The sequence below is a fragment of the Rhodothermaceae bacterium genome (assembly GCA_009838195.1).
Taxonomy (GTDB): domain Bacteria; phylum Bacteroidota; class Rhodothermia; order Rhodothermales; family Bin80; genus Bin80.
The window spans coordinates 1-57,671 of sequence record VXSC01000020.1; the positions used below are offsets into that span (position 1 = coordinate 1).

General features: G+C 49.0%; 50 protein-coding genes, 2 tRNA genes and 1 riboswitch (1 of these 53 running past the window's edge). Of the genes, 41 read left to right on the forward strand and 11 right to left on the reverse strand.

Translation table 11 applies throughout. The features are described 5' to 3' along the window. Positions 1-195 precede the first annotated feature (195 nt). The 4 genes from F4Y64_04660 to F4Y64_04675 form a co-directional block, all read right to left on the reverse strand. Complete coding sequence (locus tag F4Y64_04660) at positions 196-1,176, reverse strand: mechanosensitive ion channel (GenBank protein ID MXX96891.1); 981 nt, start codon at positions 1,174-1,176, stop codon at positions 196-198. Beyond that, complete coding sequence (gene folD / locus F4Y64_04665) at positions 1,176-2,048, reverse strand: bifunctional methylenetetrahydrofolate dehydrogenase/methenyltetrahydrofolate cyclohydrolase FolD (GenBank protein ID MXX96892.1); 873 nt, start codon at positions 2,046-2,048, stop codon at positions 1,176-1,178. Before folD ends, F4Y64_04660 begins: the two co-directional genes overlap by 1 nt. Before the next feature lie 401 nt (positions 2,049-2,449). After that, the gene (locus tag F4Y64_04670; GenBank protein ID MXX96893.1) at positions 2,450-3,529 is read right to left on the reverse strand and encodes a SpoIIE family protein phosphatase; all 1,080 of its coding nucleotides are present in this window, start codon (positions 3,527-3,529) and stop codon (positions 2,450-2,452) included. A gap of 385 nt (positions 3,530-3,914) precedes the next feature. Continuing rightward, positions 3,915-4,637: a hypothetical protein gene (locus F4Y64_04675; GenBank protein ID MXX96894.1), complete on the reverse strand. Its 723-nt coding sequence runs from the start codon at positions 4,635-4,637 to the stop codon at positions 3,915-3,917. A 449-nt stretch (positions 4,638-5,086) separates the two neighbouring features. Between F4Y64_04675 and gltB the strand changes: the two genes are divergently transcribed. From gltB to sbcB, 16 genes are all read left to right on the forward strand, one after another. Next, on the forward strand, positions 5,087-9,544 hold the full coding sequence (gltB, locus tag F4Y64_04680; protein ID MXX96895.1) for a glutamate synthase large subunit: 4,458 nt from the start codon (positions 5,087-5,089) through the stop codon (positions 9,542-9,544). 5 nt (positions 9,545-9,549) lie between these two features. Further along, complete coding sequence (locus tag F4Y64_04685; protein MXX96896.1) at positions 9,550-11,004, forward strand: glutamate synthase subunit beta; 1,455 nt, start codon at positions 9,550-9,552, stop codon at positions 11,002-11,004. Between the two features lie 284 nt (positions 11,005-11,288). Beyond that, a riboswitch (SAM riboswitch) is annotated at positions 11,289-11,409 on the forward strand. Between the two features lie 140 nt (positions 11,410-11,549). Continuing rightward, positions 11,550-12,878, forward strand: coding sequence for an O-acetylhomoserine aminocarboxypropyltransferase/cysteine synthase (locus F4Y64_04690; GenBank protein MXX96897.1), 1,329 nt, complete (start codon positions 11,550-11,552; stop codon positions 12,876-12,878). A 60-nt stretch (positions 12,879-12,938) separates the two neighbouring features. Further along, complete coding sequence (gene metX / locus F4Y64_04695; protein MXX96898.1) at positions 12,939-14,015, forward strand: homoserine O-acetyltransferase; 1,077 nt, start codon at positions 12,939-12,941, stop codon at positions 14,013-14,015. A gap of 136 nt (positions 14,016-14,151) precedes the next feature. Further along, positions 14,152-15,207 (forward strand): aspartate-semialdehyde dehydrogenase, encoded by a 1,056-nt coding sequence (asd, locus tag F4Y64_04700; protein MXX96899.1) that lies wholly within the window; start codon positions 14,152-14,154, stop codon positions 15,205-15,207. A 53-nt stretch (positions 15,208-15,260) separates the two neighbouring features. Next, positions 15,261-15,333 (forward strand) — tRNA-Gly (locus tag F4Y64_04705). Between the two features lie 217 nt (positions 15,334-15,550). Continuing rightward, positions 15,551-15,985, forward strand: a complete 435-nt coding sequence (locus tag F4Y64_04710; protein ID MXX96900.1) for a hypothetical protein — start codon at positions 15,551-15,553, stop codon at positions 15,983-15,985. Then, positions 15,982-17,382, forward strand: coding sequence for a hypothetical protein (locus F4Y64_04715; protein MXX96901.1), 1,401 nt, complete (start codon positions 15,982-15,984; stop codon positions 17,380-17,382). Before F4Y64_04710 ends, F4Y64_04715 begins: the two co-directional genes overlap by 4 nt. Then, the gene (gene lptB / locus F4Y64_04720) at positions 17,370-18,110 is read left to right on the forward strand and encodes an LPS export ABC transporter ATP-binding protein (GenBank protein MXX96902.1); all 741 of its coding nucleotides are present in this window, start codon (positions 17,370-17,372) and stop codon (positions 18,108-18,110) included. The genes F4Y64_04715 and lptB overlap by 13 nt, the downstream gene beginning before the upstream one ends. A gap of 50 nt (positions 18,111-18,160) precedes the next feature. Then, the gene (gene aroF, locus F4Y64_04725; protein MXX96903.1) at positions 18,161-19,180 is read left to right on the forward strand and encodes a 3-deoxy-7-phosphoheptulonate synthase; all 1,020 of its coding nucleotides are present in this window, start codon (positions 18,161-18,163) and stop codon (positions 19,178-19,180) included. A gap of 66 nt (positions 19,181-19,246) precedes the next feature. After that, positions 19,247-20,323 carry a peptide chain release factor 1 gene (gene prfA / locus F4Y64_04730; GenBank protein ID MXX96904.1) on the forward strand — a complete coding sequence of 359 codons (1,077 nt, stop codon included), beginning with the start codon at positions 19,247-19,249 and terminating at the stop codon, positions 20,321-20,323. A 109-nt stretch (positions 20,324-20,432) separates the two neighbouring features. Then, positions 20,433-20,804, forward strand: a complete 372-nt coding sequence (gene rpsF, locus F4Y64_04735; protein MXX96905.1) for a 30S ribosomal protein S6 — start codon at positions 20,433-20,435, stop codon at positions 20,802-20,804. A gap of 2 nt (positions 20,805-20,806) precedes the next feature. Further along, entirely contained in the window at positions 20,807-20,992 is a 186-nt protein-coding gene (gene rpsR, locus F4Y64_04740) for a 30S ribosomal protein S18 (GenBank protein MXX96906.1), read from the forward strand. Positions 20,993-21,019: 27 nt separating this feature from the next. Continuing rightward, positions 21,020-21,475, forward strand: coding sequence for a 50S ribosomal protein L9 (locus F4Y64_04745; protein MXX96907.1), 456 nt, complete (start codon positions 21,020-21,022; stop codon positions 21,473-21,475). Then, a complete protein-coding gene (locus tag F4Y64_04750; protein ID MXX96908.1) occupies positions 21,369-23,375 on the forward strand; it encodes a cytochrome C biogenesis protein in 2,007 nt (668 codons plus the stop codon). The genes F4Y64_04745 and F4Y64_04750 overlap by 107 nt, the downstream gene beginning before the upstream one ends. Positions 23,376-23,441: 66 nt before the next feature. Continuing rightward, positions 23,442-24,899, forward strand: coding sequence for an exodeoxyribonuclease I (gene sbcB, locus F4Y64_04755; GenBank protein MXX96909.1), 1,458 nt, complete (start codon positions 23,442-23,444; stop codon positions 24,897-24,899). Here sbcB and F4Y64_04760 read toward each other — a convergent pair. The 3 genes from F4Y64_04760 to F4Y64_04770 are packed head-to-tail and all read right to left on the reverse strand — an operon-like array spanning position 24,885 to position 27,702. Continuing rightward, positions 24,885-25,859 (reverse strand): ROK family protein, encoded by a 975-nt coding sequence (locus tag F4Y64_04760; GenBank protein ID MXX96910.1) that lies wholly within the window; start codon positions 25,857-25,859, stop codon positions 24,885-24,887. The two genes, sbcB and F4Y64_04760, sit on opposite strands and share 15 nt — an antisense overlap. Continuing rightward, positions 25,852-26,628, reverse strand: a complete 777-nt coding sequence (locus F4Y64_04765; GenBank protein MXX96911.1) for an SIS domain-containing protein — start codon at positions 26,626-26,628, stop codon at positions 25,852-25,854. Before F4Y64_04765 ends, F4Y64_04760 begins: the two co-directional genes overlap by 8 nt. 12 nt (positions 26,629-26,640) lie before the next feature. Beyond that, positions 26,641-27,702: an SPOR domain-containing protein gene (locus tag F4Y64_04770; GenBank protein MXX96912.1), complete on the reverse strand. Its 1,062-nt coding sequence runs from the start codon at positions 27,700-27,702 to the stop codon at positions 26,641-26,643. 143 nt (positions 27,703-27,845) lie between these two features. On the opposite strand from F4Y64_04770, the gene F4Y64_04775 reads away from it, so the two are divergent. Both F4Y64_04775 and folB read left to right on the forward strand, forming a co-directional pair. Continuing rightward, positions 27,846-28,772: a sugar kinase gene (locus F4Y64_04775; GenBank protein ID MXX96913.1), complete on the forward strand. Its 927-nt coding sequence runs from the start codon at positions 27,846-27,848 to the stop codon at positions 28,770-28,772. Positions 28,773-29,037: 265 nt separating this feature from the next. Continuing rightward, positions 29,038-29,406, forward strand: a complete 369-nt coding sequence (folB, locus tag F4Y64_04780) for a dihydroneopterin aldolase (protein ID MXX96914.1) — start codon at positions 29,038-29,040, stop codon at positions 29,404-29,406. On the opposite strand, the gene F4Y64_04785 is transcribed toward folB, so the two are convergent. Continuing rightward, a complete protein-coding gene (locus tag F4Y64_04785) occupies positions 29,396-29,989 on the reverse strand; it encodes a septum formation inhibitor Maf (protein ID MXX96915.1) in 594 nt (197 codons plus the stop codon). The two genes, folB and F4Y64_04785, sit on opposite strands and share 11 nt — an antisense overlap. Before the next feature lie 61 nt (positions 29,990-30,050). Between F4Y64_04785 and F4Y64_04790 the strand changes: the two genes are divergently transcribed. Together F4Y64_04790 and F4Y64_04795 are read left to right on the forward strand one after the other, a co-directional pair. Next, complete coding sequence (locus F4Y64_04790; GenBank protein ID MXX96916.1) at positions 30,051-30,833, forward strand: ParA family protein; 783 nt, start codon at positions 30,051-30,053, stop codon at positions 30,831-30,833. After that, on the forward strand, positions 30,833-33,244 hold the full coding sequence (locus F4Y64_04795) for a penicillin acylase family protein (GenBank protein ID MXX96917.1): 2,412 nt from the start codon (positions 30,833-30,835) through the stop codon (positions 33,242-33,244). The genes F4Y64_04790 and F4Y64_04795 overlap by 1 nt, the downstream gene beginning before the upstream one ends. A 41-nt stretch (positions 33,245-33,285) precedes the next feature. On the opposite strand, the gene F4Y64_04800 is transcribed toward F4Y64_04795, so the two are convergent. Further along, positions 33,286-34,536, reverse strand: coding sequence for an ATP-binding protein (locus F4Y64_04800; protein ID MXX96918.1), 1,251 nt, complete (start codon positions 34,534-34,536; stop codon positions 33,286-33,288). 423 nt (positions 34,537-34,959) lie between these two features. On the opposite strand from F4Y64_04800, the gene F4Y64_04805 reads away from it, so the two are divergent. From F4Y64_04805 to F4Y64_04895, 19 genes are all read left to right on the forward strand, one after another. After that, positions 34,960-36,459, forward strand: coding sequence for a sodium-dependent transporter (locus tag F4Y64_04805; protein MXX96919.1), 1,500 nt, complete (start codon positions 34,960-34,962; stop codon positions 36,457-36,459). Positions 36,460-36,499: 40 nt separating this feature from the next. Further along, positions 36,500-37,048, forward strand: coding sequence for a redoxin domain-containing protein (locus F4Y64_04810; GenBank protein MXX96920.1), 549 nt, complete (start codon positions 36,500-36,502; stop codon positions 37,046-37,048). Continuing rightward, positions 37,027-37,980: a hypothetical protein gene (locus tag F4Y64_04815; GenBank protein ID MXX96921.1), complete on the forward strand. Its 954-nt coding sequence runs from the start codon at positions 37,027-37,029 to the stop codon at positions 37,978-37,980. Before F4Y64_04810 ends, F4Y64_04815 begins: the two co-directional genes overlap by 22 nt. 566 nt (positions 37,981-38,546) lie before the next feature. Then, positions 38,547-39,626: a hypothetical protein gene (locus tag F4Y64_04820; GenBank protein ID MXX96922.1), complete on the forward strand. Its 1,080-nt coding sequence runs from the start codon at positions 38,547-38,549 to the stop codon at positions 39,624-39,626. Between the two features lie 30 nt (positions 39,627-39,656). Further along, positions 39,657-40,310 (forward strand): hypothetical protein, encoded by a 654-nt coding sequence (locus F4Y64_04825; GenBank protein MXX96923.1) that lies wholly within the window; start codon positions 39,657-39,659, stop codon positions 40,308-40,310. 138 nt (positions 40,311-40,448) lie between these two features. Then, positions 40,449-41,492, forward strand: coding sequence for a hypothetical protein (locus tag F4Y64_04830; GenBank protein MXX96924.1), 1,044 nt, complete (start codon positions 40,449-40,451; stop codon positions 41,490-41,492). A gap of 68 nt (positions 41,493-41,560) precedes the next feature. After that, positions 41,561-41,956 (forward strand): phage holin family protein, encoded by a 396-nt coding sequence (locus tag F4Y64_04835; protein ID MXX96925.1) that lies wholly within the window; start codon positions 41,561-41,563, stop codon positions 41,954-41,956. After that, positions 41,928-42,383: a hypothetical protein gene (locus tag F4Y64_04840; GenBank protein ID MXX96926.1), complete on the forward strand. Its 456-nt coding sequence runs from the start codon at positions 41,928-41,930 to the stop codon at positions 42,381-42,383. The genes F4Y64_04835 and F4Y64_04840 overlap by 29 nt, the downstream gene beginning before the upstream one ends. Further along, positions 42,361-43,029: an adenylate kinase gene (locus F4Y64_04845; GenBank protein MXX96927.1), complete on the forward strand. Its 669-nt coding sequence runs from the start codon at positions 42,361-42,363 to the stop codon at positions 43,027-43,029. The genes F4Y64_04840 and F4Y64_04845 overlap by 23 nt, the downstream gene beginning before the upstream one ends. 23 nt (positions 43,030-43,052) lie before the next feature. Beyond that, positions 43,053-44,042: a polyprenyl synthetase family protein gene (locus tag F4Y64_04850; GenBank protein ID MXX96928.1), complete on the forward strand. Its 990-nt coding sequence runs from the start codon at positions 43,053-43,055 to the stop codon at positions 44,040-44,042. 96 nt (positions 44,043-44,138) lie between these two features. Continuing rightward, complete coding sequence (locus F4Y64_04855; GenBank protein MXX96929.1) at positions 44,139-45,188, forward strand: bifunctional phosphoglucose/phosphomannose isomerase; 1,050 nt, start codon at positions 44,139-44,141, stop codon at positions 45,186-45,188. A gap of 53 nt (positions 45,189-45,241) precedes the next feature. Continuing rightward, positions 45,242-48,193 (forward strand): BamA/TamA family outer membrane protein, encoded by a 2,952-nt coding sequence (locus tag F4Y64_04860; protein MXX96930.1) that lies wholly within the window; start codon positions 45,242-45,244, stop codon positions 48,191-48,193. Further along, positions 48,129-49,289 carry a PQQ-binding-like beta-propeller repeat protein gene (locus F4Y64_04865; GenBank protein MXX96931.1) on the forward strand — a complete coding sequence of 387 codons (1,161 nt, stop codon included), beginning with the start codon at positions 48,129-48,131 and terminating at the stop codon, positions 49,287-49,289. Before F4Y64_04860 ends, F4Y64_04865 begins: the two co-directional genes overlap by 65 nt. Positions 49,290-49,347: 58 nt before the next feature. Beyond that, positions 49,348-50,061 (forward strand): hypothetical protein, encoded by a 714-nt coding sequence (locus tag F4Y64_04870; GenBank protein ID MXX96932.1) that lies wholly within the window; start codon positions 49,348-49,350, stop codon positions 50,059-50,061. A 63-nt stretch (positions 50,062-50,124) separates the two neighbouring features. Next, a complete protein-coding gene (locus tag F4Y64_04875; GenBank protein ID MXX96933.1) occupies positions 50,125-50,643 on the forward strand; it encodes a CvpA family protein in 519 nt (172 codons plus the stop codon). A 212-nt stretch (positions 50,644-50,855) separates the two neighbouring features. Then, positions 50,856-51,737 carry a hypothetical protein gene (locus F4Y64_04880; GenBank protein ID MXX96934.1) on the forward strand — a complete coding sequence of 294 codons (882 nt, stop codon included), beginning with the start codon at positions 50,856-50,858 and terminating at the stop codon, positions 51,735-51,737. 318 nt (positions 51,738-52,055) lie between these two features. Further along, positions 52,056-52,382, forward strand: a complete 327-nt coding sequence (locus tag F4Y64_04885; protein MXX96935.1) for a MerR family transcriptional regulator — start codon at positions 52,056-52,058, stop codon at positions 52,380-52,382. A gap of 10 nt (positions 52,383-52,392) precedes the next feature. Continuing rightward, a tRNA-Pro gene (locus F4Y64_04890) sits at positions 52,393-52,466 on the forward strand. A 323-nt stretch (positions 52,467-52,789) separates the two neighbouring features. Next, positions 52,790-53,206, forward strand: coding sequence for a helix-turn-helix domain-containing protein (locus F4Y64_04895; protein ID MXX96936.1), 417 nt, complete (start codon positions 52,790-52,792; stop codon positions 53,204-53,206). On the opposite strand, the gene F4Y64_04900 is transcribed toward F4Y64_04895, so the two are convergent. Together F4Y64_04900 and F4Y64_04905 are read right to left on the reverse strand one after the other, a co-directional pair. Further along, positions 53,083-54,024, reverse strand: a complete 942-nt coding sequence (locus F4Y64_04900; GenBank protein ID MXX96937.1) for an ROK family protein — start codon at positions 54,022-54,024, stop codon at positions 53,083-53,085. The two genes, F4Y64_04895 and F4Y64_04900, sit on opposite strands and share 124 nt — an antisense overlap. A 9-nt stretch (positions 54,025-54,033) precedes the next feature. Beyond that, positions 54,034-54,891, reverse strand: a complete 858-nt coding sequence (locus tag F4Y64_04905) for a DUF1080 domain-containing protein (GenBank protein ID MXX96938.1) — start codon at positions 54,889-54,891, stop codon at positions 54,034-54,036. Positions 54,892-55,667: 776 nt separating this feature from the next. Between F4Y64_04905 and F4Y64_04910 the strand changes: the two genes are divergently transcribed. Continuing rightward, positions 55,668-57,392 (forward strand): GMC family oxidoreductase, encoded by a 1,725-nt coding sequence (locus F4Y64_04910; protein MXX96939.1) that lies wholly within the window; start codon positions 55,668-55,670, stop codon positions 57,390-57,392. A gap of 117 nt (positions 57,393-57,509) precedes the next feature. After that, on the forward strand, positions 57,510-57,671 hold the beginning of the coding sequence (locus F4Y64_04915) for a LamG domain-containing protein (protein ID MXX96940.1). It continues 666 nt past the right edge of the window; only the first 162 of its 828 coding nucleotides appear in the window; its start codon is at positions 57,510-57,512; its stop codon lies off the right edge, out of view.

Sequence of the window (57,671 nt, forward strand, 5' to 3'; positions counted from 1 at the left end):
GACCCTTCATGACACCACCTATCCGGCTATCAACTATTTTTCGGGCAAGCACTAATTGGCGGTCATCTACGTGGTGATCAAGTGTGTATCCCCAGTGTAAAGAGGCAAATCTCCCCCGGGCTCAATCGCGACGCTGTTTGACAGACGGTCCCGAAGGTGCGGCAGTCATCGTTCGACAAGTTACCCCGTATTAGTCTAGTCCTGGACCAGTTGGATATGAGGGAATGGGATTTCGATTCCTGCCTTGTTCAATGCTCCTTTAATGGCTTCGGTATAGTGGTAGATAATCTGGCGTTCCTCTTTTGGATTCTCCACGTACACCCATAAACTTAAATCTACACTGCTGTCATTTAAGTTGGTCACCACGACTTGTGGCTCGGGGTCTTCCATCAAGCGCGTATCATGCTTTGTGATTTCTAGAATGACACGACGAGCTTCTTGCGGCGACTCTTTGTAAGCAATGCTGAAAGGGATTTCAATTCGAAGAACACCGCCAATGGTGTGATTCAGGATTTGCTCATTGGCCATTTGCTGGTTGGGTATGACCAAGACCTCATTCTTGGGTGTTCGCAGGCGCGTTGTGCGAAGCGTAATATTTTCCACCACACAGTAGGTGCCATTGACGATCAGGGTGTCACCAATTCGGAAGGCTTTATCGGTCAGGATACTAACCCCCGACAGAATATTTTCAACGGTATCTCGAGCTGCAAAACCGAACGCGATACCTGCAACCCCAATACCAGCGATCAGTGCAGCAGGATCAATCCCTATGGTCTGCAAGACGGTGATGGCAATAAGAACGATGGAAAGGAGTCGGAATGCTTGCAGTACCAGCGTTTGCAGGCCTGGCTGCACTACGTTACTTCTTCTCAGAATTCGGCGAAGTAAATTGTACAGGACTCGATAGGCCGTATAGAAAATGACCAGTACAAGCAAGGCGCCTGCTATTTTTGGCGCTAGATCTGTCACCCAAATTAGGATTTGTGTAGCGATGTCATTTCCGGCTTCAGAGAATCGGCCTTCAGAAACGAGAGTGCCTGCGTCCTTGAAAACTTGTGGGAGTGTCCCGCTTACATCCCCGGTGGTATCTACCTGCAGAGAGTCAATGGTACTCAAGGTGGTGTCAGCAACCTGTACTGTTTCCTCAACTTGGGTATTTCCCGGTACGGCCTGCATCAGTTGAGTAGCCTTGCTGCAGTCATTGTGTTTTTAAGGAGCATCGCTATGGTCATTGGGCCCACACCACCTGGGACGGGGGTAATATAACCAGCAATTTTCGATACGGCCTCAAAGTCTACATCACCGGTAAGTCGATACCCTCGGGCACGTGTAGGGTCATCTATGCGGTTGATTCCTACGTCTATGACGGCTGCTCCAGGCTTAACCATCTCTGCAGTTACAAAGTGGGCGCGACCAATTGCGGCTATGAGAATGTCCGATTGGCGACAGACTTCAGGCAGGTTTTGGGTCCGACTATGGCAGATCGTAACGGTTGCATTGTTTTCTTTTCGCAGCAGTAGGCTTCCAAGTGGGCGTCCAACCAAGCTGGATCGCCCAAGAATGACAGCATGCTTTCCTTCGATATCAATATTTGCCCGACGCAATAGTTCTACAATTCCTGCTGGTGTACAGGGTACAAAACCTGGAAGGCCGGTAGCCAATCGACCAGCATTTATCGTATGCAAACCATCGACATCTTTATTCGGATTTAATGCAGAAATCACACGTGATGCGTCAAGGTGGTCGGGGAGCGGTAATTGCACAAGGATGCCGCTCACATGAGGGCTGGTATTTAAATCATCGATGACCTCAAGAAGAGCTTTTTCAGAGATATTCTCATCAAACTTCAACGTATCACCTGCAATGCCAACGTTCTGGCTCGCTTTTATTTTTCCTCGCACATATGAAGCCGATGCAGGATTATTACCAACTAGCACCACTGCAAGGTAGGGGGGAGCATGTCCTTCTGAGGTCCACGTAGCAACTTCATGACGTACTTCTTTGCGTACATCAGCTGCAATTTCTTTTCCATCAATGAGTATGGCCACGGTAAGTATAAGTTTGGTTCTGCTGTATTCTGTATGGGACCGAAATCTTGTTCAGTCTTGGGCTCTGACTACCGGTTCATAGCGGCATCAAGCCTTGACCCACTTCTACGAGGAGCAATGATATGTGTTTTTGGCCTCGTTCCGGTGCGCCTTGGGTCTTGGCAAACACTGAATCCAAGTGTTTATCGGTCGTAGACGCAATCTACTGGGCTGACAGAGATGGGATAGGAATGTGGCTTTGTTTCATGGTGCCCGGAACATCATCATTGACGAGGGGCGTGCATCCATCAGGCCTACGCAGGCCCCCTAATTTCTCATAATGATGTGTTTGCAGAAGCGTGGCCCATGAGTACCCACAAGAGTGTCCTTGCGGGGATCCCGGCCCTGTGGGCACGGACTTGTTATCCATCGATCGCTGATCGCTGGAGGACAAGAAGCGTTACATCGTCTTTCAGAGGTCTCCCCGCACGCCAGGCAATGCCTCCTTTTCGGATATGGGCGATGATTTCGCTTGGGGAGCGGGCGCCTGCCTCGGCGAAGATCTTTCTGACTCGATCTAGTTGCAGCATTTCACCAGACGGACTCTGTAGATCCAGGAGACCATCACTCATAAAGAAAACTGAATCTCCAGGGTCGAGGGGGATCTCTAATTGTTCATAGGGAAAATCAGTATAACTGCCCAAGGGCATTCCTTTAAGAACAACGTCCTCTACGGTCTGGGTTTTGGATTGGTACATAAGGAGTGGAGGCATACCAGCACCCACAAGCTGAAGTACGCCTTGATGATAGCGTGCCAGTGTGATGTGCATATAGGTACTTCGAAGGTTCACACGCTTGATGGTTTTTGACATGCGCCGGATAAGGTCCAGAAGATCGGAGTCATCTGCCGAGTCCTTAAAAAGGGCCTTGGTTGCAATCACCATCATCCCTGCAGTTGTACCGTGGCCAGTTGCATCACCGATTGCCATGGTCAGAACCCCGTCGTCAGAGAGGGAGAAATCATAATAATCCCCACTGAGCTCGGTTGCAGTTTTCAGGAACGCATCAATTTCCAGTTCCGGGTGGGCAGGAATTCTCGTGGCAAGCATTTCCTGCTGTGCCTGACGTGCTGTATCCAACTCACTGGATTTGCGGATATAATCAGATTTAGCTTGGTCAGGGAAGCCTTTATCGACAATAAAATCATCGGCCCCCGCCTCATTGTAGCGTAGGATGATGTGCCGAACAAAATCTTCGCTATATCCGGTGACATCGACAATGTCACGGACGATTTTACCTTGGCTTTTCAGGTAAATCACCTGCCAGTGAGTCCGTGCCACGGCACCTGTGGTCTGGCGGTAACGATCAAATATTTTCTGACGAGAGAGGTGATTCGCTAGAGGAATTACCTCTTCTGACTTAGGAGTATATAGTGTATCAATCATTGTATAGGCCCAGCGAAGGCACTTATACACGAAAGTAATGATGTATACGGTACGCATCCGCCATAGATCTCGGATTCACTAAAAATTAACCAATTGCAGTACGGAAACTTGGTTTGTTGCACGGTGAGTTTGTGAGACCTACTATTCTGTGAAGCGTGATATAGGCTTCATTGCTGCAAACCGTTGCAGAATAGATTGGGTTTCAGTTGAAGTCAATTGGGGAGTATGAGAAGTCACATGACCCCAAAGCCAGAGCCATGGATTTCGGATGCGGGAGGTTACAGAATCAGGTGATACTAAAAACCCAACGAATCAAAGCATAGTAGGGGTAATCAGCTTCAAAATCAAAAATGCGGATGCAGGAACTTAATGCATTTGACAGGTAGATAATGACGGGAGGTCTAGAGGTTATCAAGTCTAGACCTCCCGCCACAGACTGAGTTTAGGGGCTGAGAGAGAATCCGAAGACTAGGTAGGTCTTCTCAGTTGTCGGATTCATGACGTAAGCAGCACTAAGTGGCAATGCAAAGTTGTCGGTTATCTGCAAGTCTTTACTCGCAGACAGGCTCAAATTGACCACAGAGGCCCCTTCTACCCCATAGAAGCTACTCTCTCCAGCCACCAAGCCAAGTGTAAATCCTAATTCGACATCAGCGACCGTGAACGGTATTGCACCTTCAAGGTAGAGCGAATTGTCTGGATCATTATGAGCCATAAATGCAACTGTAATGGTTAGAGGGAAGGATTCTGGAAGTGTCACAGCCCCCATCAGTTCAATCCAGTGTGCCCCCTCACCGTCTCCGTCGAAATTGAGCCATTCTCCGGCTTCTGCGTCACTATTGGGGAAATAGTAGTCTGTAACCGTCAGATCCAAGCTTGCAGAGGCACCAAGGCCAATGCTATATGTGGCGTACAGGTCATGTTCATTGGCATCGGCACCGTCAGAACTAATCGAATAGGATCCCCAAGTTCCCAGTTCAAAATTTCCCGCGCTCAGCGCAAGACCAGGCTGAATACTAAAAGAATCACCGAAGTCATAACCACGCCATATATAGCGGTTAAAGAAATCTGCGCCAAAGCTAACCGATTGAGCATGGGTGAGCATGGGCGTGAGCATCAAGAGGATAAGTAATGCAAGTGAAAGAAAAGAGAAGCGCTTTGTCATCAGTTACTTGAATGGTTGAGGTTGAAAAGAAAGAGCCCGGCCCGCATTTAGGTCTCCTCGGAGGGCTGAATTTTAGCAGCAAAATCTCCCATGAATACCCCGAGTCAGGTTTCAGCATAAGCATTGCGCGAGGCGAAAATCCCCGATAAAACAATGAGATTGAGAAAAACTTTCGTGAATTTTTCGTGAATTTATTTACCGGAAATAGAGTCAATGACTATATAATAACGATTTTTTCGTAAAAATTCTGTAATAATTAAGGATAATAACTCGTAATGCAGAAATAATTCAGGAGGATATACAAATTCTCCGACATTGAGTTTCACATGCAATAGAAAATGTTGGTAAATTAACCCAGAAATCGTTTAATTATATAAGGCGGCAGGAAGAGGTTTACGGGAAAAATCAGATCTGAGCGAGGCATGGTCAGTTCTGAGAAAGTGATACAGATGATGAAACAGCAAGGGTTATATGATCCTGCATTTGAGCACGATGCGTGTGGGGTTGGACTCTATTGTCGTGTGGATGGAACGCCTTCACACAACGTTGTAGAGAAGGGGCTCCAGATACTTGTGGATTTGGATCATCGGGGAGCATGCAGTTGTGATGAAACGACCGGAGACGGTGCCGGAATTCTTGTGCAGTTACCACATGAATTCTTTGCGCATGAAATCCCATCGTTGCCCGAGCCAGACGATTATGGGATAGGGATGATATTCATCCCCCCTCAATATCAAGCGACGTGCAAGTCGTTGATGGAGGATATTGTCAAAGCAGAAGGCGGCAGATTCATAGGCTGGAGACGAGTTCCTGTGAGATCAGGAGTGATTGGTCCAGATGCCAAGATGACGGAGCCTGAAATTTGGCAGTGTTTCATTGAGCGAAGCAAGAAAGTCACGCTCGACGCATTTGAACGTAAACTTTATGTGCTCCGGAAAATATTTCAGCGACGTGTTCTGCAGGGGCAGCTCGGTGGCTGTTACATCGCAAGTATGTCGGCCAGAACTATGGTTTACAAGGGAATGCTTACACCTAGACAGATTACGGAATATTACCCGGATTTGAATAGCGCTCGATTCAAGAGTGCGCTGGCCATGGTGCACTCGCGTTTTAGCACAAATACCTTTCCCGAATGGTCTCTCGCACAACCATTCCGCTTCATGTGCCACAACGGGGAAATTAATACACTTCGAGGCAACATCAATCAGATGCGTGCAGGAGAAGTCATGTTCAGGAGTGATCAATTTGGGGGCGATACCCGCAATCTTGTGCCGGTCATTCGTGAAGGGGGTAGTGATTCAATGGCCCTTGACAATGCACTGGAATTACTCTATCACACGGGCCGGTCCCTCCCGCATGCAATGATGATGCTCATCCCAGAGGCGTGGGAGCGGGCCGAGGAAATGGCAGATGAAAAACGGGCGTTTTATCAGTACCACGGCAATCTGATGGATCCCTGGGATGGTCCGGCGACGATTCCGTTTACCGATGGTCGATATGCAGGAGCATTGCTGGACCGGAATGGACTGCGCCCGTCCCGCTATACCATCAGCAAGGATGGTTATGTCGTTTTAGCATCCGAGACCGGGGTCGGCGAAATTGCTGAATCCAATGTGCTCAAGAAAGGTCGGCTCAAGCCTGGACGGATGTTTCTGATTGACCTGGAGGAGAGGCGTATTATTGATGATGAGGAGATTAAATCTCGCATTTGCTCGAGAGCCCCGTACCGTATTTGGTTGAATAACCATCAACGGACACTGGATTCTCTTCCGCCGACCGAGCCCAAAGCCATGGAAGGCTCACTGTTTTCCAGACAGCAGATGTTCGGATATACGCTGGAAGATTTACGCCTGTTAGTAGGTCCGATGGGGCAAAGCTCAAAAGAGCCCTTGGGGGCGATGGGCAATGACACGCCATTGGCGGTGCTTTCTGATCGGCCCCGATTACTCTACGACTACTTTAAGCAACTCTTCGCACAGGTTACGAACCCTCCGCTGGATGCGATTCGGGAGTTCATGGTCACATCGTTGGCACTGAATCTGGGGAGTAGTGGAAACCTCTTTAGTGAGAGTGCTCGGCATTGCGCGAAATTAAGGCTTGAACAGCCGATACTCACCGAATCAGATTTGGCATCCGTTGAAGCAGGGGTTTTTGGTGTTCAGACCATCAACATGTGTTTTCAGTCTGGTGAGCTTTCCATGGCATTGGAGCGACTTCAGGAAGAGGCTGCCGAGGCAATCAGTCATGGCGCCAGTCTGATCGTGCTGTCTGATCGGGAGGCAGGAGAAAATCAGCTTCCTATACCGGCTCTATTGGCTACAGGGGCAGTTCATCACCACTTGATCAAAAAAGGACTACGCCTTCGGTGCGGATTGATTGTAGACAGCGGCGAACCTCGTGAGGTGCATCATTTTGCCATGCTGATTGGGTATGGCGCGGAGGCAATTTGCCCGTATGTAGCATTATCCAGTGTACGGCACATGGCCTGTAAGCAGGAACTCACAGATGTTTCTGAATCCGAAGCCGAGGACAGATACATCAAAGCCATCGGATATGGAATTCTGAAGGTAATGTCCAAGATGGGAATTTCGACGCTGCAGAGTTACCGGGGGGCTCAGATCTTTGAGGCAGTTGGAATCAGCTCTGAAGTAGTGGAGCAATATTTTTGCGGCACGCCGTCGCGAATTGGGGGCATCGGCCTTGATATTCTTGTCAAGGAAGTAGAGATGCGCCATGAACGTGCGTTTCCACGCAAGCAATTAACCGGAGTTTATCATCTGGATGTCGGGGGGCAGTATCAATGGCGTCGAGGAGGAGAGCGGCATGCATTCAGTCCAACCGCAATTGCAAATGTCCAGGAGGCCGCACGGACCAACTCCCATACCTCCTATAAAGCCTTCTCGGACGAGATCAACAAAGGTGCTGCAAATACCCTCAGGGGGCTTTTGACCTTTGATTATTCAAAAGCCAAGCCTGTGGACTTAGACGAAGTGATGCCATGGACTGAGATCGTTAAATCATTCAAGACCGGTGCCATGTCCAACGGCTCTATCAGTGGCGAGACGCATGAGGCATTGGCGATTGCAATGAATGCCATTGGGGGTAAGAGTAATACCGGTGAAGGAGGTGAGGGACCGGATCGTTACGGATATGACAATCCTCGGAGAAGCCGGATTAAGCAGGTCGCTTCCGGTAGATTCGGGGTGACGATTGAGTATCTGGAAAGTGCTGACGAGATTCAAATCAAGATCGCCCAAGGGGCTAAGCCGGGAGAAGGGGGACAGCTTCCCGGCAAAAAGGTATATCCTTGGATTGCGAAGCTGAGACACTCCACGCCTTATGTCGGCCTGATCTCTCCCCCTCCGCATCACGATATTTACTCAATCGAGGATTTGGCACAATTGATTCATGACCTGAAGAATGCAAATTCAAATGCACGAATCAGTGTTAAGCTTGTCTCCGAAGTTGGCGTAGGAACCGTTGCAGCAGGGGTAGCCAAGGGGAAGGCAGATGTCGTACTCATTAGTGGAACAGATGGGGGAACGGGTGCTTCTCCAAAGACTTCGATCATGCACGCAGGTCTGCCTTGGGAGCTTGGGCTTTCGGAGACGCATCAAACGCTCGTGAACCATGGATTACGTACACGCATCATCGTGGAATGTGACGGGCAAATGAAGACGGGCAGAGATGTGGCATTCGCGGCACTGTTGGGCGCAGATGAGTTCGGTTTTGCAACGGCGCCGCTCGTAACACTTGGGTGCATCATGATGCGCAAATGCCATCTCAACACCTGCCCTGTAGGAATCGCCACACAGGATCCAGAGCTACGCAAAAAATTTTCCGGGCAACCCGAGCATGTCGTGAATTATTTGCACTTCGTGGCTGAAGAACTCCGTGAAATCATGGCAAAACTGGGGTTTCGGACACTCTCAGAAATGTGTGGGCGTGTGGATTTACTCAAGCCACGACGGGGGATCAAGCACTGGAAAGCCCGTCATTTAGATCTATCTCGAATCCTCGTACATCCTGAAGTGCCTGAGAGATTGCAAGAGTTCGCTGCTACGGAACAGGACCATGGCCTGGAACATGCACTCGATCATGAACTGATCGCGTTGGCCAAGCCTGCACTGGAGAAACGCAAACCCGTAGTTGCTGACATTCAAATTAGAAACACCAATCGTACCGTTGGTACTATGCTAAGCCATGCACTGGCACAGCGTTTTCGGGAAAATCCATTAGAAGACGACACGATCACGTTCAATTGCAGTGGTTCCGCAGGGCAGAGCTTCGCAGCTTTTGCCTGCAAAGGGATGACGTTTAATATCCAGGGAGATGCGAATGATTATTTCGGGAAAGGGCTCTCTGGTGCGAAACTAATGATTTCTCCACCACCAGAGGCGACCTATGAGCCTCACAAGAACATCCTTATCGGTAACGTTGCCTTTTACGGGGCTACCAGCGGGGAGGCATATATACGGGGAGGAGCAGGCGAGCGCTTTTGTGTAAGGAATAGCGGCGTTCATGCCGTGGTTGAGTCCGTTGGAGATCATGGCTGTGAATACATGACTGGAGGTCGTGTCGTTGTCCTTGGGGAAACGGGGCGAAATTTTGCCGCTGGAATGAGTGGGGGCATTGCTTACGTGATTGATGCTACACGGGAGTTCAGAAACGAGCGATGTAACGTGGAATCGGTTGAATTACTGGAAATGGATCAGCAGGAGAGCATCCTTGAATTGCGGACGATGATTGAGAATCATTTTCGGTATACGGGGAGCCGTGCAGCACAGTGGGTTTTGGAAAACTGGGAGACCGCCCTGGCCGATTTTGTACAGGTCATGCCTGTTGAGTACCGGAATGCACTGAAGCGCTTGGCTGAAGAGAAAGAATCCTTGGCGATTGCCGCATAATCGGGATGGGGAAGACGACAGGATTTATCGAATATCAGCGTGAGCTGCCTGCGCATCGTCCGGTCAAAGAGCGGGTGAAGGATTGGCGTGAAGTGTATACTCCATTCAGCGAGCGTCGGCTGCGGCGACAGGCTGCCCGCTGTATGGACTGCGGGATTCCATTCTGCCAATCAGGGTGTCCCTTGGGCAATGTCATTCCTGACTGGAATGATCTCGTCTATCGTGGTGATTGGAAGGCAGCCTATGAGCGGTTGAGTGCAACGAATAATTTTCCAGAGTTTACAGGGCGGATTTGTCCTGCACCTTGCGAGACCGCTTGTGTTTTGGGAATCATTGATGACCCGGTCACGATTGAGCGAATTGAGCAGGAGATTATTGAGTATGCATTCCGCTCGGGATGGGTAAAGCCTGAACAGCCGGTGCGAAGGACCGGAAAAAAAGTAGCGGTAATCGGGTCTGGCCCTGCCGGGCTGGCTGCTGCAGATCAGTTAAATCGTGCAGGGCACCGCGTAACGGTACTGGAGCGGGATGATCGGATCGGCGGTTTGTTACGGTATGGCATTCCAGATTTTAAGCTGGAAAAGTGGGTTCTTGACCGTCGTCTTGATGTGATGAAGAAAAGTGGAATTCAGTTCATCACTCGCGCAGAAGTAGGAGGATCGTATGCCTGCTCAAGGCTGCGTGAATTCGATGCGATTGTTGTATGTACAGGGGCTACAAAGCCGAGGAATCTTCCTGTTCGCGGTCGAAAATTTAAGGGAATCCACTACGCGTTTGACTACCTGCGTCAGCAGAACAAGCTCAACGAGGGAGATGATCTGGTACGGGAGAACATCGAATATATCAGCGCCGCAGGTAAAGATGTAATCGTGATTGGTGGAGGGGATACTGGAAGTGATTGTGTGGGTACTGCGAATCGGCAGGGCGCAAAGTCAATTACGCAATTTGAACTGCTACCGACACCTCCAGATACGCGACCGACACACCAACCCTGGCCCTATTATCCAATGGTCCTGCGGACCAGCTCCTCCCATCAAGAGGGGGCAGATCGCCATTGGAGTATTATGACGAAGGCATTTGGGGGAAAAAATGGCCAAGTAAAGAGTCTCCAAACAGTCCGTGTGGAACTTGATGGTCGAAAAATTATCGAACATCCAGAAACACAAAAGCATTGGCCCGCCGATCTTGTACTTCTCGCAATTGGGTACACCGGCCCGGAGACGGAGGGGATTGCAGGCCCGCTTGGGCTGAAATTGGACCACAGGAGCAATTTCAAGACGGGCAGCGATTATCAGACCAACGTGCCGGGTATTTTTGCGGCGGGTGATGCGCGACGCGGTCAATCTTTAGTGGTTTGGGCCATCAGTGAAGGTCGCGAGGCGGCCCGTCATGCAGATGCCTACATGTCTGGATTTATCGCTCTCCCAACAAAGGGAGCGGGAGACCTGCCACGCAGGTGATCTGAAGGCTCACGAAATATTTATGTTTCGTGGGTATCCCCCGCACACATTCATACCTTTGATCATCCTTATCGTCACCAGATATGGCACCGTTTTCGTTTCGCCACAGGTCGAATGGAAAATGATTGATATTGCCCGTCATTTTTGTAAGATCAGGTCTGTTTTTTCAAGGGAGCAAGCATGAAAGTGTGATTTTTTTGTGAATTATCAAGTTTTTTTTTTCAAAAGCTGGAACTTTTCCAAATAAAGCCGTATTATTGTCCCAGTTGACACGATGTCCGTGCAGCTCATCGAGAAGGGTGGAGGGTTCAGGCCCTATGAAGCCCTGGCAACCCCCCACGAGGTTTGGACCCCTCGTGCGGAAGGTGCCACTTCCTGCCCTGCGTTTGCAGGGATAGATGAGCGGAAGGGCCTGAGTTGATTTCTAACTCGCAGTCCAGCCTTTTCCGTCATCCTACCTGGAAGGGGCTCCGTGGGAAAAGCCAGTTTCTTCTTGATAAGGGTTCGGCATTGTGCATTACCCTTAACTAACGAGACTTAATCTCATGTCACAGAACGGTCAATCTCTTCATTTCGAAACGCTTCAGGTTCACGCAGGGCAAGAACCGGATCCAGCAACAAATGCGCGTGCGGTTCCGATTTACGCCACAACCTCTTATGTCTTCAATGACACGGACCATGGAGCGAATCTTTTCGCACTCAAGGAGTTCGGGAACATCTACACACGGATTATGAATCCGACAAATGATGTTTTCGAAAAACGAATTGCTGCACTTGAGGGCGGTTTAGCAGCCCTGGCTACTTCCAGTGGGCAGGCAGCGCAGTTTCTTGCTCTGTCCACATTGGCAGAAGCCGGTGACAATATTGTTTCCTCCAGCTATCTCTATGGTGGGACGTATAACCAGTTCAAGGTTTCATTGCCCCGACTGGGAATCAGTGTAAGATTTGCAAACGGAGATAATCCCCGCTCCATTGAGGCACTGATTGATGATCGCACGAAGGCAATCTATCTTGAGACGATCGGTAACCCGAAGTTCAATGTGCCGGATTTCGAGGCAATCGCCGAAGTAGCCAAGCGAAAAGGTGTCCCACTGGTCGTAGATAATACATTTGGAGCGGCGGGTTATTTATGCCGTCCGATAGAGCATGGTGCTGATATTATCGTTGCCAGTGCAACCAAATGGATTGGTGGTCATGGCAATACGATTGGTGGACTCATTGTTGATGCGGGTACATTCCCCTGGGATAATGGACGATTCCCAAGCTTTACGGAGCCATCTCCATCCTATCATGGGCTCAGTTTCTGGGATGTTTTTGGTCCGCAAGGAGTGTTAGGTGCTAATCTAGCGTTCATCCTACGGGCACGTGTTGAAGGATTACGTGATATCGGTCCATGCCAGAATCCTTTCGGGTCATTTCTGCTACTTCAGGGTCTGGAAACACTGTCACTTCGTGTACAGCGCAGTTGCGACAATGCCTTGGAGTTAGCAAAATGGCTCCAGGGACGCCCAGAAGTTTCTTGGGTCAGCTACCCAGGATTGGAATCGCATCCGTATCACAGTCATGCACAACGGTATCTGAAAAATGGATTCGGCCCTGTGCTCTCATTTGGTGTTGAAGGTGGCCTGGAAGCCGGTCAGGCATTTGTAAATAATGCAAAGCTTGCGAGCCATCTGGCCAATGTGGGTGATGCCAAGACTCTGGTGATCCATCCTGCTTCAACTACCCATCAGCAGTTGGCACGTGAAGAACAGGTATCTGCAGGGGTTACCGAAGACTTAATTCGGGTTTCCGTGGGTATTGAGCACATTGATGACATCAAGGCTGATTTTGCTCAGGCGCTGAGCTCGATAGGCGCCGAAGTTGCAGCGTAGTACAGTCTGATTTCTGTCTAGGCGGCGTATCCGATTTCCGGGTATGCCGCCTGGAGACTGATGCCAAGAATCATCAACATACCGACCTTTGAGTTTGAGAACGGGGAGGTTCTGAGTGAAGTCCCCGTGGGCTACGAGCGCTGGGGAGAATTGAATGAAGCCGGGGATAACGTGATTGTTGTCGGGCACTCCCTCACCAGCCCCCCAGATGCCCAGTCCTGGTGGCACGGGTGCATTGGTCCGGGCAAGGCATTGGATACAGACAAATACTATGTTGTATGTGCTAATGTGATTGGTTCTCCCTACGGCACGGTTTCGCCAATCTCAATCAATCCAGAGACCGGCGTGGCTTACCGGGATACGCTTCCCCAAGCAAGTGTAAGAGATACGGTTAGACTCCATAAAAAGCTACTGGATACCCTCGGTGTTCGCAAGATCGCATTTGTGATTGGTGGAAGCATGGGAGGGATGCAGGCACTTGAGTGGGCCTACTATGGTAGTGATTATGTTCGGGGAATCGTACCCATTGCAGTGGGAGGACGACACTCTTCCTGGTGTATTGCATGGAGCGAAGCACAGCGACAGGCGATTTATTCAGACCCAAATTGGAAGGATGGTTCCTACGAACTGGGCTCTCCTCCTCAAAACGGGCTGGCTGTAGCGCGCATGATGGCAATGATCTCGTACCGATCATTAGGATCATTCGAATCTCGATTCGGACGGGGTCGGAATCGGGCCGGCTCATTCAGGGCTGAGACTTGGCTTCATCATCACGGAGATCAGATTATTAACCGGTTTGATCCTGCCTGCTATGTATATCTGACACGTTTGATGGATACGCATGATGTCGCTCGGGGCAGGGATGAATATGGAGTTACGCTTAAGGCAATCACACAGCCAACGCTAGCGGTTGGAATTCGCTCGGATGTGCTCTACTTACTGGAAGAGTTGGAAGAACTTTGCCGGTATATTCCCCATTCGGAGTTAGCCGTCATGGAGGGCCCCCATGGTCACGACACGTTCCTGATTGATCAGGATGAGTTAAATGAGATGGTGTTAACGTGGCGTCAACGTCACATTGACCCACTTATTGATTCAGTTGTAGGTTATCAGGCGGGTTGCGGCCCATACGGTTAAGCGTCAGCAGTCCGAACCGAACATCACCCCCGCTGCTCTCAGTGAATAAATTTTTACCGTTGTGCTACAAGTTGGCACAATTGGAGGCAGTGTTCGTAGCACGCCCGTTCGGTATTCGTGATACATTCAAAATTACATGAGCATGCTCCGGGCAGGAATCGTAGGCGCAACGGGTGCAGTGGGGCAGAAATTCATTGAACTTCTTCGAGGGCATCCCTGGTTCAAAATCACAGCTCTTGTTGCATCGGACAGGTCAGCAGGGAGAAAGTACCGTGATGCCGTCAATTGGATTGGAGCGGCAGAGATTCCGGCATCCGTCGCTTCCATGGAGGTATCATCATTTAGTAACGATCTGCCGTGCGATGTTGTCTTCTCAGGACTGCATGCCTCAGTCGCGGATCATGCCGAACCAAAGCTGGCCAAGGCAGGATATCCGGTCATTTCTAATGCGAAGAGCTTTCGGATGCACCCGGATGTTCCTTTGTTGATCCCCGAAATCAATCCAGATCACACTTTTTTGATCAAAAATCAGGACTGGCAGAGCGCGGGGTATATTGTCACCAACCCCAACTGCTCTACCGTTGGCCTAACCTGTGCACTCAAGCCGCTTCACGACAGGTTTGGTCTTGAGGCTGTTCAGGTCACTACAATGCAGGCTCTTTCTGGTGCCGGCTATCCCGGGGTGTCGTCATTGGACGCCCTGGCAAACGTTGTGCCATTCATTGGAGGTGAGGAGGATAAGTTGGTTCATGAGCCGAATAAACTGTTGGGGACTATCGCCGGCGGTACTCTGCATCCTCAGTCTATCCGCATCAGTGCCCAGTGCAACCGTGTTCCTGTCCTGGAAGGGCATCTTGAGTGTATCTCGGTCAAACTAAGCACGAGTGTGAGCCGGGGTGAAGTGCACGATGCATTCGAATCATTTGTTAGCCCAATCAAAGATTTGTGTTTGCCAACCGAGCCAGAGAAATTATTACATGTATTTGAAGATGAGCGTTTCCCGCAGCCGAGGCGACATTCTGACTTGGGTGGCGGTATGACCGTAAGCATTGGAAGGATTCGCCCCTGTGAGGTCTTAGATTATAAGTTCGTTGCTCTGTCTCACAACACGATTCGGGGTGCGGCGGGTGGCGCCGTTCTGAATGCAGAATTGCTTATGAAGCAAGGCTTACTGAAAGCTCGTGATGCATAAGCAGTTCACCGGAACCCCCAGCACAATATTCACGTACCAAATCCCTTGAGTTTGCGGGAATAGCTCAGTTGGTAGAGCATCTGCTTGCCATGCAGAAGGTCGCGAGTTCGAGTCTCGTTTCCCGCTCAAAAAGCGCACATATTGTCGGCGTCCTTCCCGTCCTGTGTTATTGATTTCGCCGCTTCAGGTTATTTACATATTCCGCTTCGCTGAACATCCACAGGTGCTTCCTGGGCTTGCCCTGTTGCTGGCACTGTTCTTGACATCCTGTTCTCGTCAGGATTTATCTGGGGGAGGCACATCATCTTCTGAGCCTGCCAGAGAAAGTTGGAACGTCCAAATCATGATCTCTCAGGCGGATTCGGATCTCGACGAAAGTTTGCCAAGACTCAGAATCTCAGCAGACCATGTGCAATGGGTTGGTGAAAGCGATACGACTATTCAGCATCTTCAAGGTTTGGAGAAAAAGGTGGAGGTCGTTATTCATGATTCTACTGGGGCGTTTTCGGCATTGCTCAAAGCCGATCATGTAATTTATCATAAAGACGAGGAATATTTTATTGCTGAAGGAGGGGTACTGATCGAGACGGACGATGATCGTACGTTAGCTACGGAGCGAATTGGATGGTGGGAGAGGGATCAGCTTCTGCGAACGGATGAGTTTGTACATATTACTACGCCTGAAGAAATAGTTTCGGGAATGGGGCTTGAGGCAACGGAAGATCTGAGCACGTATCAGATTGGCCGGTTCAGGGCCGAGATCATGATTGATCAATGAGACCGATCGCGCTGTGGCTTATTGTTGTACTCGGTATGCCGCGGGTCCACGGGGATGGGCACCCAAGAGCATTTTTTGTCCATGCAGATACGGATTCTGTATCTGTAGCGGGGGATTCGCTTAGGGGTCTGCAAGAGCAGGAAGATTTTTTCCAGTATATCAGTGGAGATGTACGCGTCGTCCATGGCCCAACTCAGATTACAGCAGATCAGGCAATTCGGAATGTTACGCGTCGCAGAACATCTTTCATGAGAGATGCTGTATTAATTGATGAAGGAGACACCCTGCGGGCAGATTCATTGCATTATGATGAAGAATTAGAAGTGGGATGGGCGGTAGGGAATGTCCGACTCTCCGATGGAGAAGTCGTTACGTTATCTCCAAGCGGGGTTCATTATGTCGATGAAAAACGCATTGAGTTTCCAGAAGGACTATTGTTGCAGGATTCAACCACAACTCTGACCGGGCAGACTGGCATCTATTGGGTTGACAACAAAGTTGCCGATCTCGGGGGGATGGTCGAGATGGAGTCCAGAGATGTAAAGCTGATTGCAGATTCACTGACGCACTATAGAGATTTTTTGATATCGCTTGCTCGTGGATCTGTACGTTATCAAATCGGCTCAGACAATGATTCGACCTGGGTTGCAGGTGAACGGGTGGAATACAACGCCGAAGATTCGTTAAGTGTCATCCGTGGAAACCCACTTTTGATGCACCTAGAGTATGATTCACTTTCTATTGACACGCTCCTTATCCGGGCAGAGCTTCTTCGCATGCAGGATCGCGCAGGAAGCAGTTATCTCAATGCAAGCAAAAGGGTTCGCGTATGGAACAGCTCCCTGGCCGCTCTTGCAGATTCAATGATCTATGCTCGGTCAAAAGATGATACCAGTCAGTTGATCTGGTTGTATGGCCAACCCTTTATATGGATGGACGATACTCAGTTGACGGGTGATACAATGAAGGTAGTGATGAAAGATGGTGCAATGGATTCTCTGTTTATTTGGGGAAATGCATTTATCGCACAGGAAGACAGCTTAATAAAACGGATCAATCAGGTTAAGGGAAAAAACGTTGTCAGTACACTCCAAAGCGACTCTGTGCGCATCTTCAGGGTTGGTCCGAATGCCGAAGCTGTATATTTTAGCAAGGATGAGGAGGATCAACCCGATGGTGCTTTAGAGGCATCGGGAGACGAGATTCGTATGCAATTTGCAGGAGATTCACTTCAAACGCTGACTTTCAGCACCGATGTAGTGGGGACACGTTACCCGGAGAGTGCGCTTCCAACTGGGATAGGTCTTGAGGGACTAAAATGGGAACCAGCACAAAGGCCAACCAAAGAGGAGCTTCTTCGCGATTTTACAACCGATCTATTCAGATGGGAGCCTTAAAGCTTCGGACCAGAGGATTGACCAAGCGCTTCAAGAAGCGCACGGTAGTGGACGACGTTTCCCTTGAAGTGCAATGCGGGGAGGTTGTAGGGCTGCTTGGTCCCAATGGGGCGGGCAAATCAACATCGTTTCACATGATTGTAGGGCTCGAAAAGCCAAACCGAGGTCGGATTTATTTGGGGAAGGATGACATCACTGCACTCCCGATGTATCAGCGAGCGCGTCGAGGACTGGGCTATCTTGCCCAGGAGACAAGCGTTTTTCAGCAGTTGACGGTTGAACAAAATCTTCATGCTGTATTGGAGTTTCAGAAATTTTCCAGGAAAGAACGGGGTCTACGGGTAGATAAGTTGATCAGCCAGTTTGGTCTGGAAACAGTCAGGACTGCTAAAGCCTACACGCTCTCCGGGGGAGAGCGTCGAAGAACCGAAATCGCCCGTTCAATGGCGCTTGAACCCGACTTTTTTTTGTTGGATGAACCGTTTGCGGGGGTGGATCCAATCACCGTTGAGTATATTCAGGAAATCATCTGTCAACTGGCAGACTTGAACATCGGGGTTTTGATTACCGATCACAATGTCCACGAAACCTTAGCCATCACAGACCGGGCGTACCTCCTGTTTGATGGTAAGATTATGAAGTCGGGAACGGCAGAACAGCTTGCATCTGACCCGAAAGTGCGCCAGTATTATCTCGGCGAAAAGTTTGCTCTTGACCGTTACCGCTGAACGCCTTTTCAGGGGCAAAGTAGAACCCGCCACACAACCACTCGGTTGCCATGGTCGTCATAATGAAGAAAAAAGCTTCGGAAGAAGATATCGAAGCTGTAATTACGAATCTCAATGCGTTTGGCTTTGATGTCCATCGCTCCAGTGGGATTAACCAAACGGTGTTGGGCGCGATTGGAGTCCGGCCGGGGTTTGATCATCGGATCATCCGAGGGCTTAGTGGTGTCGCAGATGTACAGAGGGTTACGGAGCCCTACAAACTGGCAAGTCGTGTAGGCCGGGAGGCGCCATCCATTATTGATGTTGATGGTCTGCACATCGGTGGGCATGCAATTACGGTGATGGCAGGTCTTCGCAGCACGGAAAGTGAGGAGAGAGTTAAGGAAGCGGCAACGCAGATTTCCACTTCTGGGGCATCGCTCTTTCGGGGAAGTATACTGAAACCACGCACATCCTTCTATGAATATCAGGGACTGGAAAGCGGTGGATTCAAAGTGATGCGTCAGGCGGCAGATGAGTGTGGGTTGAAGTTGGTGATGGAGGTGAGTAGTATGGGGCAAGTGGAGACCATATCAGAGTATGCGAGCATGCTGTTGGTGCAGGCACACAACATGCAGAATCTTGAATTATTGCGGGTGTTGGGGGAGTCAAATAAGCCAATCTTGCTTGAGAGAGGTCTTGCAGCTACAGTACAGGAATGGCTTATGGCGGCGGAGTACATTATGAGATCTGGGAACACAGGCGTGATTTTGTGCGAGCGCGGGATCCGTACGTTTGAATCCGCGACGCGTTATACCGTGGATTTATCTGCAGTGGTCGTTGCTAAGGTAAAAAGCCATTTACCTGTCTTCGTTGATCCGTGCCAGGGAACGGGCATGCGAGATTACGTGACCTCTTTGGCCTGCGCGGCTGTTGCGGCAGGTGCAGATGGAATTGCAGTGGATGTCCACCATGACCCTCCCCGCGCGTCTTCAAATGGGCTGCAAGCATTTAACTTTGACCAGTTCGCCGATCTGATTGTACAGGTTCGTAAAGTGGCAAATGCGGTCGGGCGCGGTTTGCATCAGTAACTGTCCGTGATACTCTGTTAGTTGCGCGGGCACCCGGTACGTATACGGGATATCGCTGCAGATGGAATGATTGATTTGGAAAAATTACAGGAAGTGAAAGAGCGGTTTCGTGTGCTGAACGAGATCATTGCAGATCCTGCAACAGCCGCAGATTCCAATCGTATGGCGGCCTTGGGACCGGAGCATCGGGAGCTGTCCGAAGTCGTAAGTGCAATAGAACGATATGAAGCTGCGCTCACGGAGTCGGAAGAAATGCAGGCATTGATTCGTGCAGAGAAAGACGCGGAATTGGTAGCATTGGCACGGGAAGAGTTGGAAGTATTAACGGCGAAATTGCCGCAGATGGAAGATGCGCTTAAGCAGGCACTTGCACCTAAGGATCCGGCGGATGCCCGCGATGCGATTGTAGAAATCCGTGCAGGTACGGGTGGCAGTGAAGCTGCATTGTTTGTCGCCGATCTGTTTCGTCTTTATGAACGCTACGTTACACGAAAAGGATGGAAACTTACCGTGATGAACAGTTCTGCAGGAAGTGTTGGGGGATTCAAAGAGGTCGTATTCGGTGTTGCCGGGCGTAGTGTGTTTGGTTATCTGAGATATGAAAATGGGGTTCATCGTGTTCAAAGGGTCCCACAAACGGAGTCCAGCGGGAGGCTGCATACCTCTGCCGCAAGCGTCGCGGTTTTGCCGGAAGCTACAGATGTTGAGATTGAGATTGCTCCGAACGAGCTCAAGATTGATGTGTATCGATCCAGTGGACCAGGAGGGCAGAGCGTGAACACGACGGATTCAGCGGTCCGGATCACCCACATCCCCACAGGCCTCGTCGTTACGTGCCAGGATGAAAAGAGCCAACACAAAAACAAGGACAAGGCACTGCGAGTGCTTCGCTCGCGTCTGTATGAAAAGAAACGGAGCGAGATTAATGCGGAGCGTGATGCAGTACGAAGAGAGGCAGTCGGATCAGGAGATCGTTCTGTGAAAATCCGAACCTACAATTACCCTCAGGATCGTGTAACAGATCATCGGTTGGAAGGGGAGCACAAAAATTATCCCTTGCGCAAGATCATCGAAGGTGAACTAGATGAGCTCGTGAATGCGCTACAAACCGCGGACCATGCGGGTCGGATGGCGAATGTGTAGGAATGGAACACAAGTATTCATAAGGTGTACGACCGCTCTTTCTTGCCCTGCCCCCGCGAAACACGGGGGCATGACAATCTATAACCAAGTCATTCCGTAGGGATAAGTTATGGCCATGAATCGCAAGATGTACGAGCTCACGTACATCCTCACCTCTGTGCTCTCGAACGAGCAAATTGCAGAGGTTGTAGCACGAGTAAACGAAATGATTGAGGGTGCCGGTGGCACCATCATTGAAGTGGATGAATGGGGAACACGAAAACTCGCGTACCCAGTGGACAAAAAAAGGAACGGTTACTATGTTAATCTGTACTTTGAAGGGCCAGGTACGTTGATCCCGCGCATTGAGCGGGCGCTAACCATTGACGATAATGTATTGCGCTCATTAATTCTGGCAATGGATAAGAGTATGGTTGCCCACTATCAGGCAAATAAGTCAAGCAAAAAAACTGCAGCTAAGGCAGAAAGTGAGGAGCAGTAAAGATGTCGCAAAAATACATTGACTACAAGGATACTGACTATTTGAAGCGCTTTATTAACGAGCAAGGCAAAATGCTCCCTAGGCGGGTACTGGATATACCTGCTAAAAAACAGCGGGCAATTGCTCGTGCGATAAAGCGCGCACGGCATCTTGCCTTGTTGCCTTATGTGGCTGATTCGGTACGTTAAAATTGAGGTTCAGAAAGGAATTCTGCGATGAAAGTCATTCTCTTAACTGACGTTCCTAACCTCGGTAATGAAGGAGAGGTTATAAGTGTTAAGAACGGTTATGGACGTAACTGGCTCATCCCACAGAGGCTTGCACAGATGGCAACTCCGGGTGCAGTTCGAGCATTTGAAGATCAAATGCGTCAGCAAGCAAGGCGGCGTGCTCAGGAGCGCAATAATGCCGAGGAGATCAAAAATCAACTGGAGAATGCGGTCGTCAATATTGAAGCTAAGGTGGGTGAGGAAAACCGAATTTTTGGTACAATCACATCACAACAAGTGGCTCTTGGATTAGCAGTGCAAGGCTTCAACATTGACCGTCGCATCATTACCATCAATGAGGACATCAAGGTCCTTGGTGAATACACAGCGACGATTAAATTGCACGCAGAAGTACATGCGCAGCTCAGTGTGCATGTGGTTCCGGTGGGTAGCCTGGCATAGGCAGTCAGGTTCATTCGGGATCGCGCTTGTTCTGGCACTGATACCCATCGGTGTTGCAGCTGCCCAATATACCGTGTCATGGGATGTCAGAGCGGAATATCATGATGCGTCGGCACGCGTCGTAGTTGAAGGTATGCTACCCCCGGATGATCCGTCAGGCGGGGCATGGCGGATGTACGCGTTGGACTCCCCCAGGCCTAGTCGGGCGTTAACTGTCCGGTTCGATTCTCTGCCCGCGGGGTTGGTTCTATCGGATTCTCTGCGCCAACTGAATGTGCAATCTGGGTTCGATCCCTACTTTGATAGAGTGGTCACCTATTTTCAGGGGCGTGCTGTAGCTTGGGCGGATTACACGATTGAGCAGAATTTCTCTGGTGGGATTGCTGAGGGGAGTATTGAATTTATGATCTGTAATGACCTACTCTGCCTTCCGCCAGACTCAACTTTATTTTCATCCTCACTCACGGAAGTATCTACCCCACTACCTGCTGTTCCAGTGATCTCCCCGGCATCCGTTGCGCTGTCGAATCCATCAGGTCCACTCCGCATGGAGGACCTGCCCGTTGCGGATATGGAGTCGGATGCTTCGTCTGGATTGCTGGGGTTCTTACTATTAGCGATTGGAGCGGGGTTTGGGGCACTCCTGATGCCGTGTATCTATCCGATGATACCATTGACGGTCTCATACTTTACTCGGCATGCCCAGGGCACACCTATACGTATGGCTTTACTGTATGGCCTCGCGATTGTAGCAACGTTCACGGGCCTTGGGGTAGGACTTTCCATCCTTGTAGGCAGTGCAGGCACACAGATAGTTGCTGCGAATCCTTGGGTAAATCTTTTGATCGCGACGGCTTTTCTTGTCTTTGGGTTGTCATTGCTTGGTGTATTCAACCTTCGTCTTCCCTCTTCCCTCGTAACTTGGTTCGACCGAAAAGGAACGGAGCGTCAGGATTACATTGGCGTACTCTTTATGGGTCTGGCACTTACGCTTGTATCTTTCACCTGCACGGTCCCCTTTGTTGGATTGCTACTTCCGAGTATTGCCTCCGGGGCCTGGTTTTATGGCATTCTGGGGATGGCGACCTTCAGCCTAACGTTCGCGCTCCCGTTTGTAGCATTTGCGTGTTTTCCCCGGGCACTAAAGGCACTTCCTGGCAGTGGAGGTTGGATGCGCGAGGTTGCCATTGTTTTTGGTTTTCTGGAGATTGCAGCTGCGGTGAAGTTTTTTTCCAATGCGGATCTAGTCTGGGGGCTTGGTCTGATTGATCGGCCATTAGCTATCGCATTATGGATCGTACTAGCTTCCTTGGCGGGGTTTTATCTGATTGGCCACTTACGATTCCTGGAAGAGGCTTCCGTCGCACGTATTGGTGCTGCAAGGCTCTTATTTGGGGTATTATTCTTCGGGATAGCAGTTTATTTGCTGCCTGGACTCTTCGGGGGGCGGCTTGGCAGATTGGATGCATATCTACCACCACGTGGCCCCGATGCAGTGAGCCTGTTTGATACTGGGCTTCAGCATGAGCAGAAATGGATTACGGATGATTTACCGGAGGCATTTTCCGAGGCAGTGCTTCTTGATCAGCCGCTCTTTGTTGATTTTTCAGGATATACCTGTACGAACTGCAGAGAGATGGAGGTCAATGTATTCGAACGCGGAGAGGTCAGTCGATTATTGGCTGATCATTTTGTATTGAGTCGACTATATACCGACGGCCCTGATGGTCGTCAATTTCAGGAGTTTCAGGAAAAATTGACAGGAACTCGTGCACTCCCCACCTATGCAATCATGAATGGGAGCGTGGTAGACGAACCACTGATTCAATTGAGTGGGGTTGTTTCTTCCGAAAAATTCGAAGCTTTTCTGCAATACGGACTGCGGCAATATGAAGATTGACCACGGGAGTTGGATGAGAGCTGTGCTGATTCGGGTCAATAGTCTTGGCTGATAGAACCGAAGTCTATGACATTTTTCTGGTATGACTACGAAACCTGGGGAAAGACTCCGCAGCATGACCGGATTGTGCAGTTTGGGGGTGTACGTACGAGCGAGGACCTGGAGCAATTAGGTGAGCCAATCGAATTGAAATGTCAACCTGGATTAGACTGTCCGGTTGGTCCAGGAGCCGTGAATGTCCACGGGATCATGCCAGAAAAAGCAAAAGAGGAGGGATTACCAGAATCTGAGTTTGCCGAACGAATCCATGCTGAATTGAGCCGGAAAGACACCTGTAGCGTGGCCTATAATGGGATGGGTTTTGACCATGAATTCACTAGAGTACTATTCTATCGAAACCTGCGCGATCCGTATGAATGGGCATGGAAAGATGGCAATACTTACTGGGATACATTGGATTTAATGCGGGCCGCATTTCTTCTTTGGCCAGATGCTTTGAAGAATTGGCCGAAAAAAGAAGATGGGAGGCCCTCATTCAAGTTAGGGGATCTGTCTGCTGCGAATCTCATGCCGGAAGAACTTGAAATGTCTCATGATGCCGTGACCGACTCCGTTCATATGTTGAAAGTGGCAAAACTGATACGGGAGCGAGCACGGGGGTTATGGGATTATGCGCTTCAATTGCGTTATAAGGGAAATATTCAGATCCTGATGAATCGTGGAGAGCCAGTTCTTTATGTGGTCGGAAAGATTCCAACGGAACGGCATTGTTCAACATTTCTGAGCAATTTGGGGGTCCGTGGACGGAACGGGAATGAAGATTTTGCCTTTGATTTGTTTTATGATCCAACTCCCCTGCTAAAGTCTTACCAGCGGTGGACTTTGAAAGACAAATCTGCCGCATGGCGTTCGATATTGTCATTCAAGCGCAATCAATCCCCATTTGTTTGCAAGTGGTCATATGTAAACAGGCTCACTAAATTATCTCTCAGGGATATCCTGGATAGAATGCAGCTGAAGGAGGCCGAGGTTCAGGATCGCCATGATAGAATCCAGGAGTTTCTCGCCCAAGAATCCGAAAACCCATTTTCCGAATATATTCTGCAAAGGGAAGCCGAATCGGAACACTATTATTCGTTTCGTCAGACAGATCCAGATCAAGCCATTTACGAAGGGTTTATTTCGAATCGGGATCGGAATTTGATGAATCAGGTGTTGCGGGAGGGGGCTGATTTTGATTGGCGTAGCGTTCAGTCAGAAGATCCTCGGGTTGAGCCGTTGATTTTCAGGTTTATTGCACGCAATTACCTGGAATCCCTGGATGAGGCTGGCAAAGAGCGCTGGGAAGCATATTGTCGTAGTCGACAACTGAAATCTAGGCAGCAGCGTTATGTAACTGCGGATCAGGTCTTCAGTTATGAGTTGAGAGACTGCTCAGAGCCTTGGGGAAATTTAGATGAATCGCAGGCAAAACAGCTTTTGGAGTGGCAAGAGGGGGTGAAGAAATCGTTAGTTCATCCCTAAGTCCACCTGCTCCCAAGCTAATGCAGCTGCTCCTAATACGACACTGAACGCGGTAATTTCGGACAGTTCGATTTTTATCTCCTCTCCAACTGGATAGCGGAACGTGTGGTTAATTACATGCGTTCGGATCTCATCCAGGAAGTAGGGGGCCGCGGCAGCCGCGCCACCACTCAGGATAATGATTTCCGGTGCATACATGTGAACAACACTGACGAGAAACCAGGACAATTCGGTTTTCCAGGTGCTGAATGCGTCCATACATAGCTTGTCATCCTGAGCAACTCCCTCAATCACGGCTTCAAAATCGATACTTGCAGGGTCGTCAAAATAACGTTCATTCAAGACAGATGGCAGTCCCCGGGCCAGGCTATCCCGGGCAATAATACCCAGTGCTGTAGCAGAGCAAAGGATATTTGCGGTTCCACGGGCTCGCGTAATACACAATCGATTGCTACTAGATTGCTGGACTACATGGCTCGCCTGGGTTCCAAACTGAAGATGTGGGTCCCGAAGAATTTTCCCATCCAGCATAGCACCGGAACCCACGCCAGTCCCCAGTGTGATGGAAACAGCCCAGCGATACCCACGGGCTTTACCATAGTGGGCCTCAGCTATGATGGACAGGCGGCCGTCATTATCCGCAATCACAGGCAGGCTCAAGTTGCGAGAGAGATTGGGTACGATCGGATACCCCTCCAGGCGGAGCTTGCCTGGTAACAGTACGACACCTTGGGCGGGATCTACCGCACCTGGAAATCCCATCCCTATTCCTATAGGAGCACCTCCCAGATTGGTCTGAATACAGGAAATCTCCTCCACCACCGCAGTTTCCAGTGCCTCTGCTGACATTGCAAAGCCGGATGATCGTGTTCGCTTTTCCAAAAGCGTACCATCTGCGAGGACGGCACCCGTTTTTATACGAGTACCACCGACATCAACACCGATCACGTATTCATTCATCTACAAACAGGTGGGCGAGGCTTTTTCTGTAGGCTTCGTAGAACTGTTCAAGCTGTTCTTCCGCCGTGGTATCCCCAATAAATTGATGGCTAGGTAGAAGGACTGGCGTATGTCCGAGCTGCAATAACTTCTCCGCAACCGCAACCCGTAACATATTCATCAGCATTCCCCCCGTAACCGTCGAAACAGGACCAGTGCGCCATTCAAGTCCATCAAGCTCGCTGATGCAGTCACCAGGTGGACATTGATTATCAAGAACGATGTCAGCGATGTCAATCAGTTTCTTACCGGACGAGTGAGATGCACTCGTTGCTTTAGAGTGCTCCGTTGAGACAATCCCAATCACAGGTAGTCCTCGCTTTTTTACCCCAAGGGCCATTTCTACTATGAGAGGTCGGACTCCACTGGTTGAGACAACAATAAATGCATCATTGGGGCCGAATCGAAAACTCCGCAGAATCTCTTCAGCGTACCCACTAACCTTTTCGAGATGAAGTGGTCCACGCAATCCGTTGGGCCCGATGATTGCGGAGTGGTTTGAAAGTGCCTGCTCCACGAGTGCATAAAAACCAACAAATCCGCCTTGTCGAGGTGTCATTTCTTCACACATCATGCGCGAATGTCCCGATCCGAAGCAGAAGATTAGACCGCCTTTTGCAATCCGATCTGAGCACAATTCTGCAGCACGCTCAAGCTCTTCTAACTGCGTTTCTCGAAGACGATGTAGCCGCTCAATAGTTCGGTCAAAATAATCTACCGCCGCTACCATAAATGTGGGGGATTAGAGGTCAGTGTTCAAGATATTAAGTACCCATGCCTGCGCTGGAAGCTCAGTGAGGCGATCCTTTAGAGCCAATGCTTCAGGAATCGTAGGGACTTGGCCAATTGCCACGCGATAGAGCGTATTATCATGATTCCTAAGTGTATCGACGGGAATCGTGGGATAGAGTTCACGATATTCACCAATTAGGATAGATGCCTGCTCGGGGGTATCAAATGAGCCAATAACGAGGGTGTATCCTCCCGTTTCTCGGTCCAGCAATGGAGTTTCTGGGTCCTCCGGAAGAGGCGAAGTCTCAACTGAAGGTGGATTTGCCGCATCATCCAAAGCAATCAAGGGTTGTTCTGGGTTTGGTTCTGGTCGAACACGGAAAGCATATTCGATGGATTGATCAACGGTATCTAAAAGATCAATGGAAGTAATATTGGCCGCCGAGTCAGCGGAGATCGAATCAGGGGCAACGGGTAAGATGGCAGGTGATTCTGCATCATTCAAGGCTTGTTGAGGGGGTGGGAAATAATTCTGAATCACGAAGTAACCGCCGATTGCAGCAACGACTACAATGATGGGTATCGCGACTCTCCAGTTGAATTTCCGACGATGCCTGACGGATGTCGATGGCATCTCTTTCTTAATCTCCAGGGAGTTCAGGTTTGCATGTGCCCCAGCCAGGAATGCTTCCAGTTCAGGATCAGGTGAGAATTCAAGCTTCCCATCAGATTGCTTAAGGATCCCTATTTCAGGGATATGGACGGGCATCTGGGCCAAGATCTCTTTGATGAGAAGATTAATGACCGCAGCGGCTTCTTCATGGGACGCTCCCAGATTTGATGCTAACCCAGAAATTAGTGATTCATCTGTGGTCAGAGAAGGATCTCCTTCAAGCACTACGCGCTTTCTCGGGGGACGAAGGATAAACTTCTGCTCACTAACCCGCTCATGCTCACTGGGGACAGACTCAACTTTCAGAGTCCCTAAGCCAGAAATCGTCAATTGATTATTCTGCAAAAGGGTCTCGCGTATGACTACCGTGACTTCTCTGAGGACTGATTTACTCTTCACAACTAAAGCGAGATGATTTGCATTAACCTTGAATGCCGTAATTTAGCCAAAGCTTTCGAATCTATCTTAGTTCAACCTCCCAATTTTATTTCTGAATGCGATTTGTAGATCGTCGCATCTTCAAATAGAATAATTTTTCCTGAATGAGTGTACTTGTGGTGGGTACGTTAGGCTTGGATGATATCGAAACTCCTCGGGAGAAGGCTGAACGTATCCTAGGTGGGAGTAGCACCTATATTGCATTTGCAGCTAGGCCGTTGGCTCATCCCGTGGGAATTGTTGCTGTGGTTGGCAGAGACTTTCCCGAGGAGTACAAGCAGTTACTGCAATCAAGTAATTTGGATCTGACAGGTATACAAACCTTGGAAGATCAGGATACATTTGCTTGGGGAGGGCGCTACAGAAGGAATATGAATATCAGAGACACTACGTTTACTCATTTGAATGCCCTGGCCAAATTTAATCCAATAATCCCAGATACTTATATAGACAGTAACGTCTTATGTCTTGGGAATCTTCCCCCTAAAACACAAAGTGATACTTTAAGTCAAATGAGTGGCAAGGGGTTCGCCGCGTGTGATACAATGAATTACTGGATTCGTAACATGCGGGAAGAATTGAATGATGTTTTTTCACAGATAGATTGTCTGCTAATCAACGATGAGGAAGCTCGCCAAATAACCGGTGAAGGCAATCTGTATGCTGCCGGTCGTCAGGTGTTGGCATTGGGTCCCAAAATATTGATCATCAAAAAAGGTGAGCATGGAGCAATCCTATTCATTGAAGAGCAAGTTTTCATTGTACCAAGTTTTCCCCTGAAAGAAGTTCGAGATCCGACAGGTGCAGGGGATGCGTTTTTGGGAGCGTTTGGCGGAAGTCTGGCAAATGAGTCATCTATTGGGCTGGATGCCCTCAAGCGAGCGGTTGTTTACGGCTCTACGGTAGCCTCGTTTTGCGTAGAATCGATGGGGCCATATGAATTGGCAAACCTGACAAATGCTGCCATTGAAGAGCGGTCCAAGTTGTTTCGGGGGATAACAGAATGGCCTGTTCTGCATGGACGTGTTTAATGTATGAACTGCTCTGACCTCGTTATTCGTGGGGTACCGGGACGAAGTGTAACTACCCAATAGATGGTACTGTACTTCTGGGGGATCTCCATCAGCAGCTTCGAACAAAATAGTGACAGTTTTTTCGCAAATATACTTCCTGACGTGACGACATGGTTTCGAGAATTTTACAATAACGTAGAGATCAGATCCTCGAATGCATCGAATAGAGGTATATTGGACTCCTCATCCACAAGCGCGTTTATACCATTTGGGCTGAAGGCAAATGCATAAAATTAGGCTGGTCAATGCAGTTTTCTTTGCTCACCACGGAGTAACCCCTGAAGAGCGGCAAGTGGGGGGGAAGTACGAGGTAGACGTAGAAGTGAAATTTGATTTTGAAGTAGCGGCACAAGACGATGATCTTGATAGGACTTTGTGCTACGAAACGATTTATCGCGTCGCGGAAAGTGTGGTGCAGGATGAAAAAATTGAATTGATCGAACGGATCGCCTATCTAATTGCGAACCAGATTGCTGAACTGGCTACCCAAATTGAGTATGTTGACGTTTGTGTTCGTAAACGGAATCCTCCAGTGGGAGGGATCGTTGACTTTGCCGAGGTGGTATACCGAAGCGAAAAAGCTAAAATGTGATCAAATCACTGAAATGTTCTTTGAGCAATGTGTACAATCTTCGGAGTGGCAGACCGACCACATTATAGTAGTCTCCATGAATCTGTTCGATAAATAAAGCTCCCAAATCATCTTGAATGCCATAGGCGCCGGCTTTATCAAGAGGTGCACCAGTTTTGACATAATTGGAAATCTCTGTTTCAGTCAGCCGACCGAAAGTGACTTTGGTAGATTCCACAACAGACACAATCCGCTCAGATTGCTTATGAACCAATGCTATTCCAGTATGCACTATGTGTGTGGAACCGCTCAGTTGACGAAGCATGTCTGCAGCCTCGAAAGCTCCCGAAGGTTTCCCGAAAATCAACCCACGAGAAACTACGATGGTGTCGGCACCAAGGATCAATGCATTGGTCTTCCTTTCTGCAATCGAAGCTGCCTTTCTGAGTGACAGATGTTCGACCAATTCTTCGGGTGTGAGTTTTTTCGTGACGGTTTCGTCCACGTTGGGGGAGATATGAATAAAGGATACACCTATCTGCCGAAGAAGCTTTCGCCTTCGTGGGGACTGGGAAGCAAGTATAAAATCGGTATGGATTTGCATGAAATGGGCTTAATTCTCCAGTCTGAGCTTTTTCATATACGCGAAACCAAGGGATAATATAATGTCGATCATCACGGTTTGTAATCACAAAGGTGGCACCGGAAAAACTACGACATCTATACATATCGCAGCCGCGTTACACTTGATGGGATACAAAACCATGATCATAGATCTGGATCCACAGGCGTTTCTGACGCGAATGATGGACATATGGCCGTCTGATACCGCCAATACGTCACTGGATTTGTTTCACTCTGATAGCAGCTTGTCTGATTTGGAAGTACTGAAATTACCTCCATTTGACCTACTCCCTTGCACTGGGGGTATGAACCATCTCTCAAGCAAACTTACCAGCGCCACGGATATGTTCTGGGTCAAGGAGGCGCTCCAGGATCAGAGTACTTATGATACGATCATCATTGATACGGCGGCCGCAGTTTCAGTGTACGCACTAAATGCCATGATTGCCGCGGATACATTGATGATCCCCGTGGTTCCTGAGGTGCAATCTATATACGGAGCAGAGCAGACGTGGGGGACCGCGAAAGAGGTGCGAAAAAAATGGAATCCTAACCTGAAGACGGCGATGTTTCTTCTGACAAATGTGGATAGGCGCAAGAAAGTGCATCATCAGTACAGTCAGTACATGCGCAAGACATACGAGGACCTAGTGATGGATACAGTCATCCGTACATGTGCCTCGCTTGCTGCGGTATGCAGGGACGGGGCCACTGTATTTGAGAGAAACCTGGATTCCCGTGGGGCTAAAGACTACGCGGCCGTTGTAGATGAGCTGGTTAGATATGTTTTACCCCCTGCAAAAGCAGAGAATGAGGTGGGGTAATGTTGAGGTTTGCACTGCACTTGACCGTAGCCGTTGGCTTGCTTTGGGGATTGCATTATGGTCCAGGTGGGATCGCACCGCTGGGAAATTTGATTGATCCTGCACGTGGGTTCTATCACAACGCGCGCATAGCTGAGCATGATTCAAGGGAAGTAAAAGTTGTGTCTACGCTGAGTGACAGTGTGACGATCGAGCGGGATGAGCGTGGGGTTCCTCATATTTTTGCTACTAGTGATAGGGATGCCATCGTTGCACTAGGATATGTCACTGCACAGGATCGGCTTTTCCAGATGGATTTTGTCAGTCGTGTTGCGGCGGGTCGAATGTCAGAAATTTTCGGTCCAGGCTCAGTAGAGGCGGATAAATACTTACGGGCAACCGGAATGAACTGGGCCGCAAAGCAGATCACTCAGGCACATGCTCAGGAGCAAGGTCTTGACTATGACTTAATGGTCTGGTTTTCTGAAGGGGTGAATGCCTTCATCAATAATCTTTCCTATGCAGAGCGGCCATTTGAATTCAAGTTGTTTGGGTATGCTCCCGAGAAGCATACGCCACTGCATACTATTCTCCTGATGCAGTACTTCAATTTTGACTTGTCATTTGAATCAGATGACGTGGCCTATGGTCTGGCGCAGGCACGTTTGAGCCCTGAGGACTATGCCGAGCTATACCCGCTTCACTCCACACGCTACAAACCAATTATTCCTTCGGAGGCGATGACTTCAAAGAATTCTATCTCTGCGATGGGGAATACATCAATAGCCTCGTCAGATGCATTGGTGCTATTGAAGCGTATGCAGAGGACTCTAAGGGGGCATGGCATTGAGGGGTTCCACCCTTCCAAGGGTTCAAACAACTGGGCAGTAACGGGAGAGCGATCTGTCACGGGTTTACCGGTGCTGGCTGGAGATATGCATCAGTCTCTGACGCTGCCATCTATCTGGTATGAGGCGCATCTATCCACCCCGTTCATGAATACATATGGCGTACTTTCCCCAGGTGTGCCACTGCTCGTCGAGGCGTTTAACGATCACGTTGCTTGGACCTACACGAACTCAGGACTGGACGGGATTGATCATTATTTACTCCGGTTAAGCGAAGATGAGCGCAGTTATGAATTCGATGGAGACTGGAAACCTCTACAAATGGTGCCGGATACAATTCATGTGAAAGGCGAGCAGGCCATCATTGATACTCTAGTATTGTCCCATTTGGGGCCAGTCATCAGAGATTCAAGTGCTGCGGTTGCTATCAAGTGGGTGGCACATGAAAAAAATCACATGATGACTGCCCTCTGGGATATGAACCGTGCGAAAGATGCGGCTCAATTGGACAGTGCACTGCAAAATTGGCACTCACCCGCCCAGAACATACTCTATGCAGATACCGAAGGGACGATTGGGATCCGGGTGGCCGGTGTTGCACCGCTCCGCGGCTCCGGTCATGGAATCGGGTTTCTGGATGGAAGTACCAGTACCACAGAATGGGTTGGTAACATTCCATTTGAGGAGATGCCCAGCGCCGTGAATCCTCCCCGTGGATATCTCACATCAACCAATCAGCAGCCGACAACGGCAGATTACCCCTACTACCTAAATCATGACTGGCGGGCAGCATACCGTTCTTTGCGCATTGACACATTGCTTTCTGGAAAGAATCAGCATAGTATTGACGATATGAAAAATTATCAGGCAGATTTTTACGTTGGCCAGTATGACGCATTCGTGCCGCTGCTTGATTCTGTACGCTCACTGTCGCCTCAGGCTGAAGCAGTCCGCAACGCATTGACTGGGTGGGATGGCTTTGCAGAAGGCGAAACGACCGGCCCACTCGCCCTACATGAGTATTTAATTGCTCTAAAACGTCTCACATGGGATGAGCCCGTGTTTGTAGATCTTCCAGTGCCAAGCGAAACCGTCCTGCTAATGCTGCTGAATCGTGGATCTAAATGGCTCGATATTCAGGAAACTCCGGCGATTGAAGATGCAGGAGGGCTCATGGCTGCGGCATTGGAAGAGGCGTCAAGTGCACTGCTGAGTCAGTATGGAGATGATTGGAGATGGACATCACATCATCAGGTAATTTTTCGACATTTGACCCAAACTCCAGCACTGGATATGTTCTGGCGCGGACCGTACGCTTATCCAGGTTACGACGAGACATTAGGTCCAGGGGATGGACTGGAAGTCACGCATAGTGCAAGTTGGCGCGTGGTTATAGATTTTAGTTCCAATCCTCCAGAGGGATTCGGGATATATGCTGGGGGGCAAAGTGGCAATCCGCTCAGCCGGTATTATGATCTTCAGATCCAAGATTATTTGGATTACAATTACAATTCACTACATAAACCTCGAAAGTACGGCAACTTGGAATCCGTTTCGTCCATTCTTACATTGAAAGGGCAATGAGTCTGATATCTGGATCGATGGGCACGGAAATCTCATTGAATTCAGTCACTTTCCCAGAGCATGCGAATTGGTACTACGTACATCCCATCCCCGAAACTTCCACACATTTCACCATCGTACAGCACTGCCCCAAACGTGAATTTGTCAGGGTATGCAGCCTTGATTTTACGTAATCCTCTGAAGTCGGAATTAGAAATGCTGGCTGCGGCTTTGACTTCAATACCAGCTATTTCAAAGGCACCACGTTCGATAACCATATCCACCTCAACTCCATCTCGGTCACGAAAATGGTGGAATATGTAAGGCTCATGTGATGAACTAGCCTGTCGCTTCAATTCCTGAAAGACAAATGTTTCGACGAGTTGTCCAAGCAGTCCGCGGTTTTTTAGTAAAGCATTAGTATCGACTCCCAGTAAGGCGCATGCCAACCCAGTGTCGCCAAAATGGATTTTAGGAGTTTTGATCAGCCTTTTCATTCGATTGCCGTACCATGGTGGAAGGCGTTCGATCAGGAATTGATGCTCCAACAATATTGCGTAGTCGCGAACTGTGTTGTAACTCATTTGCAATTTTGATGCCAATGTTGACACATTGAAGAGTTGCCCCGACAAATTTGCGGCGTATGTCAGCAGGTTTGGGATTGCTTCAAGAGAGCGAATTTTAGCTATATCAAGTACATCTTTTTGAATGATGTTATTAACATAATTCTGGAACCAAATAGTACGTCTACGACCAACTGGACGGCCAAGGGCTTCAGGATAGCCCCCGGAGACGACCCGGTCAACGAGATTTTTTGCCAGCCGTTTTTTCTGGCGCATCCGAAAATCACCCGCAAATAGCCGGTCCAGGAAATGGGGAGATTGGATCTGTTCAATTTCTTGCTGTGATAGGGGATGAAGGCGGAGAACTTCCATGCGACCGACAAGTGCATCGGCCAGCTCCGGTACAAGGAGCAAACTCGTTGAACCTGTCAAAATGAATCGACCAGGTTTTCTGTTACGGTCCACCGAAAGCTTTAGAGTACGGAACAACTCGGGTACACGCTGAACTTCATCAAGTATGGTTTGATCTGCACAATCGCTTATGAATCCCATTGGGTCGTTTTGAGCAAACACTCGGGTTTCCGCGTCGTCAAAGGTAGAATAGGAATAATCGAGTGATTCTCCCATGCTTCTTGCAAAGGTTGTTTTCCCAGATTGACGTGGTCCGTGGATCAGTGTCACGGGTGTATCTCTAATGGATTCGCTGAGCAAGAATCTTAATTGCCTAGGAATGATCTCTTGTTTGGGCATTTATCGGCAGATTTTCAGAAAGTGCTTCGGCAGATATTCAGTTAACACCTCGGCAGATTTTCAGTTAACACCTCGGCAGATTTTCAGTTAACACCTCGGCAGATTTTCAGTTTCAACATTCTAGAACTGTCAGAGGTGCTTCTTCGAATCATCAGAGATACCTCCTGAGCATGTAGATCCATTTCATGGATTCCATGAAGGAATTCAGCTCACATTTGAATAAATTCAAAGTGTGTAAAGGACTGTCGTTAAAGGTTTATCCGAATATTCAGTCTGTTGAATTCCTCTCGGTTCTCATCGGTCATTCACACACTGATCCGGTGCACATCTTTACTGACTCTGACGATTTTTAGTATTTTGCCGGATCTTCTGGAAGATATCTTTAGCTATATCGCCGAACCAATCGATTGATTGATGCAGACTATGAACAGCAGCACACAGCGTTTTACATCCCGATGGGGAATGCTTCTAACCGTTCTGGGCATGGCGGTTGGGACGGGCAATATTTGGAGATTTCCCCGGATCGCGGCTACGAACAGCGGAGATGATGGCGCAGGGGCGTTTCTTGTAGCGTGGCTCGTTTTCCTATTCCTATGGAGTGTTCCCCTCATCATTGCAGAGTATGCACTGGGACGGAAAGGTCGACTAGGCGTAATTGGGACGTTCACCAAGCTCGCAGGTGATCGCTTTAGCTGGATGGGTGCCTTCTGCGTTTTTGTGGCGGCAGCCATCTTATTCTATTACACAGTCGTAGCCGGGTGGTGCATCTACTATCTCGGGCGAATGGTTTTCCTTGGGCCAGATCTCACGTATGAGGCCGCACAAGGGGCTTGGGATGGCTTCCAGAGTAGTTATTTCCCGATACTTTTTCATGTACTTGTAATTGGAGTTGGAGCTTGGGCAGTATGGAAAGGTGTTGGACGAATTGAGCGCGTGAACAAAATCCTAGTCCCAACACTTTTAGTAATTGTATTGATCGCACTGGTAAGAACCGTCTTTCTCAATGGTGCAGGTGACGGGATCCAATTTTTGTTTACCCCCGACTGGCCTACATTGACGCAACCCAGGATATGGCTTGAAGCCCTGACGCAGAACGCCTGGGATACAGGGGCAGGGTGGGGGTTAGTGCTCACCTATGGGGCTTACATGCAGAGCAGGCATGGGGTTGTTCAAAATGCATTTATCACTGGTGTCGGAAACAATACAGTTTCCATCCTTGCAGCAATTATTGTGTTTGGGACTGTATTTGCAATTCTTGGACAGGAGATGTCTCGTCCAGAGGTACTTGAAGTCATGCGTACCAGCGGGCCCGCTGCCACCGGGCTTACCTTCATCTGGATGCCGCAACTGTTTGCAAAAATGCCAGCTGGAAGCATTCTGGCAGTTCTATTCTTCTTGGGTCTGTCCTGTGCAGCAATTAGCTCACTGATTTCCATGATCGAAATGGTTGTGCGCTCCGTAACGGATTTTGGTGTTAACCGGTCACATGCAATTGTCGGAGTCTCGATCGCATCTCTGGTCTTGGGGATTCCATCTGCGATCAATCTTGGCTTTTTTGAAAATCAGGACTTTGTTTGGGGATTAGCACTCATCATTTCGGGAGCCTTTATGGCTATCCTGGTGATTCGACAGGGAGTCCGTTCATTCCGAGAGAAAGAAATTGATAACATGGTGGGAGATTGGAGTTCTGGTAGGCCATGGGATATTCTGCTGAACTACGTTGTACCACTTTTGGCGTGCGTGTTATTAGGCTGGTGGTTATGGTTATCCGTAACGGTTTACGCCCCTGATACCTGGTATAACCCGACGGATCCGTTTAGCCTGATGACATGCATTATGCAATGGGGAGTCGTGATCACGATACTGGTGATACTGAATCGCTCTATGGCAAAGCGTATTCGCTCTACTAATAATTTGGCATGATATCTGCTTAAACAGATAGTAAAACTACAATGATAGAATCATGTATCGACTAATTCTCCTCGCTGTAAGTTTACTACCCAGTGTGGTTTCAGCACAGGTGTCAGTTGGTGGTGTAATGCCGGATGTAGCACTTCAAAATATGCGCGGTGGAGACACTTCGACCCATGCACTTTTTGGAGATCAGGGCGCTGCCTTTGTGTTTTGGAGCAATGACTGTAACTGGACGGATCAGTATGAATCCCGCGTTGAGGCCCTTAATACGGCAAGTGTTCCGGTAATTTTAGTGAACAGTAATGATGCAACGGTTTTCCCGAAAGAGGCCGAGCCCGGAAAGCAGTACGATGTGGCATACGTTCGTGACCTCGGGGGGAATTTAGCTCAGGCTCTGGGTGCGGAGAGGACCCCGCATGTATTTGTTTTTGATCGAGAAAAAGCACTTGTCTATGCAGGTGGGATTGATGATTCACCTGCCGACGCACAGCAAGTACAGGCAGCTTGGTTTCAAGATGCCATTGAACAACTCTCCAGTGGGCAATCTGTGAGTGTCTCCTCGACGCAATCGTTCGGTTGCCGGATCAAACTACCGTGACGATTGCGGAAATAGAAGCCCAGTTCACGGGGCTGAATCGTGGGGATAGTTCTTTTGCTGAGATAGAGCAGGTACTGGAGACCTACCAGAGGACGTATTGCGAGGTCTATCGACGCTTTGGAGAGAAGCATCTACCGGTGTCAGCATTCAAACACGCCGAAATCGCAACATTCCCGGTTTCGGAAGCGGAATGCGTGTTTGTGAGTAGCGCGACAGGGAGCGGGCTTCGAAGTCGACATTTTGTGCGCCGGCTAGCTGTGTATGATGCTTCCGTGTGTGCAGCTTTCGAAGCCGTGTTTGGGAAGGGACCATACACGATTTGGGCTCATTTACCGGGATATTCTACCGAGTCCTCTCTCGTTTGCATGCTGAAAATTCTCATCCAACGGTATGGGGATGAGAGAAGTCAGTTCTTTCTGGCTAGCGAGCCCCCCGGTAATCTTGATGCCACCTCTCCCTTAGTGCTTTTTGGTGCGGCATTTGGTCTTCTATCTTTGAGTGAGGCAGGTCCTTGGCAGTTGCCTCAAAATGCACGGATTGTGGAAACCGGTGGGATGAAAACCCATCAACGCGATATTACTCGGAGGGAACTGCATGCGCGTTTGGCGGAAGGGTTCGGTATTCAAGAAGAGCACGTTTGGAGCGAGTATGGGATGTGTGAGCTTCTAAGCCAAGCCTATGCCCAAGGTGGGCCCGTGTACGTGCCTCCGCCATGGATGCATGTTCGGGTCGTTGATCCACATAATCCAAAACAGATTCTATCTGATGGGCAACCCGGGCTTATCGCGGTTACCGATTTGGCAAACATCCACACGGTCTCCAGTATTCTTACAGAGGATCTGGGAGTGAGCCATGGAGAAGGGTTTGAAGTTTTGGGACGTTTCCCAGGAAGTGCATTAAGGGGGTGCAATTTTTTATTGGAGAGTGCGTAAATATTCAACGGACCACTCGGATGCATTCAAAGTGAGAAGCGGCTTAATCAACATTGAGTCACCGAGATGGGGGCGGTAGAATACTCCTCAGAGTTGCAAATGTTATATGGCGTGATTGCGGTTAATTTCCTGTGTTGGCAATATCAAAATACTAGGATTCGCATTCCAAACTTACACACCTAAAATCATGACACACAACATAAAGTACTGGTTCGTTCGCGTTATTGCAATCATGGTCATATCCTTTATCGCTTATAGTGGTGGCGAATTGCTTGATAGAGCTACAGCTACCGCTGAGGCTGAATTCTGTGAGAACGATAGGTGCATAAATATTTTCGAAATTGGTTATTGCTATGATGCCCCAGGTTCCAAGCGCGGCTGCAATAAGATAGGGGGCAGTCGTGACACCTATAGATGTGGAGGGCCTAATGATGGGAAAACCCACATTCTCCAGTAGTTGGGTGCTGCAGATCGGTAAATCGATTGTCCCACACAAATTTGTGAATGTTTTCCGCTGTGTGGGCTGGTGTATTGCGGTAATAGTTACAACTGTATTTTCCCAGGGAGTGGGAAAAGCCCAAGCTGTGATTCACCCAACAAAGGAGAATATTCCAACTTCTTCTGATCCCCGTTTTGAGTTGAGTCATGAGATTGAAGGGGCTGATTTCTGGCACTGGAATTCATCGAGCATTTCGGAGATTGGGGTTGACGAGGGGGACACTTTCCAGATGCTCGGCATTGTATTTGACTTGGAGACTGATAGAGAAAGAACCGTTTATTATTTGGATCTGATTCACTCAGAGGTTCGCGCATATGATTACGAAGGGAATTGGATTGGAAATGTGGCGAATTCTGGAATTGGTCCTGGGGAACTTCAAAGCCCCGTTGGTTTGCTTGTTATCCCGGACAATAGTCAGATAGTTATTTCAGATCAGCTGACCCATCATGTTTTCGAGCGTAATGAGGCAACATTTGAGTTAGTGTCAACGCAGCGTCCTACGAATCCCAGTAGAAACGGACATCTCTGCACGATGAATGAACACTACTATCTAGTATCTTATGAATTTGGGTCCGCTGCATCTGAGCACAAAATCATCCAAAAATATACTCTGGATGGTGAATGGGTGACTTCTTTCGGAACGCCGTATATCTACGATGATCCGTTATTTCCGATTGTGTTTGCTGATGAAACGTTTATTGCATGTAACTCGGAGCATAACACCATTGCAGTAATCACAAATCACATTCCTGCCATGACGGGCTATTCAGATCAGGGGGAACTACTGTGGCAAGTCACCTTTCCCGATTTTCAGTCGGATGTAGTAGAAGAACTAGTGATAGAGGGGAGGGTAACTAGTAGGGTTATGTTTGAAGCAGGCACTTCCGTATTTCGGTCATTGTTATCCGATGGAGAATATTTCTATGTGACCTATGTTTTTCGAGAAAAAGCTTCACGATTGTTACAGAGATTACGTTTATCAGAAAGCCATGCATTCAGGGTGAATGCTCATTCTGGATTGGGTGTTTATTTGGGGGCTGCTGGCCCTGAGGAGGGCGAATTATTGGTGGCAATGGATGGGGAATATCGCTTTACTGTCACAAATAATTCTGGGTTTCCACAGATTAGGATACATAGTTTTCGATAAAGTCTAGAAGTGTGACTGACTCATTGAGGAATGAACCTAGGAAGTATCGTTGGAAACAATCGGTGGTGGATTTTGTCAGCTGCTGTCCTAGTTGCTACTTCTTTTGCTGTAGGAATCAGCGGGATATTTCAGTTGATACCTATCGTGGAAATTCATTGGCCAAAACAGGTTACTGAAATAGGATATGTACCGTCGTATGCAGAAGCTTCGGATAAGGAACTCGTGATGGTTTTTATGGGATCTTCCACCTGTGCCTTTAGCAATCACGACGCTTTACCGCCATTAATTGAGGATGCAAAGCTAAAACTGCAAAGTAAATCTATTGACCAAGGCTGGTCCTTCAGCGTGATCGGTGTGTCAGTAGATTGGCGTGCATCGGATGGCATTACCCATCTCGGCAAATTTGGCCATTTTGATGAAATAATGACGGGACGTAAATGGCACGGAACAGCAGCAGATCTCTATTCAAGAAAAATAATTTCAGGAATTCGGGCGACACCGCAGATATTTGTGTTTGCCCGCGATTACACCCAGAATAGTGAAGAGGTAAAGGAGTCGGTTCCCAAAGAGATTCCAATTCATCGTGTGGCAGGTATAGGGCAAATTGAAAATTGGCTGAATAGAGGGCTCCCTTTACCTCAAGACGCGCTACGACGTTTTTCAGGAACAGACGGTGCCCCTTAGGGATCACGTATCCAAGTACAGAAGGATACAACTAGTGAAGGGGTAGTGATATTTCAGATTGGGGGAAAGTAGTTTCAACAATTGTCGAAGTCGGTGTGTTACATGAGGCTCACTAGATAGGGCCTTATTGGAAAGTGCATGAATTCGCTGATCACCGGGTTGTCTAAGGCCACCCACGTCTGGTCTGATCCTGGCCTGCCATGTAGAAAAGACGCCGTGCAGGCAACGCTGACAGCATCCAACTCATTTACGGAGGAGGCCCTGGAGTTTGCGATTGATCAGCAAATGAGCGAGGTGACGAAATCCGCGTTGATGGCTTGGATTGGGGGAAGAAGACCAAAACGTGTTCATCAGGTTGGGGTGATCAATGCCGGGAATGTACCATTCGCTGGATTGCAGGACCTTCTTGCCGTTATTCTTTGTGATCATTCCTATGTTGGTGTGTTGTCCAGTAAATCTCCCTACCTCTTGCCAGCATTTGTTCAGACGGTCCGCGATCAGGGAGTAGATTTGGGTGTGAACTTTGTAGATCATGAAGCAGTCTGGAGGCAGGCGCAGGCGGTCATGGCGACTGGCAGTGATTCAACGATTGCCCAAATCAGTTCTCTTGCAACGATCAAGGGGCTACCACAGCAGAAGTGTTTATTTCGGAGTAACCGGTATGGGGTTTCAATTCTGGATGGACGTGAAACTGATCATGATTTGGATGACCTAGCACTGGATGTATTGTTGCATGAGGGGATGGGATGTCGCAATGTAGCACTTATTTTTGCACCTGCAGGACTTGAACCGGACCAGTGCCTCGAACACCTCGCTCGGGTGCGAGGGATATTTCCTGCACATCCCTCAACACCGGGAAGATTAGAAATGCAAAGAGCTTACTTAGCCGCGGTCAAGCAGCCACATGCGTATGGAGATGGCTTGGAATTTTTGGTCAGCAAAGGGCCTCCCGAAGTCCAGGTTCCGGGACATGTACGTTGGGTGGAATATGAGGATCTTGATGAAGTGATTCGCTTTGTTGAAGCAACATTTAGCGAAGTGCAATGCGTTGTGGCGCGTGATAGGTTATGCGAAAAATTGCCGGAGACTTGGGATGCTCAGCCACTTGGTACGACGCAAAAACCAGCACTCGCATGGAAGCCTGACGGAAGAGATACCATTGATTTCCTGTGTAACTTATAGAGGAACAAGAAAAGGCCCGCACAAGTTTGCGTTGTGCCTGGCAGCATAGCAATTGATCGTCAAGAGACGTGTGGAAAACAAGTAAGTCCGATCGCATTACACTGCATTCCAAGGAGCTGATCAAAAATCTCCAGGCTTGGCTGGATCTCAGGGTTCAGCTGGCAGGTTGGCAGTATTGGGATACGATTCTACAAAACCGAAAAACGATCTATGCCGTGATCGCCGCAGGTTTTTTACTTGCCATTTCTGTTATCTTTCTGCTAATTGCTGCGGCATTGGGGGTAGGATTTCTGTTGGGGCACATAGTGTGGGGATTTGTGTCCGTTGGCGTGATTATGGGAGTGGGTGCCTGGCTCCTGAGTCGCTTAACGGTCCGGTTGATGAACCCCGAAATTGAAAATATAGATCGTACGATTACTGAGACGAATGGACAAAATGGATCAGAAAAAGAAACGGACGAGTAGTGACGTCCGCGCAGCGCTTGATGACCGCGCACACCAAATTGAAAAGCACTTGGGTGCGCTTCGCCGTGAAGTGAGTGGCATGGTGCCTCCCGTTAAGGATATCATTGTCAAACATCCCATTGGCAGTGCCTGTGCGGTTCTTGGTGCGGGTGTGGTACTAGGGTACTTGATTGGGGGTGGTCGGCGTGAAGGAGGCTCTGGTGATGGTGCACTACTTGACGCAGTATTGGCTCCTGTGGTTGAGTCTATTAAAGAGCGTTTGAACAACGGAGAAACCTCAGAGGAAGCGGTCCGTGGAGCCCTGCGTACGTATGTGGTCCCACAGCGAGCCAGCGCACTCAACGAATTATTCCGGTTACTCCTCCCTATGGCTGTTGAGATGAGCCTAAAGGCGCTAGATAAGGATGGGGAAGAGGAAGAATCCTGATATTGTCGAAGCAGATCATCGACTTGTCTTCTTGGGGCCTCCAGGTTCAGGCAAAGGCACACAGGCAAGGCTGCTGGCGACGAAGCGTGGACTTTCGCACATATCTACGGGAGTCATTCTCCGCACAGAAATAAAAGCGGAGACTTCGATAGGCACTGAAGCAAGAAAGTATATTGTCACGGGGCGTTTGGTTCCTGACGAGATGATACGCTCATTGGCCGAAGATGCGATCAAGGCTGCAAATTTCCGAGGATTTATTCTTGACGGCTACCCGCGTACAATCCAGCAAGCCCAGTGGCTACATGAATTTCTGGACGCTCAAGAGGTCTCCTTGACCGCTGTGATCCAATTAGTTCTTGACGATGAGGATGTGGTTTCACGCTTATCGCAGCGGCGAATTCATTCTCTTACCGGCGAAAATTTCCATTTATCGAATAAGCCACCACCCAAGGAGGAGGCTGAATTTATCGTCTCTCGCCCAGATGATCAGCCGGATGCGATTCGAAAACGGCTAAAGGTGTATTACCGGGAGACCCACCCGTTGATTGAGTATTATGACTCTCGAGGCCTTCTTTTGCCTGTTCAGGCTTTAGGCTCGTTTTCCGAAGTACACGCCCAGATACGCTCCACCCTGCAAATGCCGTAGTTTCCAGAAATCAATGGTAGCACATGGGAAGGCAGCAGGACACTGATCTGGAAGTAAAGCTTGAGAGACTTCGCACCGAGATTAACTCAGGTCTTTCAGACTTGGTCAAACACCATCAGCCAAGTGAGCTCTATGACTCCGTGCGTTATGTGCTTTCAGGTGGAGGTAAGCGTGTGCGACCGGTTTTATTAGTTCTTTCGGCAGAGGTATTTGGGGTTGGAATCAGGCACACGATGCCACTCGCTTTAGCTGTAGAGCTGATCCACAATTTCTCTCTCGTCCACGACGACATCATGGATCATGCAGATAGTCGCAGGGGTCGAAAAACGGTTCACGTCCTATGGAATATAGACACAGCAATTCTATGCGGTGATGTATTACTTGCTTTGGCAGCTGAATGTATTGGACGGGCAACTTCAGGAGATACTGCACAACTAACCCGGGCATTTGGGAGGATGATTCGAGAATTATGTGAGGGGCAGGCGTTAGATATGGTCATCGGAAATAGCCAGAATCTCACGACCGATGACTATCTGCATATGGTTGATGGTAAGACAGGTGGGCTGCTCTCCGCTTCACTTGAAATGGGGGGAATTGCCGGCAAAGCAGACTCCGATTCTTGTTTGGCATTAAGGGAGGCAGGTAAATTTATAGGGAGAGCCTTTCAGATTAATGATGATCTCTTGGATCTGGTGGCAGATGATCAGCGCTGGGGAAAGGTTCAGGGAGGAGACTTGATGGAGGGAAAAGGGACGTATCTATTGACCGAAGCACGTCAGCGGGCAACAGGGGAAGATGCAGCATTCTTTGCGGGGATCTATCCTGGTTCAGGTCTAACCGAGGAGGAAATTCCCAAGGCGCGAGCACGAATGGAGGCACTTGGGGTTTTGGATGCAGCACGTGAACATGTCCATAGCTACACGCATCAGGCTCTGGATCGGATCCGTTCGCTATCGGGAAATACCACGGAGCTTCACGCGCTCATTCAAGAGATAGGCTCTCGGATCTATTAGTGTTGATCCGTTTTTCGGATACACGGTTCAATGGCGCTCGAATTGAACTTACAGGTTCTTGCAGTTGATAACTGCGCAGACCGAAATCATTAGATAATGACAAAAAAGATATTAGACCAGATTGATTCGGAAGGAATGTACGAGGCTGTTCGGAGTTTCTCTGAGCAGTTGAAACAGGGGCGTGCACGCGCTCTGAAAGCCAAATTTAATGGTTGGCCGGGAGATAGGGTCACAGGAGTCGTAGTTGCCGGTATGGGAGGCAGTGCGATGGGGGGAGATATTTTAGCGGCACTTTCAGTTGACCACGCATCCATCCCGGTTGCTGTATCACGTAGTTATTCCTTACCTGCATGGGTGGGGCCCAATACCGCTGTTGTGGCCTCAAGTTATTCGGGGAATACTGAAGAAAGTCTGGCCGCCTTCGAGGATGCCATTGCACGCGGGGCCAGGGTAGTGACCATTTCTACGGGAGGGAAACTTGCTGAGCGTGCTCACGCAAACAACGTTCCGCTTGTGCAACTTCCTTCCGGAATTCAGCCGCGTGCAGCGCTGCCGCATTCATTGTCCGCACTGTTGACGATTACGGAGCCGCTTCAACTTACAGCAGTTCGTCCAGAGGATTGGGATGAATCTATATCCATAACTGCTCAACAGTCAGAGGTGATGTCGGATCTGCCTAACCCAGACAATCCAGCCATGAAGTTAGCTAAAACTTTGCACGGCCGGTTTCCGGTAATCTATAGCAGTGAGCAGTTTGCCGCGGCGAACACGCGTTGGTGCAATCAAATGCATGAGAATGCAAAGAGCTTTGCCGTCGGGAATTGTCTCCCCGAGATGAACCATAACGAGATCATGGGGTGGGCACGATTCCAGTCGGAATTAAAGAAACTCGCTGTCATCGTGCTACGCGATAAGGAAGACCATAAACGCACGCAACGCAGGCTTGAGGTGACACAATCGTTATTGGCTCCGCATGCACACAGCTGGAATGAGATAAAAAGCGAAGGCAATAGCAGACTCGCACGTCTTCTATCTATCATGTATGTCAGCGACTGGGTGAGCCTGTATCTTGCGATATTGAATGAGACGGATCCATCTCCAGTAGGATTGATCTCCGAGCTGAAGGCGGCCTTGGCGCGAGGCTGATGACGGAACGGTGTGTGAATAATGGCGTTGCGTACAGGAACCGCCATTAATTCATGCGCTACACGGTTGCTGTATGGAGCTTGTATGTTACTCTGGGGGTTACTGTGCTCCCAGTGTTCGCCCAGTACAATTCTCATTTCGGGCGCAACAAGATCCAGTACGAAGATTTTGACTGGAATGTGCTCCAGACAGAGCATTTCGATGTGTATTTCTATCCCGAAATGCAGGAGCTCGCTGAACATGGTGCGGCCTTTGCGGAAGAGGCGTACGCAGAGCTCCAAAATCGATTCAACTTTTCCGTGACGCGCCGCGTCCCCATTGTATTTTATTCCTCCCAGTTGCATTTCAAGCAAACAAACATCACAGATGGGTTTATCCCTGATGGTGTAGGGGGCTTTTATGAGTTTCTAAAGGGACGCGTGGTGATCCCTGCGAATGGGAATCTGCATCGATTTCGGCGAGTGGTTCGCCACGAAATGGTGCATGTGTTCACAATGCATAAGATCGCACGTGTGTATCGGGATTATCGTATTCCAATGGATCGGTTGCCTCCACTGTGGTTTACCGAAGGGTTGGCGGAGTATTGGTCGGGTCCACAAGACTACCAACATGAGATGATCATGCGGGATGCAATCTTTGCGAACTATTTGGTCCCCTTGGAAAATATGTACAGAATTAGTGGCTCCTATGTGATGTACAAGGAGGGGGAAGCTTTATGTCGTTTTATTTCGGAGAACTATGGTGAGGACAAGCTCCTGGCTCTTATTGAGAACGCCTGGATTGACCGGGATTTCCGGAAGGTAATAGAGTATACTTTGCAGGAGGATTTACAAGAGATCAGTATTCAGTGGCAGCAGTGGCTGCGCAAAACTTATTATCCCAAATTGGATGCTGCTCAGAGTCCTACCCTGTTAACGGAAGGACTTTCTACGGAAGGGTTTAACTCAAAGCCAGCTTTCTATCAGACGAAGAGTGGGCAGCGGCAGGTTTTGTTCACGGGTAACCACGGCGGTTACAGTAATGTATATTATGTTCAGGTCGATTCGACGTATGCTCCAATTGATCAACCGGGGGTTTTAATTCGTGGTGAGCGCAACAGTCAGTTTGAATCGTTTCATCTTCTGGATAGCCGGATGAGTGTGTCGGAAGATGGGCGATTGGCTTTTGTTACCAAAAGTGGGGAGGCAGATGTGATCCATATCTATGACCTAGAATCCGGCTCAATCGGACCCATCTACGGTTTTGATGGAATGCTTGCGCTGTATTCACCGTCCTGGAGCCCAGATGGGATGCATATTGCCTTTGTGGCGATTGATCAAAGCGGTTTCATAGATCTGTACGTTTATGATATCGAGGGGGATCGGCTAAGGCGGTTAACGAATGATAGTTATGATGAGCGTGATCCAGCCTGGAGCCCGGATAGCCATTATCTGGTTTTTTCCTCTGATCGGACTTCAAAGGGCTTCGAAAATTCCTACAACCTGTTCACGTATGAACTGGAGACGGGGACGATTGATTATGTCACCTATGGTTCGCAGCATGATTTTTCTCCCAGTTGGAGCCCGGATGGTTCTCAGATTATTTATACGAGTACGAAAAAAGATTCAATGGGACGTTATGGCGGCCAGGATCTTTATGTAATTGATACCAAGCCGACCCCGCCTGTTGTCGCACTAGCGGATACGAAAATCCATGAAATTAGACCACCAAGCCCCGGATTACGATGGAAAAAGCGCTTGACAGAGTTAACCACCGCGATCTATGATCCGGTTTGGACAGAGGATCATCAGGTCATCTTTTCTGCATTTGAGAACTATCGATTTACTGTGCGGGCTTTGGGTGGTTTGGATACATTATTGCAGAGACCTGTGTCGTTGCATCCAGAGCCCCAGGTCATAGAGCCCCAGGAACCCTGGACGTTTCCACGGATTGAGGCGACTTCTGAAACTGATCGTTTGCGGTATCGGCGGCGGTATGGATTGGATATTGCGCAAGGACAGATATCCAGCAGTGCAGTCTGGGGTACAGGTGGTGCCGCCGTCCTTGCCTTCTCAGATCTTTTGGGCAATGATCGTTTCTTTCTTACCATATTCAACACGAGCGAATACACGGGAGATTTTCTCAGAAGCCTAAATGTGAATATTTCCAGGTTGCATCTCAATCGCAGGGCGAACGTTGGGTACGGGGTTTATCGGTATGGGGGATTGAGGTATGATCTGACCGACCCGGATGCACCTACAGAGTTTCCGCGTTTCTGGGAGGAGGTATGGGGTGGATTTGGAGCAGTGAGTTATCCACTCTCGATGTTTCGACGGATTGATGTGGCGACATCTCTGAGTTGGGATCACAAGGAAGTACCTCAACGAAGGATTGATCGTCAGGCACTGTTGTTGACGAACCAAATCAGCCTAGTTCATGATAATGCATTGTTTGGTTATAATGGCCCCCAGGATGGATGGAGGGGGAGGATATCTGCGGCATATACGACTGATTTGCTGTATTCTAACGTAAATTACATAACGTTGGAGGCAGACATTCGGCATTATTTGAGGATAGCACGGAACGTGACCTTTGCGTCTCGCGCTTTGGGCCGTATGAACCATGGGCGTGAGGCCCGTTTGTGGTTCATGGGCGGAAGTTGGGACTTGCGGGGATACCCACTCTTTGATGTACGCGGCAAGAAGGCCTGGTTTACATCTCACGAGCTTCGCTTCCCTCTGGTTGAGAACCCTTCGGCATACGTTCCTCCTTTAGCAATTTTGGGGATTGTTAACCTTAGGGGTGCATTATTTTTTGATGCCGCGCACACTTGGAATGATCGGTACAACGAGCGAGTTCGCCAGATTTATGCCGGAGAAACCCTTGGTTCCACGGGCTTCGGGTTCCGACTTAATCTATTTGGTGGGTTTGTGCTCCGGTATGATCTAGGTTATCGTTTTCGTGATGCATTCAAGTCGCGGGAATCAAATCTTTTCCGTCAATTCTTTTTCGGGTTCGATTTTTAGGAATTGCTTATCACTTTTTCTGCTACTCTGCATTGGCTGCGGTGGGCTGGCGGTGAGTGTAGATGCACCATCAGCGACTCAAGCTGAGCCGCACCTACCCTTGGGAATCGCATGGACGTACAACGCCCGGGCGGGATTCGGACCAGATGCTCCACAGATTTTCGACAATTCTGTCATGGTTGCGACTAGACAGGGAATAGTTCATTTCATTGATGTAGTCACAGGTAAGCGAGGCGGAAATAAACGATTCGGAGACGCAATCAATGGGTCTCCTGCAGTGATCGGAAATACATTGATTGTGCCACTGGCAGGGGGACGTACGGCGTTAGCTGCATATGATCTGGACCGTGCGGATATGCGCTGGCGTCTTCGCGGGGATCCTATTCAGGTTGGGGTCACCGCCTTGGAGTCAGGGGGGATTTATGTGAATACCGCTGGAGAGGTGCGGCGTTTTGAGATAGACGATGGGGCAGTGGTCTGGACCCATCAGATAGAGGGGCGTGCACGCGTACATGCTTCTCCCTTGGTCCATCATCAGTTGGTTATTGTTGTCATTGATAATGGAACCGTTTTGGCGCTTTCGCTCAATGATGGAAGTCAGCTGTGGTCGGTAGATGTAGGTTCACCAATCTATGTCGCCCCAGAGATATATGGCGAAATACTATTGGTATCAACGACACGGGGGAGCCTATTTGCCATGGATGTACAGAAAGGAGAAATTCATTGGAACACAACATTGGCGGATGAGACTGTTCAGATTTCTTCACCGACTGCAGATCATGAGCTTGTGGTGGCAGGTGCATCCGATGGAGTTTTGCGGGTGTTTGATCTTGATACCGGGGAAATAAAATGGAGTGCACAGTGCTCGGATGCATTGGCGGCACGGCCTCTGATAACTTCCGAAGTAATCTACACGGGAAGTATGGGGAACTGGTTCTATGCTTTTGATCGCCATAATGGTGACTTGCTACAGCAAATCGAGCTTCGGGGCCGAGTGAAGAGCGCAATGGCCCTGGCTGAAGGTGGATTGATTATTTTAACGGAGCCGCGTTATGTGGTCCGACTTACGCCTTTGAATACAGATGTTCACCTGTAATCGTCGATTTATAGGGATATGGTGTGGAGTTCTTTTCACCTTTATTCCATCTATCAGCATGGCACAATCCCAGATCCTGGTCCATATTCTAAGTAATGATATGGATGCAGCAGCTTATGCAGACTCATTGTACTTGGGACCCGCCGGTGGAGGCCCATATTGGGTTGATTCCACGACCAAGACCATCCGTCTTTCGACGCTCCGCGCTGCGGCTTGGAGTATGCCGCCGATTCAAGTACCTCTAAGGGCTGAGTCGGAAGATAGCGTACAGGTCACACTGAATTTTCCAAATTATCATCGGATTGAGTCTTATCCCTTCGGAGCGGAAGCCTGGTTGCAGGAGGGTGTGAAGCAAAGGCTTCTTGGGTTAACTCCCGTCGTATTCACTTCTTCGGGGACTGTTGACGGTATGTTTCGTATTGAACTGGAAGGATATATTCCCAGCATAGTGAAACCAAAAACAGATCTATGGAATCGCTACGAGGTTTCATTGAAGGCGCTCGCTCAGGTAAATGAGCGGTCAGGGCTGAGCCCTGCGATGAAGCAGCGAAGAAGCTGGATTGATTGGGGTACAGCAGCGGTAGCGATGGCAGCAGGTGTCGTGGCTGTACACTACAAATTCCGCGCAGATCGGATCAATGACGAATACCTCATGACGGGGGATGCATCTCTACGTCCACGTGTAGCTAGGCTGGATGATTATTCGGGAGTTGCACTAGGGGTCATGCAAGCTGGGCTTGTCACTCTGGCGGTTCGCTTCGCGCTCAAGTGAAAAGCGTGTTTCTTCAACTTTCATGGAAGTATTCCGTAGAGTCTGCTATTGTGATACGGTAAGATGAATTGGCTTGACATATTGATTATCGTAGTTCTAGGGGTCGGCTCCCTGATAGGGTTTCGACGTGGACTCATACTCCAACTTTTTGGTTTGGTCAGTTTTGTTGCATCATTTTTGATCGGTTTCCTCTACATGGAAGGTGTGGGGGACTGGTTTGAAAATCAGCTAGGAGTTTCCGTAACGTATTCTTCTCTTTTTGGCTTTGGGGCGGTGTTCCTGGGCGTTTACGTGTGTGCGATGATCGTTACCCGTTTCCTCGACAAAGTGGTCAAAAAAACTGTGGTGATCGGTGGCTTGAATCGGATTTTTGGGGGAGTCGTAGGACTGATCACCTCGGGCTTGGCATTAAGCTTGCTACTCTATGCTTTGGCCACGGTGAATCTCCCGCCGAGTGAGCTTCGCAGTTCGTCTGCACTCTACGAAGTCGTGTATCAATTCTTCCCACAGACATGGGATCTGGTAACCCAAAAATTCCCTGAGCTCTCTGAGCTAATCGACCGCTTCCCCTCTGTATTTTAACCGGCCCACGTCCAGACTCTGCCCGAGGGTAGATCTGTGTGTCGTCGGATCCGATATTCCTACCAAAATCATGTTTCAAGGTTGATTCATGGTGCAGTCTTAAATAATTTAGATTTAGACTGAATCTAAATAATAATGAAGTTGTTGAAGCGGCGGTCCGGGGAGTTCTGCCGGAACCTTATTCACTACGACAAAACATGATCAAACTTAAAATGAGAATTGCACTTCTTGCTACTTTGTTGTTATTGAGTGTCACCACGAGCAGTGCACAAAGCTCCAATTCTTGCGGCCTGCTGGTGATGGCGCATGGTGGAGCGGAGAAGTGGAATGCAGCAGTTGAGGATGCAGTTGCCCCAGTCCGTGAAAAGATCCCCACTTCCATAGCTTTTGGGATGGCGAATCCTGAAACCATGAAAGCGGCAGTCGCTGAATTGGAAGAGCAGAAGATTGATTGCATCGCCGTTGTACGGTTGTTTATGTCCGCGCATTCATTTCTTCATCAGACGGAGTACCTTCTGGGATTAAGAGAAGATCCGCCCCCTTTCTTTATATCTCATCATGGACCTCAGCATCACCATGAGCCACCAACTCCGGTGGAATTTCAGGGTAAAATTGCTATCAGTCAAACGGCTTTGCTGGATGCTTCCGAGATGGGAGAGGTTCTGGCTATGAATGCTCGTGCACTCAGCGATAGCTCCGGCAATGAATCTGTCCTAATTATTGCACACGGGGCGGGAGATGATGTAGTGAATGACGAGTGGCTTCTGAAGCTGGATCGGTTGTCGGATACTGTTCGGGAAATCGGTCTCTTCCGTAGCGTTGCGGTTCACAGTTTGAGGGAGGATTGGAAAGAGAAACGGTCCAAATCTGAGGCAGACATTCGTGGATTCGTAGAGGAGCATACAGAAGGTGATGGTCGTGTGATTGTGCTTCCTTTCAGATTGTTTGGGTTTGGACCGTACGCCAAAGTTCTGGAGGGACTAACCTATGAATCCAATGGTATTGGATTGTTGCCACATCCAAAAGTGAGCACTTGGATTGAGCGGACTGCCAATGAATTGTTCGTTGAATTATCTCAGGATACAGATGCATGATTTTGGATGCTCTTGATTGGTAATTGAGAGTTTTTGGTCGAGCTGTGAAATTCTTCGTGAGTCATTTTGGGTGCTTGCATTTACGGGAGAGTAGATCCATCGATTGGATCTGGAGACAAGGAATTTTTGATAGGCCGTTGAATCCAGTTAGTAAGGTGATCAGGCAGATCTGTGCGTATTTTCCTTGCTTTCGGTGATGCATCTTTGGGTGTGAAAGACAAAATGGGGGTGATCGCAAGCTAGCACACACCACATGGATACTGACTTCCGCTTGGTATTACCGTTTCGTTTTGTAAATTCAGGGAATTCAATGATCCGATGAAAAAAACTCCTAAACTTTATTACTCGATTGGGGAGGTGAGCAAAAAAATCGGCGTGGAGGCGTATGTGCTCCGCTATTGGGAAAGTGAATTTCATCAACTCAGACCACGAAAAAACAGCTCCGGCCGACGAATTTATACAAAAGATGATCTAAAACTGGTGCGTCAAATCTATGACTTGCTTCGTGTAAAGAAATACACGCTTGAGGGTGCACGGCAGGCTCTGAAAGATGGACGTGAGAGGCCTGCTGATCAGAAAGCAGAACGGGACGAATTACTGAGATTACGCTTATTTCTGGAGAACATCAGTCGTCAATTGGCGTAACCACCAGATCCGGGACGTAGCGCAGCCAGGTAGCGCACTTCAATGGGGTTGAAGGGGTCGTGAGTTCAAATCTCGCCGTCCCGACGGATAGATAGTGTAGTTTTTCTGACTGTATGCTTACAGTGACATCACCCCGAACCGACACTCGGTGCGGTTTCGTTGATGTCTACTAGGGAGACACGTTAAACAGAAGTCGTTCGAAAATTCTTCCATCTATTTTCTGTAGGACACTACCAAGCTGAGACATCACGTATTCAGTGCTCAGTCCGTAGTATTCAAAGTCTGACTACAGTTTCTAGTCGGTGATGTATTTTTCTCTATGAGCATGGATGGTTTTAGCGGATCGCACATCTCCTTTTTTGTGTGACCAGGCGGTTTACTCTATAATATGGTATAAGCTTTAGTAAATGTCAAACAGTAAGCTTGAGCAGGCGAAGCGCAAGTATGCGGAGGATCTACGCACTCTAAGGAAGCAGAAAGGTGTCTCATTAGACGCGATTTGTACAGAAACCAAAGTCATCAAGACTGTGCTGGAAGAGTTCGAGATCAACTGCCTCCATCGAAATAATAGATTCAATAAAGTCTACCTTTATTCCTTGGTCAGATCGTACGCGAAGATTACGGGCCTAGATGGTGACCAGATTTTGAGTGCGCTCTATATGGCACTAGATGGCAGCTATGATGGCAGGTTGAGTCCAGATTATAAACCCAAAGAGAAGCCAGCGAAGCTAGCGGAGTCATCTACCAAGAAATCGGCCAACACCAGCGAGCCCAATAAAGGGGCATCACCTCCCAAATCGGATAAACGTACACGCGGGGGATAAGGAATGGCATTCGCCAATTCTTGACGCATTTGTTTGATGATCTCCGGGCGGGCAAGCCCAATGCTTCCGCTCAAAATAATGATCGCAGGATCTATAACACTGGCTAATCCTACAGCGGACTGTGCGATGTAGTTTGTTGCTGTAGTGACCAGTTCTTTCGCTTCGGCATTTCCTGCGTCCGCCGCCTGATAGACTTCAATAGTACGCGTTGAGTCTGAGGGACCGCTTTGGATGCGTGCCCATTGGGCAGCCAGTCCAGCCCCGCCGGCAAGACGCTCTAGACACCCACCAGGCTGCCAAGATTGTCCAAGGTGTTCCGGCGAGGGAATCATCTTGCCGATTTCCCCGGCGGAGTGATTTGCGCCACGTAATACCTTTCCATCTATGAGGATTCCAGTGGCAATCCCGGTACTCACGGTCATATAGACCATCGGCGATCCTACCGGGGAAGTGCTCAGCCCGGCTTCTGCAACTGCTGCTGCATTTACGTCATTCTCTATGACCGTAGGGGTTTCAATTTTCGACTCAAGGGCGAAGCGTAGGGGAACGTTTACCCAGTCATTCAGATTGGCGGCCTCGAGCACGATCCCAGCTTCCGGGTCAGTCATTCCCGGTGCAACGCAGCCAACCGCACTCAGTTGGTCGCCACTCTCAAGCCCATCACGAATTAAGCCAACCGCTACGTCAAGTACGGCTTCGGGTCCCTGCTGTGGAGTTGCAGCCGAGGCCCGGTAGTAGATTTCTTGAGGACTACCCTTGTGAGCGAGTGCACACCGGGTTCGCGTCCCTCCGATATCAATCCCTGCAATGAGTGTCATGAAGCAGGATTAGATGTCCGATTCCAGTTCGCGAATCCAGATATTGCGAAAGCGCGTCGGTTCGTTGTGATCCTGAAGAAACAGGGGCAACGCATCTTCATGGGCTTTGTAGGGAGGACGGGATTTGTGTCCTGACGGGCCAGTCAGTATAACATTGTCCTGAACAAGTACATCGTTGTGGAAAACAGTTACTCTCGCTGGCTCCTTTAAACTACCATCTTCCTCAAAGTGGGGTCTCCTGAAGACAATGTCATAGGACTGCCATTCCAGTGGGGGTCGACTTGCATTCACCAGTGGAGGATATTGCCCGTACAATGAGGCGGCCTGTCCGTCGGGATAGGTCTTGTTGTTGAACGAGTTCAGTACTTGAACTTCATAAGTGCTCATGAGATAGACGCCACTGTTACCACTGTCTTGCCCTTCTCCGCTGTTTGGGGTAGCCCATTCGATATGAAGCTGAACATCCCCAAATGAACGTATGGTTTTGATAATACCCGTTCCAGGTTTGACCTCCATATAGCCATCTCGTAAATACCAAACGACCGGGTCTCCATTCGCATGAGTCCATTCGTCGAAATTTGTGCCATCAAACAGTACAATTGCATCCGAAGGAGCAGGGGATGAAGTCAACTCTCCAGGGGTTACAATTTGTGGCTGGGGGCGATCAAGGTCATGGATATCCCATGCTTCCAGAGAAGGGACTTGTCCCAGCACGGGGGAAACGGTGACCAAGAGAGCCAGAGATAGTATTGAGCCTCTTGCAAAACCCTCCTCCAACCTGTAAAATATTGCCCTGGGTAGTCCATGGGTGATATCCGTATCTAAACGAAGGGGTTTTGCAAGAGCCTCTATTGTGAATTGCTGCATGGAAATGAAGTGCTTAATCAGGTTCTGTAATTAAGGCCAAAAAGATGGATTGTCAGCTTATCGAATGATATAGGTCATCAGCCTCACAATCCTGAGAACCCGTAAGATAATACCTGGATGGGAAGGTGGCGTTATAGAGTCAGCCGATGGATGTTTTTTCAGGGTAAAGACTAGTTGGCACACATAGGCCTAGGCGACAGGTTCTATCAAATTTTATGCAGGGTTTCAACGAGATTCAGCCCTATGTCGAGAGTTATTAAGGGGATGGCATTACCTACAAGGATCCGTATCTTCCACGTTGCCATGCATGATAAGGGTACTGTGCTGGGGTAAAATAAATTGGTCGAAACACGAAAAGATGCCGGAAATACATCGCTGGAACCCTGTGGATTTGAGGGGTGTTGGCGCCACGAGGGTTTCAATTTTACGCCGGGCCGGTAGAACAAATTACCTGACTAGGTGGGAATCTGAACTTAAATCTGGAACAGGTAGGGATGGAGAAGACATTATCTGGAGATGAATATCGTTGAACAAACGGGATCTATGTATTTTGAAGCATAGGTTGGGAGAAAGAATCGGAGTTACGCACACTGGAAGAATGTTTTGCCTGTATGAAATATTTTTGAGCGATGCAGCACAGTTGCTCACAGACGCAGCGCAGCGATGCGATCGTATTATTTGATTGGTTCTGAGGATGGCAGTAATCAAAAGTCTCCGACTACTGCCAGTATCCATTGCTCTACTTCTATAAGTCAACATCAATGCTCGAGGCGATTATGAATAAAAAAGCTGCTTATGTATCCCGGTCACAGGAAATTACGGATGTCATCGTAGTGGGATCTGGTATCAGCGGAGGTTTTGCAGCAAAAGAGCTCACGGAGGCAGGGCTGAATGTTTTGCTTTTGGAGCGAGGTTACAACCTAGTGCATGGTGCAGGATACGTCACTGAACATCTGGAAAACTGGGAATTTCCTGCCCGCAATAGTAAGGGTTCACGCATGCATCAGCAGCAGTACGCGATTCAATCACGGACCTATGCTTTTGCGGAGCACACGGAACATTTTTTTATCAATGACAGAGAAAACCCTTATGTAGAAGGGGATCCATTCACTTGGATCAGAGCGGATGTAGTTGGTGGGCGTTCACTTTTATGGGCTCGTCAATGCTATCGCTGGGGGCCTGTGGATTTTGAGGCGAATGTACAGGATGGCATGGGCATTGATTGGCCGATCCGATACGAAGAAATCGCACCGTGGTATGACCATGTGGAGCGATTTGCCGGGATCACAGGCCAACCGGAAGGCCTTCCGCAGTGTCCCGACGGCGTTTTCTTGCCTCCCATGCCCTTGAACTGGGCAGAACAGCGTGTCCGGGAGGCTATGGAGTCCCACTTTGACGACCGATTACTGACAATTGGACGAGCGGCAATTCTTACCCAGCCTCATAATGGTCGGGCTGCATGCCATTATTGTGGACCATGTTACCGAGGATGCTCAGCAGGGGCCTATTTTAGTAGCCAGAGTGCAACACTGCCTGCTGCTTTTGCAACGGGCAGACTGACGCTACAACCGGAGAGTATCGTGCACAGCGTGATTTATGATGAAACACAAAGGAAAGCCACGGGGGTTCGCTACATAGATCGTAGTACGGGAGTCATGCGAGAGGCGTATGCTCGAACTATCTTCTTATGTGCCTCTGCATTAGGGACGACACAGATCATGTTAAATTCGACATCGTCCCGCTTCCCCAATGGTCTTGCGAACGATAGTGGGGCTCTGGGACATTATTTGATGGATCATCATTTTCAGATTGGTGCCACCGGTCAACTGCCAGGCGGCGAAGACCGATATTTTCAAGGGAGTCGTCCGAACGGGATCTATGTTCCGCGGTTTCGGAATCTTTCCAAAGAAACCCGGCGCAGCGACTACCTTCGGGGCTTTGGCTATCAGGGAGAGGCGACGAGACCCTCCTGGGGTCGCCTGGTTCACGGCTTTGGACCCGAGCTCAAACAAACACTCAGGAGGCCCGGGCCCTGGGAAATGGTGCTGGAGGCATTTGGTGAAGCATTACCAAGTTTTGACAACTATGTGACACTCGATGAATCCGTCACGGACGCATGGGGGATGCCAGTTTTACGAATCCACTGTAAGTGGGGTGAGAATGAATTTGCCATGCGCGAGGACATGAAAGAATCAGCTGCAGAAATGCTGGATGCCGCGGGCGCTAAAAACATAGAGATCTATGATCACCATACAGAGGATGGCCTTGGTGCGGAACCGGGGTTGGGGATACATGAAATGGGAACTGCTCGTATGGGACGGGACCCGGCAACCAGTGTATTAAATGCACATAATCAGTGTCACTCAGTCCCCAATGTATTTGTGACTGATGGCGCATGCATGACTTCCTCGGCGTGTCAGAATCCATCAATTACATACATGGCTTTGACGGCAAGAGCCGCCAGTTATACGGTTGATCAACTGAAACGTTTGAATCTCTGATTACGTGAAGAGGCGGCGAATTGTCAGCTTGATGATAGGAGACACGTTCTGTACCTGTAGATTTCAAAGCAATATGCGGTACAGCCAGGCCCTTTATATTGCCCCGACTACATTCAAATGATTGCTTTACTTCTTCTGATCCAGTTATCTCCTCTGCAGGAGGCACTTACTTTCCACGCTTCTTTTGATTCGGCATCGACCGCAGACATTGCAGCGGGAGATCCGGTTCTTTACCGGGCTCAGGGGTGGGGGGAGCGCAATAATGCCAAGCCAGCTTCC

Bases quoted from the DNA above. Each gene is read 5' to 3' on its own strand.
- F4Y64_04660 (MXX96891.1), bottom strand. From the start codon at position 1,176: ATGCAGGCCGTACCGGGAAATACCCAAGTTGAGGAAACAGTACAGGTT.
- F4Y64_04670 (MXX96893.1), bottom strand. From the start codon at position 3,529: ATGCGTACCGTATACATCATTACTTTCGTGTATAAGTGCCTTCGCTGG.
- F4Y64_04675 (MXX96894.1), bottom strand. From the start codon at position 4,637: ATGACAAAGCGCTTCTCTTTTCTTTCACTTGCATTACTTATCCTCTTG.
- gltB (MXX96895.1), top strand. From the start codon at position 5,087: ATGATGAAACAGCAAGGGTTATATGATCCTGCATTTGAGCACGATGCG.
- F4Y64_04685 (MXX96896.1), top strand. From the start codon at position 9,550: ATGGGGAAGACGACAGGATTTATCGAATATCAGCGTGAGCTGCCTGCG.
- F4Y64_04690 (MXX96897.1), top strand. From the start codon at position 11,550: ATGTCACAGAACGGTCAATCTCTTCATTTCGAAACGCTTCAGGTTCAC.
- metX (MXX96898.1), top strand. From the start codon at position 12,939: ATGCCAAGAATCATCAACATACCGACCTTTGAGTTTGAGAACGGGGAG.
- asd (MXX96899.1), top strand. From the start codon at position 14,152: ATGAGCATGCTCCGGGCAGGAATCGTAGGCGCAACGGGTGCAGTGGGG.
- F4Y64_04710 (MXX96900.1), top strand. From the start codon at position 15,551: ATGATCTCTCAGGCGGATTCGGATCTCGACGAAAGTTTGCCAAGACTC.
- F4Y64_04715 (MXX96901.1), top strand. From the start codon at position 15,982: ATGAGACCGATCGCGCTGTGGCTTATTGTTGTACTCGGTATGCCGCGG.
- lptB (MXX96902.1), top strand. From the start codon at position 17,370: ATGGGAGCCTTAAAGCTTCGGACCAGAGGATTGACCAAGCGCTTCAAG.
- aroF (MXX96903.1), top strand. From the start codon at position 18,161: ATGGTCGTCATAATGAAGAAAAAAGCTTCGGAAGAAGATATCGAAGCT.
- prfA (MXX96904.1), top strand. From the start codon at position 19,247: ATGATTGATTTGGAAAAATTACAGGAAGTGAAAGAGCGGTTTCGTGTG.
- rpsF (MXX96905.1), top strand. From the start codon at position 20,433: ATGGCCATGAATCGCAAGATGTACGAGCTCACGTACATCCTCACCTCT.
- rpsR (MXX96906.1), top strand. From the start codon at position 20,807: ATGTCGCAAAAATACATTGACTACAAGGATACTGACTATTTGAAGCGC.
- F4Y64_04745 (MXX96907.1), top strand. From the start codon at position 21,020: ATGAAAGTCATTCTCTTAACTGACGTTCCTAACCTCGGTAATGAAGGA.
- F4Y64_04750 (MXX96908.1), top strand. From the start codon at position 21,369: ATGAGGACATCAAGGTCCTTGGTGAATACACAGCGACGATTAAATTGC.
- sbcB (MXX96909.1), top strand. From the start codon at position 23,442: ATGACATTTTTCTGGTATGACTACGAAACCTGGGGAAAGACTCCGCAG.
- F4Y64_04760 (MXX96910.1), bottom strand. From the start codon at position 25,859: ATGAATGAATACGTGATCGGTGTTGATGTCGGTGGTACTCGTATAAAA.
- F4Y64_04765 (MXX96911.1), bottom strand. From the start codon at position 26,628: ATGGTAGCGGCGGTAGATTATTTTGACCGAACTATTGAGCGGCTACAT.
- F4Y64_04775 (MXX96913.1), top strand. From the start codon at position 27,846: ATGAGTGTACTTGTGGTGGGTACGTTAGGCTTGGATGATATCGAAACT.
- folB (MXX96914.1), top strand. From the start codon at position 29,038: ATGCATAAAATTAGGCTGGTCAATGCAGTTTTCTTTGCTCACCACGGA.
- F4Y64_04785 (MXX96915.1), bottom strand. From the start codon at position 29,989: ATGCAAATCCATACCGATTTTATACTTGCTTCCCAGTCCCCACGAAGG.
- F4Y64_04790 (MXX96916.1), top strand. From the start codon at position 30,051: ATGTCGATCATCACGGTTTGTAATCACAAAGGTGGCACCGGAAAAACT.
- F4Y64_04795 (MXX96917.1), top strand. From the start codon at position 30,833: ATGTTGAGGTTTGCACTGCACTTGACCGTAGCCGTTGGCTTGCTTTGG.
- F4Y64_04800 (MXX96918.1), bottom strand. From the start codon at position 34,536: ATGCCCAAACAAGAGATCATTCCTAGGCAATTAAGATTCTTGCTCAGC.
- F4Y64_04805 (MXX96919.1), top strand. From the start codon at position 34,960: ATGAACAGCAGCACACAGCGTTTTACATCCCGATGGGGAATGCTTCTA.
- F4Y64_04810 (MXX96920.1), top strand. From the start codon at position 36,500: ATGTATCGACTAATTCTCCTCGCTGTAAGTTTACTACCCAGTGTGGTT.
- F4Y64_04825 (MXX96923.1), top strand. From the start codon at position 39,657: ATGAACCTAGGAAGTATCGTTGGAAACAATCGGTGGTGGATTTTGTCA.
- F4Y64_04830 (MXX96924.1), top strand. From the start codon at position 40,449: ATGAATTCGCTGATCACCGGGTTGTCTAAGGCCACCCACGTCTGGTCT.
- F4Y64_04840 (MXX96926.1), top strand. From the start codon at position 41,928: ATGGATCAGAAAAAGAAACGGACGAGTAGTGACGTCCGCGCAGCGCTT.
- F4Y64_04845 (MXX96927.1), top strand. From the start codon at position 42,361: ATGGGGAAGAGGAAGAATCCTGATATTGTCGAAGCAGATCATCGACTT.
- F4Y64_04850 (MXX96928.1), top strand. From the start codon at position 43,053: ATGGGAAGGCAGCAGGACACTGATCTGGAAGTAAAGCTTGAGAGACTT.
- F4Y64_04855 (MXX96929.1), top strand. From the start codon at position 44,139: ATGACAAAAAAGATATTAGACCAGATTGATTCGGAAGGAATGTACGAG.
- F4Y64_04860 (MXX96930.1), top strand. From the start codon at position 45,242: ATGCGCTACACGGTTGCTGTATGGAGCTTGTATGTTACTCTGGGGGTT.
- F4Y64_04870 (MXX96932.1), top strand. From the start codon at position 49,348: ATGGCACAATCCCAGATCCTGGTCCATATTCTAAGTAATGATATGGAT.
- F4Y64_04875 (MXX96933.1), top strand. From the start codon at position 50,125: ATGAATTGGCTTGACATATTGATTATCGTAGTTCTAGGGGTCGGCTCC.
- F4Y64_04880 (MXX96934.1), top strand. From the start codon at position 50,856: ATGAGAATTGCACTTCTTGCTACTTTGTTGTTATTGAGTGTCACCACG.
- F4Y64_04885 (MXX96935.1), top strand. From the start codon at position 52,056: ATGAAAAAAACTCCTAAACTTTATTACTCGATTGGGGAGGTGAGCAAA.
- F4Y64_04895 (MXX96936.1), top strand. From the start codon at position 52,790: ATGTCAAACAGTAAGCTTGAGCAGGCGAAGCGCAAGTATGCGGAGGAT.
- F4Y64_04900 (MXX96937.1), bottom strand. From the start codon at position 54,024: ATGACACTCATTGCAGGGATTGATATCGGAGGGACGCGAACCCGGTGT.
- F4Y64_04905 (MXX96938.1), bottom strand. From the start codon at position 54,891: ATGCAGCAATTCACAATAGAGGCTCTTGCAAAACCCCTTCGTTTAGAT.
- F4Y64_04910 (MXX96939.1), top strand. From the start codon at position 55,668: ATGAATAAAAAAGCTGCTTATGTATCCCGGTCACAGGAAATTACGGAT.